Annotated in this window: 45 protein-coding genes (2 of these 45 only partly in view); 34 read left to right on the forward strand and 11 right to left on the reverse strand. The window is 66.8% G+C overall.

The features are described from left to right. The 6 genes from glgX to NG697_RS10775 all read left to right on the forward strand — a co-directional run. A protein-coding gene (glgX, locus tag NG697_RS10750) for a glycogen debranching protein GlgX (protein ID WP_252576151.1) crosses the window boundary here: on the forward strand, nucleotides 1-342 show its 3' portion. Its footprint begins 1,914 nt before the window's first position; only the last 342 of its 2,256 coding nucleotides appear in the window; its start codon lies off the left edge, out of view; it ends in the stop codon at nucleotides 340-342. Beyond that, the gene (gene treY / locus NG697_RS10755; RefSeq protein ID WP_252614175.1) at nucleotides 339-2,693 is read left to right on the forward strand and encodes a malto-oligosyltrehalose synthase; all 2,355 of its coding nucleotides are present in this window, start codon (nucleotides 339-341) and stop codon (nucleotides 2,691-2,693) included. Before glgX ends, treY begins: the two co-directional genes overlap by 4 nt. After that, the gene (gene treZ, locus NG697_RS10760; protein ID WP_252614176.1) at nucleotides 2,690-4,480 is read left to right on the forward strand and encodes a malto-oligosyltrehalose trehalohydrolase; all 1,791 of its coding nucleotides are present in this window, start codon (nucleotides 2,690-2,692) and stop codon (nucleotides 4,478-4,480) included. The genes treY and treZ overlap by 4 nt, the downstream gene beginning before the upstream one ends. Before the next feature lie 128 nt (nucleotides 4,481-4,608). After that, the gene (locus NG697_RS10765; RefSeq protein ID WP_252598361.1) at nucleotides 4,609-7,257 is read left to right on the forward strand and encodes a hypothetical protein; all 2,649 of its coding nucleotides are present in this window, start codon (nucleotides 4,609-4,611) and stop codon (nucleotides 7,255-7,257) included. A gap of 51 nt (nucleotides 7,258-7,308) precedes the next feature. Next, nucleotides 7,309-8,346 (forward strand): L-glyceraldehyde 3-phosphate reductase, encoded by a 1,038-nt coding sequence (mgrA, locus tag NG697_RS10770; protein ID WP_252614178.1) that lies wholly within the window; start codon nucleotides 7,309-7,311, stop codon nucleotides 8,344-8,346. A gap of 158 nt (nucleotides 8,347-8,504) precedes the next feature. Further along, nucleotides 8,505-9,590 (forward strand): inositol-3-phosphate synthase, encoded by a 1,086-nt coding sequence (locus NG697_RS10775; RefSeq protein ID WP_252614180.1) that lies wholly within the window; start codon nucleotides 8,505-8,507, stop codon nucleotides 9,588-9,590. 127 nt (nucleotides 9,591-9,717) lie between these two features. On the opposite strand, the gene NG697_RS10780 is transcribed toward NG697_RS10775, so the two are convergent. From NG697_RS10780 to mshA, 3 genes are all read right to left on the reverse strand, one after another. Further along, a complete protein-coding gene (locus NG697_RS10780; RefSeq protein ID WP_252598358.1) occupies nucleotides 9,718-10,677 on the reverse strand; it encodes a DUF559 domain-containing protein in 960 nt (319 codons plus the stop codon). 146 nt (nucleotides 10,678-10,823) lie between these two features. Further along, nucleotides 10,824-12,512 carry a formate--tetrahydrofolate ligase gene (locus NG697_RS10785; RefSeq protein WP_252598357.1) on the reverse strand — a complete coding sequence of 563 codons (1,689 nt, stop codon included), beginning with the start codon at nucleotides 12,510-12,512 and terminating at the stop codon, nucleotides 10,824-10,826. 88 nt (nucleotides 12,513-12,600) lie between these two features. Next, nucleotides 12,601-13,875: a D-inositol-3-phosphate glycosyltransferase gene (gene mshA, locus NG697_RS10790; RefSeq protein ID WP_252598356.1), complete on the reverse strand. Its 1,275-nt coding sequence runs from the start codon at nucleotides 13,873-13,875 to the stop codon at nucleotides 12,601-12,603. A gap of 119 nt (nucleotides 13,876-13,994) precedes the next feature. On the opposite strand from mshA, the gene NG697_RS10795 reads away from it, so the two are divergent. Then, nucleotides 13,995-14,519, forward strand: coding sequence for a GNAT family N-acetyltransferase (locus NG697_RS10795; protein ID WP_308293085.1), 525 nt, complete (start codon nucleotides 13,995-13,997; stop codon nucleotides 14,517-14,519). On the opposite strand, the gene NG697_RS10800 is transcribed toward NG697_RS10795, so the two are convergent. After that, nucleotides 14,516-15,958, reverse strand: coding sequence for a family 4 glycosyl hydrolase (locus tag NG697_RS10800; RefSeq protein WP_252598355.1), 1,443 nt, complete (start codon nucleotides 15,956-15,958; stop codon nucleotides 14,516-14,518). The genes NG697_RS10795 and NG697_RS10800 overlap by 4 nt on opposite strands. A gap of 70 nt (nucleotides 15,959-16,028) precedes the next feature. Here NG697_RS10800 and NG697_RS10805 point away from each other — a divergent pair, with 70 nt between their 5' ends. From NG697_RS10805 to NG697_RS10830, 6 genes are all read left to right on the forward strand, one after another. Further along, nucleotides 16,029-17,120 carry a carbohydrate kinase family protein gene (locus NG697_RS10805; protein ID WP_252608936.1) on the forward strand — a complete coding sequence of 364 codons (1,092 nt, stop codon included), beginning with the start codon at nucleotides 16,029-16,031 and terminating at the stop codon, nucleotides 17,118-17,120. A gap of 78 nt (nucleotides 17,121-17,198) precedes the next feature. After that, complete coding sequence (gene alr, locus NG697_RS10810) at nucleotides 17,199-18,479, forward strand: alanine racemase (RefSeq protein WP_252598353.1); 1,281 nt, start codon at nucleotides 17,199-17,201, stop codon at nucleotides 18,477-18,479. A 17-nt stretch (nucleotides 18,480-18,496) separates the two neighbouring features. Beyond that, entirely contained in the window at nucleotides 18,497-19,075 is a 579-nt protein-coding gene (gene tsaE, locus NG697_RS10815; protein ID WP_252609080.1) for a tRNA (adenosine(37)-N6)-threonylcarbamoyltransferase complex ATPase subunit type 1 TsaE, read from the forward strand. Then, nucleotides 19,075-19,746 (forward strand): tRNA (adenosine(37)-N6)-threonylcarbamoyltransferase complex dimerization subunit type 1 TsaB, encoded by a 672-nt coding sequence (gene tsaB, locus NG697_RS10820; RefSeq protein ID WP_056344197.1) that lies wholly within the window; start codon nucleotides 19,075-19,077, stop codon nucleotides 19,744-19,746. The genes tsaE and tsaB overlap by 1 nt, the downstream gene beginning before the upstream one ends. Before the next feature lie 2 nt (nucleotides 19,747-19,748). Then, a complete protein-coding gene (rimI, locus tag NG697_RS10825; protein WP_252598657.1) occupies nucleotides 19,749-20,285 on the forward strand; it encodes a ribosomal protein S18-alanine N-acetyltransferase in 537 nt (178 codons plus the stop codon). Further along, nucleotides 20,282-21,442 (forward strand): tRNA (adenosine(37)-N6)-threonylcarbamoyltransferase complex transferase subunit TsaD, encoded by a 1,161-nt coding sequence (locus NG697_RS10830; RefSeq protein ID WP_252614181.1) that lies wholly within the window; start codon nucleotides 20,282-20,284, stop codon nucleotides 21,440-21,442. The genes rimI and NG697_RS10830 overlap by 4 nt, the downstream gene beginning before the upstream one ends. 57 nt (nucleotides 21,443-21,499) lie before the next feature. Here NG697_RS10830 and NG697_RS10835 read toward each other — a convergent pair whose 3' ends face one another. Beyond that, the gene (locus NG697_RS10835) at nucleotides 21,500-22,651 is read right to left on the reverse strand and encodes a glutamate--cysteine ligase (protein ID WP_252614182.1); all 1,152 of its coding nucleotides are present in this window, start codon (nucleotides 22,649-22,651) and stop codon (nucleotides 21,500-21,502) included. Between the two features lie 341 nt (nucleotides 22,652-22,992). On the opposite strand from NG697_RS10835, the gene NG697_RS10840 reads away from it, so the two are divergent. Both NG697_RS10840 and NG697_RS10845 read left to right on the forward strand, forming a co-directional pair. Then, nucleotides 22,993-24,444 (forward strand): glycoside hydrolase family 3 N-terminal domain-containing protein, encoded by a 1,452-nt coding sequence (locus tag NG697_RS10840; RefSeq protein WP_252614222.1) that lies wholly within the window; start codon nucleotides 22,993-22,995, stop codon nucleotides 24,442-24,444. A 101-nt stretch (nucleotides 24,445-24,545) separates the two neighbouring features. Next, nucleotides 24,546-25,364: a shikimate 5-dehydrogenase gene (locus NG697_RS10845; RefSeq protein ID WP_308293086.1), complete on the forward strand. Its 819-nt coding sequence runs from the start codon at nucleotides 24,546-24,548 to the stop codon at nucleotides 25,362-25,364. A 10-nt stretch (nucleotides 25,365-25,374) separates the two neighbouring features. Here the strand turns inward: NG697_RS10845 and NG697_RS10850 are convergent, their stop codons facing one another. Then, on the reverse strand, nucleotides 25,375-26,616 hold the full coding sequence (locus NG697_RS10850) for a class I SAM-dependent methyltransferase (RefSeq protein ID WP_252614184.1): 1,242 nt from the start codon (nucleotides 26,614-26,616) through the stop codon (nucleotides 25,375-25,377). 55 nt (nucleotides 26,617-26,671) lie between these two features. On the opposite strand from NG697_RS10850, the gene NG697_RS10855 reads away from it, so the two are divergent. From NG697_RS10855 to NG697_RS10885, 7 genes are all read left to right on the forward strand, one after another. Then, complete coding sequence (locus NG697_RS10855; protein ID WP_252614185.1) at nucleotides 26,672-27,055, forward strand: hypothetical protein; 384 nt, start codon at nucleotides 26,672-26,674, stop codon at nucleotides 27,053-27,055. A gap of 209 nt (nucleotides 27,056-27,264) precedes the next feature. Next, nucleotides 27,265-27,561 carry a co-chaperone GroES gene (groES, locus tag NG697_RS10860; RefSeq protein WP_018773735.1) on the forward strand — a complete coding sequence of 99 codons (297 nt, stop codon included), beginning with the start codon at nucleotides 27,265-27,267 and terminating at the stop codon, nucleotides 27,559-27,561. A gap of 77 nt (nucleotides 27,562-27,638) precedes the next feature. Then, on the forward strand, nucleotides 27,639-29,249 hold the full coding sequence (gene groL / locus NG697_RS10865; RefSeq protein ID WP_058931792.1) for a chaperonin GroEL: 1,611 nt from the start codon (nucleotides 27,639-27,641) through the stop codon (nucleotides 29,247-29,249). Between the two features lie 184 nt (nucleotides 29,250-29,433). After that, on the forward strand, nucleotides 29,434-30,957 hold the full coding sequence (locus NG697_RS10870; RefSeq protein ID WP_252614188.1) for an ATP-dependent DNA ligase: 1,524 nt from the start codon (nucleotides 29,434-29,436) through the stop codon (nucleotides 30,955-30,957). Nucleotides 30,958-31,058: 101 nt separating this feature from the next. Continuing rightward, nucleotides 31,059-32,711 (forward strand): helix-turn-helix transcriptional regulator, encoded by a 1,653-nt coding sequence (locus tag NG697_RS10875; RefSeq protein ID WP_252614189.1) that lies wholly within the window; start codon nucleotides 31,059-31,061, stop codon nucleotides 32,709-32,711. Between the two features lie 80 nt (nucleotides 32,712-32,791). Further along, nucleotides 32,792-33,130, forward strand: a complete 339-nt coding sequence (locus tag NG697_RS10880; RefSeq protein ID WP_252614190.1) for a hypothetical protein — start codon at nucleotides 32,792-32,794, stop codon at nucleotides 33,128-33,130. Continuing rightward, a complete protein-coding gene (locus NG697_RS10885; RefSeq protein WP_252614191.1) occupies nucleotides 33,127-34,233 on the forward strand; it encodes a flavin-containing monooxygenase in 1,107 nt (368 codons plus the stop codon). Before NG697_RS10880 ends, NG697_RS10885 begins: the two co-directional genes overlap by 4 nt. On the opposite strand, the gene NG697_RS10890 is transcribed toward NG697_RS10885, so the two are convergent. Further along, complete coding sequence (locus NG697_RS10890) at nucleotides 34,202-35,170, reverse strand: DUF389 domain-containing protein (RefSeq protein WP_252614193.1); 969 nt, start codon at nucleotides 35,168-35,170, stop codon at nucleotides 34,202-34,204. The two genes, NG697_RS10885 and NG697_RS10890, sit on opposite strands and share 32 nt — an antisense overlap. Nucleotides 35,171-35,347: 177 nt before the next feature. On the opposite strand from NG697_RS10890, the gene NG697_RS10895 reads away from it, so the two are divergent. The 3 genes from NG697_RS10895 (at nucleotide 35,348) to NG697_RS10905 (ending at nucleotide 41,002) form a co-directional block, all read left to right on the forward strand. Further along, entirely contained in the window at nucleotides 35,348-37,390 is a 2,043-nt protein-coding gene (locus tag NG697_RS10895; protein WP_252614224.1) for an acyltransferase family protein, read from the forward strand. A 222-nt stretch (nucleotides 37,391-37,612) separates the two neighbouring features. Beyond that, entirely contained in the window at nucleotides 37,613-39,124 is a 1,512-nt protein-coding gene (gene guaB / locus NG697_RS10900) for an IMP dehydrogenase (RefSeq protein WP_252614194.1), read from the forward strand. Between the two features lie 18 nt (nucleotides 39,125-39,142). Further along, a complete protein-coding gene (locus NG697_RS10905; RefSeq protein WP_252614199.1) occupies nucleotides 39,143-41,002 on the forward strand; it encodes an ABC transporter ATP-binding protein in 1,860 nt (619 codons plus the stop codon). A 94-nt stretch (nucleotides 41,003-41,096) separates the two neighbouring features. Here NG697_RS10905 and NG697_RS10910 read toward each other — a convergent pair whose 3' ends face one another. Beyond that, the gene (locus NG697_RS10910; RefSeq protein WP_252614201.1) at nucleotides 41,097-43,016 is read right to left on the reverse strand and encodes a S8 family peptidase; all 1,920 of its coding nucleotides are present in this window, start codon (nucleotides 43,014-43,016) and stop codon (nucleotides 41,097-41,099) included. Between the two features lie 222 nt (nucleotides 43,017-43,238). On the opposite strand from NG697_RS10910, the gene NG697_RS10915 reads away from it, so the two are divergent. From NG697_RS10915 to NG697_RS10945, 7 genes are all read left to right on the forward strand, one after another. Next, nucleotides 43,239-44,375, forward strand: coding sequence for a GuaB3 family IMP dehydrogenase-related protein (locus NG697_RS10915; RefSeq protein ID WP_252598341.1), 1,137 nt, complete (start codon nucleotides 43,239-43,241; stop codon nucleotides 44,373-44,375). A gap of 136 nt (nucleotides 44,376-44,511) precedes the next feature. Next, nucleotides 44,512-46,251, forward strand: a complete 1,740-nt coding sequence (locus NG697_RS10920; protein ID WP_252598340.1) for a glycerol-3-phosphate dehydrogenase/oxidase — start codon at nucleotides 44,512-44,514, stop codon at nucleotides 46,249-46,251. Between the two features lie 45 nt (nucleotides 46,252-46,296). Beyond that, nucleotides 46,297-46,785 carry a PTS sugar transporter subunit IIA gene (locus NG697_RS10925; protein WP_141141159.1) on the forward strand — a complete coding sequence of 163 codons (489 nt, stop codon included), beginning with the start codon at nucleotides 46,297-46,299 and terminating at the stop codon, nucleotides 46,783-46,785. Between the two features lie 120 nt (nucleotides 46,786-46,905). Next, entirely contained in the window at nucleotides 46,906-47,757 is an 852-nt protein-coding gene (locus NG697_RS10930) for an SURF1 family protein (protein WP_252598339.1), read from the forward strand. Continuing rightward, nucleotides 47,754-48,254: a DUF3817 domain-containing protein gene (locus tag NG697_RS10935; protein WP_252598338.1), complete on the forward strand. Its 501-nt coding sequence runs from the start codon at nucleotides 47,754-47,756 to the stop codon at nucleotides 48,252-48,254. Before NG697_RS10930 ends, NG697_RS10935 begins: the two co-directional genes overlap by 4 nt. 100 nt (nucleotides 48,255-48,354) lie before the next feature. After that, nucleotides 48,355-49,944: a glutamine-hydrolyzing GMP synthase gene (gene guaA / locus NG697_RS10940; protein ID WP_252598337.1), complete on the forward strand. Its 1,590-nt coding sequence runs from the start codon at nucleotides 48,355-48,357 to the stop codon at nucleotides 49,942-49,944. A 129-nt stretch (nucleotides 49,945-50,073) separates the two neighbouring features. Beyond that, nucleotides 50,074-54,180 (forward strand): AAA family ATPase, encoded by a 4,107-nt coding sequence (locus tag NG697_RS10945; RefSeq protein ID WP_252614203.1) that lies wholly within the window; start codon nucleotides 50,074-50,076, stop codon nucleotides 54,178-54,180. 19 nt (nucleotides 54,181-54,199) lie between these two features. Here NG697_RS10945 and cpaB read toward each other — a convergent pair whose 3' ends face one another. From cpaB to NG697_RS10960, 3 genes are all read right to left on the reverse strand, one after another. Further along, nucleotides 54,200-54,946, reverse strand: coding sequence for a Flp pilus assembly protein CpaB (gene cpaB / locus NG697_RS10950; RefSeq protein ID WP_252598335.1), 747 nt, complete (start codon nucleotides 54,944-54,946; stop codon nucleotides 54,200-54,202). 98 nt (nucleotides 54,947-55,044) lie between these two features. Next, entirely contained in the window at nucleotides 55,045-55,308 is a 264-nt protein-coding gene (locus tag NG697_RS10955; protein ID WP_111908424.1) for an FmdB family zinc ribbon protein, read from the reverse strand. A gap of 115 nt (nucleotides 55,309-55,423) precedes the next feature. Next, entirely contained in the window at nucleotides 55,424-56,044 is a 621-nt protein-coding gene (locus tag NG697_RS10960) for a 5-formyltetrahydrofolate cyclo-ligase (RefSeq protein WP_252598334.1), read from the reverse strand. A gap of 107 nt (nucleotides 56,045-56,151) precedes the next feature. Between NG697_RS10960 and galU the strand changes: the two genes are divergently transcribed. Both galU and NG697_RS10970 read left to right on the forward strand, forming a co-directional pair. Beyond that, nucleotides 56,152-57,057 carry a UTP--glucose-1-phosphate uridylyltransferase GalU gene (galU, locus tag NG697_RS10965; RefSeq protein WP_058931809.1) on the forward strand — a complete coding sequence of 302 codons (906 nt, stop codon included), beginning with the start codon at nucleotides 56,152-56,154 and terminating at the stop codon, nucleotides 57,055-57,057. 5 nt (nucleotides 57,058-57,062) lie between these two features. Beyond that, nucleotides 57,063-57,671: the 5' portion of a GNAT family N-acetyltransferase gene (locus NG697_RS10970; RefSeq protein WP_252567513.1), read on the forward strand. The gene runs 9 nt beyond the window's last position; only the first 609 of its 618 coding nucleotides appear in the window; it begins with the start codon at nucleotides 57,063-57,065; the stop codon falls past the right edge of the window.

Consider the following 57,671-nt stretch of genomic DNA (forward strand, 5'->3'; position numbering starts at 1 on the left):
GTGAACTTCGTGCTGTACTTCAACGCGCACGACGACATGGTGGACTTCACCCTTCCAAACGACGAGTACGCACCGGCGTGGGACATCATCATCGACACCGCCGGGCATAACGCGGACACTGCTCCGGTGAAAGCCGGCCAGACCCTTCCTGTGGATGCCAAGTCACTGGTGGTCCTCAGAGCGCACATGATGCAGGAAGCGGAGCCGGACCACTCAGTAGCTGCATCGCTGGCTGCCCTGACGCAGACCAGCACCAGTGAAACTGAGGCCCTCAGTACGCCCACCGTGCCCGAGCCCAAGAAAACGAAAAAGGTCAGCAAACCGAAAGACCAGGCAAAGTGAAGGCTCCGGCGTCCACCTACCGGCTCCAGATCCGCAGCAGCTTCACGCTCTTTGATGCTGCTGCGACCGTTCCGTACCTGAAATCACTCGGCGTTGACTGGGTCTACCTGTCTCCGATCCTGACCGCGGAACAAGGGTCGGATCACGGCTATGACGTGACGAATCCGTCGTCGGTGGATCCGGAGCGGGGCGGACCGGAAGGGCTGCGGGCACTCTCCGAGGCTGCCCGCGCCCATGGGATGGGCGTGCTGGTGGACATCGTCCCCAACCATGTGGGCGTGGCCTCGCCGGCGCAGAACCCGTGGTGGTGGTCGCTGCTGCAGGAAGGGCGTGGCTCGCCTTACGCGGAAGCGTTCGACGTCGACTGGGACTTTGGTGCCGGCCGGATCCGAATCCCCGTCCTGGGCAGCGATGACGACCTCGGACTTCTGGAGGTTGCAGATGGCGAGCTCCACTATTACGGCCACCGCTTTCCATTGGCCGCAGGTTCATACTCCGAGGGCGACTCGCCGCGGGCTGTGCATGACCGGCAGCATTACGAACTGGTTTCCTGGCGCCGGGCGGACAGCGAGCTGAACTACCGCCGGTTCTTCGCGGTCAACACCCTGGCGGGCATCCGGGTGGAGGACCCCGGGGTCTTCGGCCAGGCCCATGCAGAGGTGAAGCGCTGGTTCGACGACGGCCTGGTTGACGGGCTGCGTGTGGACCACCCGGACGGCCTGGCGGACCCTGCCGGCTATCTTCGCTGGCTCAAGGACCTCAGCGGCGGAGCCTACGTCCTGGTGGAGAAGATCCTGGAGCCGGGCGAGGAGCTGCCGGCGGAATTCGCCTGCGAAGGCACCACCGGCTACGACGCTCTGGCCGACCTGGACCGCCTGCTGGTGGACCCGGCCGGCGAGGCTGCGTTGGACGCGTTGGATGCACGGCTGCGCTCCGGCGAGCCTGCCGACTATGCGGCCATGATTTTGGGGACCAAGCGCGCCGTGGCGGACGGCATGCTGCGGTCCGAAATCCTGCGGCTGGCGCGGCTTGTCCCTGCCTTCGCAGACCTGTCGGGTGGCCTGCCCGTTAACGTCGCAGCGGATGCCCTGGCGCAGGTCATCGCGGCCTTCCCCGTGTACCGCACGTACCTGCCCACGGGTGAGGAAGTGCTGCGCGAGGCCTGCGCGGCTGCGGCTCGCCAGCGCCCTGACCTGGCCGACGTGCTGGACGCGCTGATGCCCCTGCTGCTGAAGCCCGAGACTGAACTGGGCCGACGTTTCCAGCAGACGTCCGGCATGGTGATGGCCAAGGGCGTTGAGGATACGGCGTTCTACCGCTACACCCGGCTGGGGACACTGACCGAAGTGGGAGCGGACCCGTCTCACTTCTCGCTCGCCCCGGACGAATTCCACCGGCGGATGGCCGAGCGCCAGGAGTCTTTGCCGCTGTCCATGACCACGTTGACCACCCACGACACCAAACGCAGCGAGGACACGCGGGCACGGATCTCCGTCATCGCCGAGCTGCCGGACCAGTGGGCAGCGACTTTGGACACCCTTCGCGGGCTAGCCCCGGTGCCCGACGGCCCATTCGAGAACCTGCTGTGGCAGGCGGTCATCGGTGTGTGGCCAGCGTCGCGGGAGCGCCTGCAGGCCTATGCTGAGAAGGCTGCGCGGGAAGCAGCCAACTCCACCACCTGGACGGATCCGGACGAGGAGTTCGAATCACGGGTCAAGGCAGCGGTGGATGCAGTGTTCGACGACGCTCGGGTCGCCACGGTGATCGAGGACTTCGTCGCCAGGACGGATCGGTTTGCCGCCGCCAACTCGCTGTCCCTGAAGCTGCTCCAGCTGACCATGCCGGGAGTGCCGGACGTCTACCAGGGCACCGAATTCTGGGACCGCTCGTTGGCGGATCCGGACAATAGGCGGGCATTTGACTTCGAACGCCGCGAAACCGCCCTGGCCGCACTGGATGCCGGCACGAGTCCGGCGGACTTTCGGGACGAGGCCACCAAACTGCTGGTGACCTCCCGGGCGCTCCGGCTCCGCCGGAACCGGCCGGACCTCTTCCAGGGCTACCGGCCCGTTCTGGCTTCCCACGCTGCGGCGGACCACCTGGTGGCCTTCGACCGCGGGGCGGACGGCAGCAGAACTGGCGGCGCGCCCGGTGCGTTGACCCTTGCGACGCGGCTTCCCGTCGGACTGGAACGCGCTGGCGGGTGGCGGGATACCGCCGTCGAACTTTCCACCGCCATGCGGGACGAACTCACGGGACGGACGCACGGCCCCGGCCCGGTGCCGGTGGCCGGCATCCTCCAGCAATACCCTGTGGCGCTGCTCGCGCCCGTGAACGGAGACAACGCATGAGCCTGACGCACCACGGTTCCGGCCGGTTCGACGTATGGGCCCCGGACGCCTCGGCCGTCTCGCTGCTCGCCAACGGGCACCACTACCCCATGAAGCAGGTGGCGGGAACCCCCGGCGCGGATGGCTGGTGGTCCGCGCCGGACGCGCCGGCTGACGCCGACGTGGATTACGGCTACCTGCTCGACGGCGACGCCCACCCGTTGCCCGACCCCCGGTCCCGCCGCCTCCCGGACGGCGTCCACGCGCTGTCCCGCACGTACGATCCCGCCTCCTACGCCTGGCAGGACGCCGGCTGGCAGGGAAAGGAACTGCGCGGCTCGGTCATCTACGAACTCCACGTGGGAACCTTCACGCCCGCGGGAACACTCGATGCAGCCACGGACAAACTCGGCTACCTCGCGGACCTCGGCATCGATTTTGTGGAGCTGCTCCCGGTCAACGGATTCAACGGAACCCACAACTGGGGCTACGACGGCGTCCAGTGGTTCGCGGTCCACGAAGGCTACGGCGGTCCTGCGGCCTACCAGCGTTTTGTGGACGCCGCCCACGCCGCCGGGCTGGGCGTCATCCAGGATGTGGTCTACAACCACCTGGGACCCAGCGGCAACTACCTGTCCAGATTCGGCCCGTACCTCAAGCAGGGCGACGCCAACACGTGGGGCGATGCGGTCAACCTCGACGGCCCGGGGTCCGACGTCGTGCGTGAATACATCCTGGACAACGCCGCGCTGTGGCTTCGCGACTATCACGTGGACGGACTGCGCCTGGATGCCGTCCACGCGCTGCGCGACGAGCGGGCCGTGCACCTCCTGGAAGAGTTCGGCGCGCTGGGCGATGCGATCTCCGCGGAGACCGGGCTTCCCAAGACCCTCATCGCGGAATCGGACCTGAACAATCCGCGGCTGATCTACCCCCGCGACGCCAACGGCTACGGCCTCGCCGGGCAGTGGAGCGACGACTTCCACCACGCGGTGCACGTCAACGTCAGCGGCGAGACCGCTGGGTACTACGGCGACTTCGCGTCGCTCGGCGTCCTGGCCAAGGTCCTCAAGGACGGCTTCCTGCACGACGGCAGCTACTCCAGCTTCCGCGGACGCCATCACGGCCGGCCCATCAACACCTCGCTGGTCCACCCCGCTGCCCTGGTGGTGTGCAGCCAGAACCACGACCAGATCGGCAACCGGGCCATCGGGGACAGGCTGTCCCAGTCCCTGCCGTACGGTCCGCTGGCCGTGGCCGCAGTGCTGACGCTGACCTCGCCGTTTACGCCCATGCTGTTTATGGGTGAGGAATTCGGTGCCTCCACGCCCTGGCAGTTTTTCACCTCGCACCCCGAGCCGGAGCTGGGCAAGGCGACGGCGGAGGGCAGGATCCGCGAGTTCGAGCGCATGGGGTGGGATCCCGCCGTCGTCCCCGATCCGCAGGATCCCGAAACGTTCCGGCGCTCCAAGCTCAACTGGGCGGAGGCTGCTGACGGTGACCATGCGCGCCTCCTCTCGCTCTACCGCTCGTTGACCGCGCTGCGGCGCGCTTACCCCGAGCTGGCCGGCCTGGGGTTCGCGGAAACGGACGTGACGTTCGACGACGACGCCGGCTGGCTGCGCTTCCGGCGCGGGTCCGTGGAGGTGCTGCTGAATTTCTCGGCGTCGCCTGTGCGCGTGGACGGTGTGCGGGGCACGGTGCTGTTTTCAACGGACCAGGACACTTTGCTGGACGGGGATGCGTTCCTGCTTTCGGCACACAGTGGGGCGGTTCTGACTACTGGGGCAGAAGTAACCTCGAGTTAACGTAGACACTGGAGTTACCCGGGCGTACTATTCGCGTACTGACCAGCCGTGATGGGCGGCTCGGTGGTGTGCGGGCGATGGAGGCCGTCATGGGTGACCCAGCGAATAGCGCGTCGAAGGTTCCGCCCATGCTTGAATTGCGGATCCATGGCATCCGCAACACCCCGCCCCACGAGCTCCTCCGATCGGGGAAGCGGTCACTCAAGCCCGACGACGTGGAGCTCTCCTGGGGTGACGAGCTCGCGGGCTTTTACCGGGCCAAAGTCGGGGTGGGCGCCGGGGCCGAAGGCGCCGTTGTGGACTCCGATGCCGGTGCAAGCGCAGGTGCCGGTGCCGCGGCAAACGGTGGCAGCCGCCGGGTGGTGGAGGCGTATTCGTGGGGGCGGCTGGCTCGCTTCACTGGAGTAGGAATGGCCGGGAAGGTCGCCGACGCCGCGGTACGGACGGCCTGGTTCCTGCTGATGCCCTTCGGGCTGACCAACGCCGCCTACTGGAGCCGGCCGCTGCCCGCCGTTAAGCAGCAGGCGGTTACCGATCCAGTGACCAGGCAGGCGGAACCGCGCATCGACTACGCGGACAACAAGCCTCGCGGGCACGACGGAGCGGGACGGATCAGGCTCTTCGCGCTGGGTCTGACCCTGTACTTTGTGGTGACGGCGGCCGTGGTCTCGATGGACCTGATCGCGGTCCAGTGTTTTCCCGCCGACGTCCCGGACCAGGAACGCCGCGTCTGCTCCGCGCTGCCGGCCTTCCTGGACGGCCTGGCCGGCAGGACCCGCGGACAACGCGTCGTCATGTTTGCCCTGATGCCCATCGTGTCGGTGGCCGTCCTGGCAGCCATCGCCTACTTGGCGCGGACCCGGTTCCACCCCCGGCCGAACCTCGGCAATGATACCCAGGTAGTGGCCGGCAGCAGTGTCGAGGAAATAGCAGCGCTCCCTACGCTGATGATCCGGAATCTGTGGGAAGCGCGTAAGGAGATCCGCTACAACGGGTGGCTGCACGTGTGGGCGGCGCTTGCCGCGGTTGGCGCCATCATCGCCTGGGACGGGCTCTGGACACGGATCGATGGCGTTGCCTGCGGAAGCCTGGGCACATTCTTCACGGAGTGCGCCCTTCGTATGGCGCCCGGGCGAATCGGCCTGACTGGCATCGCGATGGTCTTCGCGTGGCTGGTCGCGGCCGGCGCGGTGGTGCTTGCGGGGATTGAGACGGTCCGGAAGTCCCCGGACAATCCGGACATGCCGTCCCGGGACGGATCATCATTGATGGGCTGGATTTCCGGCGGAGCCATCATCAGCGTCCTCGCGGCCGGTCTGGCAGCCGTTCTCTCAGGTGCTCCCGACGGCGGGGTCCCGGGCGCAACGCGAATGCTGGGCCTGGGCACCGCTCCGGCCGGGCTCATGTTCGTGATGCTGGTGCTGATCCTCACCATGAGCCGGCTCCGAAGGGAGGGCTACGACAAACGGACTCTCGGCTGGCGGGGCAAGGGCTCGGCGGTCTTCTCCACCCTTGCCCTGGGAGCGGCAACCATTCTGAGCTGCGCAATTGTGGGGGCTGCCGCCACCGTACTCCAGCGCAACCTCGAGCGGCGGGCTGCCACGGCTGACGGGATGTGGCGGTACGGGTCCATGGCCGGTGACGTCCTGATGCCGCCGTCGGTCTTTTCGCTCTTCAGCGGGCTGCTGCTGGGAGTGATCGTCGCGGGTGCCGTCGCCTGGGGATTGTGCACGTGGCGGGCCGTGCGATCGATGACCTGGAATACGCAGGAAGCCGCCGTCTCGGAGCTGCTCTTGGCCTACTCTGCCGATCCGCCCCTGCCGCAGCAGGAAGCGGCCGGCCGAAAACTAGTGGCCGCCCGGCGGACCGCGTCCCTCGCTCACCGGGCAGAGGCCGTGGTGTCGCTGCTGGCCGTCCTCATTTTCCTGGGGCTGCTGTCAGCCTTGATTCTGGGCACCTTCAAGGACTGGTGGAATTCCGGTCCGGTGGCAGGGCTTTACGGGCTGATCGAAAGCATGGGTGTCCTGGGTCTCGCTGCGGCTGGCGCCACCATTGTTGCGCTTGCCGTGATGTCGGCCAAACCGAACTCCCGGCCACTGGCACTGCTCTGGGACCTGATGTGCTTTATGCCCAAGACCGCCCACCCGTTCGGTCCCCCCAGCTACGGCGAGCGGGCGGTCCCCGAATTTGCCGCCAGGATTGCGGCGTGGCTGGATGGCACGGACGGCGCGCCCCCTGCCAAAACCGGCATGGTGGCGATCTCGGCGCACAGCCTTGGTGCGGTGATCGCCGTCAGCGCCCTGTTCCATCTAAAGTCAACCCGGCCGGATTTGCCTTTCAACCGGATCGGGCTGCTGACCTACGGCACGCAGCTGAGGTCCTATTTCGGCCGGTTCTTCCCGGAACTCCTGGGTCCGGCCGTGCTCGCCACCGCCCCGGCGGGCCGGACAAAGCTCACCGCGGCCGGAAGCCCGGACGATGAGCGCATTGTGACCGGCGAACCGGCGGTTCAGTTCGACGTGAACCTCAGCCACGTCCTCGGGGCCGGTCCGAATCGATGGGTGAATCTGTACCGCAAGACCGATTACCTCGGCTTCCCGGTTCTCTATAAAGGTCCGGGAGGTGCCGAGAACGTCGGGACAGACCCCTACGCGCAGGAGATGGATCCCTTCACGTACCAGTTCCTCGTAGTAAGCCACAGCGACTACCTGCAGGCGCCCCAATACGACGCGGCGATTGCCGCCGTCGTCAATTCCCTGCCGGCTCCGGAGACGTAACCCGGGGCCTTGCGGTCTGTAGCGCGCGTCACAGATGGCAGGATGGTATGTATGACTTATTCAGCCGCGGAAGACCGCTATGAATCCATGCCCTACCGCCGCGTCGGACGCAGCGGACTGAAACTGCCGGCCATTTCCCTGGGACTGTGGCACAACTTCGGCGACGACAAGCCCTTCGAAGTGCAGCGGGCCATCCTGCGCCGCGCCTTCGATCTGGGCGTCACCCACTTCGACCTCGCGAACAACTACGGACCGCCCTACGGCGCCGCCGAGACCAACTTCGGCCGCCACTTCAAGGACGACTTCAAGCCGTACCGCGACGAACTCATCATCTCCAGCAAGGCCGGCTACGACATGTGGCCGGGCCCGTACGGCAACTTTGGCTCCCGCAAGTACCTGCTGGCCAGCCTGGACCAGTCCCTGAAGCGCATGGGCCTGGACTACGTGGACATCTTCTACAGCCACCGCCCGGACCCGGAAACGCCGATGGAAGAGACCATGGGCGCGCTGGACCAGGCCGTCCGCTCGGGCAAGGCGCTGTACGCGGGCATCTCGTCCTACACTCCGGAGCAGACCCTCGAGGCCGCGCGGATCCTGAAGGAACTCGGTACGCCGTTGCTGATCCACCAGCCGAGCTACTCCATGCTGAACCGCTGGACCGAGAACGGCAGCCCCAACCTGTACGAGGCCCTGGAGCAGGTGGGCGCCGGCTGCATCGCCTTCTCGCCGCTGGCCCAGGGAATGCTCACAGGCCGCTACCTCAACGGCGTGCCCGCGGATTCCCGGGCAGCGCAGCACAAGTCCCTGGACGAAGCCATGATCACTCCCGAGAACCTGGACCGCGTCCGCGGGCTCAACCGGATCGCCGAGGGCCGGGGCCAGACCCTCGCGCAAATGGCGATCGCCTGGATCCTCCGCGAGCAGGGCGAGGGCTCCTCCGTGACCTCCGCACTCGTCGGCGCTTCCAGCGTCCGGCAGCTGGAAGACACCCTGTCCGCCATCAACAACCTGGACTTCACCGCAGACGAGGTCAATGCCATCGACGAGTTCGCCGTCGAGTCGGACATCAACCTATGGAAGCAGAAGTAACAACGTAACGCTTCAACTGGCGGGGGCCGGGAACAATCCCGGCCCCCGCATGGTTGGGTAAGATGAAAAGGCGCCGAATGGCGCACTGCCAGCGTGCCGCCGTCGTACTTTCCGGTACTAACCGTCCTGGCGGCTGAAGTTGTCTTCAAAGGAGCTCCGTGTCTGCAAATCCGATTCGTGTTGCCATCGTTGGTGTGGGTAACTGCGCCGCCTCGCTCGTCCAGGGCGTGCATTATTACCGTGACGCCGATCCCCAGGCCACGATCCCGGGTCTGATGCACGTGGAGTTCGGCAAGTACCACGTCAACGATGTCCAGTTTGTTGCCGCCTTTGATGTTGACGGCAAGAAGGTGGGCGTGGACCTCGCCGACGCCATCCTGGCCAGCGAGAACAACACCATCAAGATCGCCGACGTGCCCCCGACCGGCGTGACCGTCCAGCGCGGCCACACCCTGGACGGCCTCGGCAAGTACTACCTCGAGACCATCGAACAGTCACCCGAAGAGCCCGTTGACATCGTCGCCGCGCTCCGCGAATCCAAGGCCGACGTTATGGTCTGCTACCTCCCGGTTGGTTCCGAGGATGCAGCGCACTTCTACGCGCAGGCTGCCATCGACGCCGGCGTGGCGTTCGTCAACGCCCTCCCCGTGTTCATCGCCGGCACCAAGGAATGGGCCGACAAGTTCACCGCCGCCGGCGTGCCGATCGTGGGCGACGACATCAAGAGCCAGATCGGTGCCACCATCACGCACCGCGTTATGGCCAAGCTCTTCGAAGACCGCGGCGTCACGCTGGACCGCACGTACCAGCTGAATGTCGGCGGCAACATGGACTTCAAGAACATGCTGGAGCGCGACCGCCTCGAGTCCAAGAAGATCTCCAAGACCCAGGCCGTGACCTCCAACGTTGAAGCCGAGATTGCACCGCGCAACGTCCACATCGGCCCGTCCGACTACGTCCAGTGGCTCGACGACCGCAAATGGGCCTTCGTCCGCCTCGAAGGCCGCAACTTCGGTGATGCCCCCGTATCGCTCGAATACAAGCTGGAAGTCTGGGACTCACCCAACTCCGCCGGCGTGATCATCGACGCCATCCGCGCCGCCAAGATCGGCCTGGACCGCGGCATCGGCGGCCCGCTGCTCTCGGCCTCGAGCTACTTCATGAAGTCCCCGCCGGAGCAGTTCAACGACGACCTCGCCCGTGACAAGGTCGAGGCCTTCATCCGCGGAGACCTCGAGCGCTAAACGCTCTCTCACCTTTGGTGGGTTTTTGCCGGACGCTCTCTCACTTTTTGGTGGGGGAGCGTCCGGCGTTTAAAGCCCCGTGCGACGCTCTCGCACCTTTGGGGCGTTTCTGGCGGACGCTCTCTCACTACATCGAATGCGAAAAGCCGGACACGACCGCGGGATCCACCCAGGCGGACCGCAGTTCCCTTTTGAGAATGCTGACGGCGCGTTCGAATCCATCGGCCAGATCCTCTTTACCGAAAATGAGGACCGTCCAGCCGGCGGCTTCGAAGGCCTTGTCCCGTCGCCGATCGCTGAGTTTCTGTTTGGGCATGAGGTGATGGCCGCCGTCGTACTGGATGGCCACGCGCCGATGGCGGTATCCCAGATCCGCCGACGGCGACAGCGGGTCTGCCTCGCGCAGCGTGAGCTGAAGCTGGGGCTCGGGGACCCCGGCGTCGAGCATTGCCAGCCGGAGCAGGGTCTCCGGGCCGGAATCCGCTCCGACTCGCATGAGTTCCAGGGCTTCGCGGGCGCGGACAATTCCCTGGAGGTTTTTGTGCCGACCCGTCAGGGCGCGCAATTCCTCAATGGTGGTGAACGGTACATCGCGGTTTTCAAACGCCTGCCGGGGCAACCGGATCAACTCGTCACCCAGGCATATGAGGTCCTTCAACGGCAGCACGCGGGCCATGTCCAGCCATGTGCGCGGACGCGTGCTGATGCGGATTCCGTCAACCGATTCGACCTCGTCATCAGCCGCGGTCACCGTATGTCCGATCACGCCTTTGCGGCGAACGCTCGGCAGGGACCGCGGCTTGCTCAGATGCAGTTCCGTGGAGTCGGAGAGCCACGGTGGAAGGCACGAACTGCGAAGACGTGCCGCCGTTACGTGCGAGATCCAGGCACCCGGAGTGGCTGCCGAGAGCGCGCGGGCGGCAGCCTCAAGTTCGAAATCCCAGTCTGCGGGACGGTACAGTCCGCGGCTGACATGCGCGACGTCGGGCCGAAGGAGACGATTCCGAGGTACGCCTTCGGCTGTGGCGTCCGTGAGCGTGAACGGGCCGGATGCCAATGTGGCGGGAAGCGCAGTCTGCGTGTGCATACCGGCATTGTTCCTCAGAGTCGCCGGTGCCCGCAGAAGTTATCCACAGGTGAGAGAGCGTTGCCTGGAAAGGCCCCAAAGGTGAGAGAGGGTTCGTTGGAAACCCACCATATGTGAGAGAGCGTCCGGGGTGGGGGCGGGATAGGTCAGAAGAGGCCGACTGGGTTGCCGTGCGCGTCGACGTCCATGCGCATCGCGGCGGGCTCCTTGGGTAAGCCGGGCATGGTCATGACGGCACCGGTCAGGGCCACGATGAAGCCGGCGCCGGTCTTCGGAATGAGGTCGCGTACGTGGATGATGAAGCCCTTGGGTGCGCCCAGTTGCGAGGCGTCGTCGGTGAACGAATACTGCGTCTTCGCCATACACACGGGCATTCCGCCCCAGCCGTGCTTCTCAATGTCGGCCAGCCTTTTGAGTGCCGGCACCGAGAACTCCACGCCGTCGGCCCCGTAGATCTCCTGCACAATCGTCCGGATCTTGTCCTCCACAGACAGGGTCAGCGGATACAGGTGCCGGAAGTCCGACGGCGCCGCCACCGCGGCGGCGACCTTCGCCGCGAGTTCATCGCCGCCGTCGCCCCCTCCGCCCCGGCCCCAGACGTCGGCGACCGCGGCCTGTACGCCTTCCCGGGCGCACCAGGCGAGCAGCCACTCCAGCTCTTCGGGCGTATCTGTGGCGAACTTGTTGATGGCCACCACCGGCGCGATGCCGAACTTCTCGACGTTGTGCACGTGCCGTTTCAGGTTCCCGACGCCGGCGGCCAGCGCCTCGACGTTCGGCTCCTTGAGCTGGTCCTTCGGGACGCCGCCGTGCATCTTGAGCGCCCGGACCGTCGCCACCACCACGACGGCGGACGGTGCCACGTCTGCGATGCGCGCCTTGATGTCCATGTACTTCTCAGCGCCGAGGTCCGCCCCGAAGCCGGCTTCCGTGACCACGATGTCGGCCAGCTGCTGCGCTGTCCGGGTGGCGATGAGGGAGTTGCAGCCGTGCGCGATGTTCGCGAACGGGCCGCCGTGGACAACGGCGGGCGTGCCGGCGATGGACTGGACAAGGTTGGGCTTGAGGGCATCCTTGAGCAGCATGGTCAGCGCGCCCTGGACACCCAGATTCGCCACCGTGACCGGCTGGCGGTCGTGGCTGTAGCCCACAGTGATGCGGCCTATGCGCTCGCGCAGATCGTCCAGGTCCGTGGCCAGGCAGAAGACGGCCATGATCTCGGAGGCCGCTGTGATGTCGAAACTGTCCTGGCGCGGCACGCCCTGCGCCGGTCCGCCGAGGCCGATGATCACCTCTCGGAGCGAGCGGTCGTTCATGTCCAGGACGCGCTTGAACGTCACGCGCCGCGGATCGATGTTCAGCTCATTCCCCTGAAAAATGTGGTTGTCCACAAGGGCCATGAGCGCGTTGTTGGCCGAAGTGATCGCGTGGAAGTCACCGGTGAAATGCAGGTTGATCTCGTCCATGGGCAGAACCTGGGAATAGCCGCCCCCCGCCGCCCCGCCCTTCATGCCCAGGATGGGGCCCAAGGACGGTTCGCGCAGCGCGATCATGACCTTGTGGCCCGCCCGTGCCAGCGAATCGGCCAGTCCCACCGTGGTGGTGGACTTTCCCTCGCCGGCCGGGGTGGGGGACATGGCCGAGACGAGGACCACTTTCCCGGCGGTCTTTCCCGCGGGGAGCCGCAGCCGGGCGGGGTCGATTTTCGCCTTGTACCGCCCATACGGCTCCACGGCATCGGCATTGATACCGGCCCGCTCCGCGATCTCCCCGATGGGCAGGATGGCGGCCCTTTGCGCGATCTCAAGATCGGTGAGGACCTTGTTTTCAGACATCGATGTCCTTTGGCTCTGTGCGGAACACTGTGCGCGACAATCTATCAGCCGACGATTCAAAGGTGAGAGAGGGTTGGGGGGAAACGGCTCAAAGGTGAGAGAGGGTTGGGGAAGTTGGGGTCAGCCGGCTGGCCAACTGCTGTTCGACGGCGGCGTGGTACGTTTCCAGCGTGATGGCGGCAGTGCGGTTCCACCCCAGGTTCTCCGCCCGGATGGCCGCAGCCCGCCCCATATCGGCACGGGTGTCCGGATCGTCGTACATCGCTTCGAGCGCGTCCGCCCAGTCCTTGGCATGGTGCCCGTCCACCAGCAGCCCGGTCCGGCCATGGCAGATGGCGCGGGACAGCCCGCCCACCCGGGTGCCCACCACGGGCGTCCCGCAGGCCTGTGCCTCGATGGCCACCAGCCCGAACGATTCGCTGTAGGAGGGCATCACCACAACGTCCGCCGCCCGGAACCAGGACGCCAGGTCACTGGCGCTGACCGGGGGAAGGTGCGTGACGACGTCGTCCAGTCCAGATTCGGCGATCAGGTGCCGGAGGTTGAAGTCCTTGTTGCCGCTGAGGGCGCCCAGGATGGTGAGCCGGAGATCGATCTCGGGCCGCCGGGCGCGAAGCAGGGCCGCGGCTTTGAGCAGGATCTGCGGGCCTTTCAGCCGCTGGATGCGGCCGGCGAACACCAAGTGGAACGTCTCCGGCGAAACACCGCGTTCGGCCCGGGACCGCGCGCGGAACGCGGGTGTAAAGGTGCTGAGGTCCACCCCTGGCGGCGCCACATCGATGCGATCGTAATCAGCACCGTAGTGGGACACCAGCTCTTCGGCTTCGGCGGTGGTGTTGGCGACCAGGCGGGCGGCGCCGTCGACAATCCGGTGCTCGCCCTCCTCCCGCCGCCGCGGCTCGGGCTGTTCGCCGGACTCCAGCAGGAGATTTTTGACCTTGGCCATGGTGTGCATGGTGTGGACCAGCGGCACACCCCAGAGCTCCGAGAGCTCCAGGCCGGCGATCCCGGACACCCAATAGTGCGAATGGATGACGTCGTAACGGCCGTGCGGCTGGCGCTGGCGGATCTGGTCGATCTCGGCCACCAGGTGGTGCAGCAGCTCCGGCAGTTCTTCCTTGGGGATCTTCCGCGGCGGCCCGGCCAGCACGTTGTGGACGCACACGCCGGGGTTCGGATGTTCGACGGCGGCCTGCTTGGCTGAGGTGGAGCGCGTGAAGATCTCAACCTGCACGCCGGTATCGGCCAGCGCCGAGGCCAGCTCGCGGATGTAGACGTTCATCCCGCCGGCGTCGCCGGAGCCTGGCTGCTCCATCGGGGAGGTGTGGAGGGAGAGTAACGCGACCCTGCGGATCAATGTCATGACTTCTCCTTCCCACCGCTGGCGCGGCGTGGGCCCCGCTGTTGCCCACTCGGTAAAACACTACTCCAGCCGCTCCCGGGCGGCCTCCCGGCACGTGGCCGGCTGCTAACGTGGCGCGTGTGAATGCAGCCACAACACCGCACAGTTCCGCAGAATACTCGATCCGCCCCGCCACGGACGCCGACTGGCCCGGCATGTGGGCCGTGCTGGAGCCCGTCATCCGGTCCGGCGAGACGTTCACCTGGGACCGGGACACAACTGAGGCCGACGCCCGGGCCCTCTGGTTCAAGGATGCCCCCGGCCAGGCGTTTGTGGCCGTGACGCCCGACGGCGGCGTGATCGGCACCGGCGAACTGCACCCCAACCAGGGCGGCGCGGGCAGCCACGTGGCCAACGCCGGCTACATGGTCCACAGCGGCCACGGCGGCAAAGGCGTGGCACGGGCCCTGTGCGCATACTCCCTGGACGCGGCACGGGACGCGGGCTTCCGGGCCATGCAGTTCAACGCCGTGGTGGAAAGCAATGTCCGCGCGGTGGCCGCCTGGCAGGGGATGGGCTTCGAAATCCTCGCCACCATCCCCGAGGCGTTCAACCACCCCACGCTCGGATACGTGGGCCTGCACGTGATGTACCGGAAGCTCTAGCCGCGCCAAAGCCCGCGCAGCGCAGGGAACGCGTGCTCGTAGCCGGCCATGAGCTGTGCCCCCAGGGCGGGGGAATCCACCAGGGGATGCCGACCGAAAGCGTCGACGGCGGCCGCCCGGTCTCCGTGCGTCGCTGCCCGGACGGTGAGCCGCTCCACCTCCTTGACGCGCTGGAGGAGGGTGAGTTGCTCCGGTCCCGGGGCTGACTGCGTAAGCGGCACCGCGCCGTCGGGCGTTACCGTGCAGGGGACCTCGACGACGGCGTCCGCCGGCAGTCCCGGAATGGCCGGTTCCGGGGTGGTGCTGCCGGGGGCGGTCGCCCCGCCAGGACCGGACGGAAGCGTGTTGGGCGTGTTGAGGATGAGCTGGGCGTCCCCGGCTCCCGCCAACGCGCGCATCACCGCCAGGGCGACGCGTTCGTAGCCGCCGCCGGCGAGGTCGTCCTCGTCGCGCTGCTCGCCGTGGGTCCGCGCCTCCGCGAGGTAGCCTTCCTCCCGCGAGCGGCGGGCGGCGTCCCACAGCGTGTACGCCTCCGCCCCGGCTGAGGCGAGCCGCGGATAGAGTTCGGCCTGCTGGTGGTGGATGGACTCGCCGCGGGTCTGGGCCATGGCGCGCATGGCCGCCGCGGCGCTGTCCCGCTGGTAGTAGTAATAGAGGTATTCGTTGGGCAGGGCGCCCAGGTCCTGGAGGAACGGCTGCGGGAAGAGCCGGCCTTCCTCGAAGGTGCTGAGGGCAGCGGCATCTGACAGCAGCGCGGGCAGCAGATCCTGGCCGCCGGACTCCAGCCGGTGGAGCCAGCCCAGGTGGTTCAACCCGTAGTAGCCCACGCCGTCGAGCGTTCCGTCGGGCAGCGTCAGGCCGGCGGCGCGGGCCGCCCGGTGCACCAGCCCACCCGCGGAATCGCAGATCCCGATGACCTGCCGGCCAAGGACCGGCAGCAGGGCTTCGGTGACCATGCCGGCCGGGTTGGTGAAGTTGATCAGCCAGGCGTCCGGGCAGAACTCCCGCATCTGCCGCGCCAGGTGCAGCATTTCCGGGATGGTGCGCAGGGCGTAGGAAATGCCGCCCGCGCCGGTGGTTTCCTGGCCGAGCAGGCCAAGGTCCTGGGCCACGCGTTCGTCCCTGATCCGGCCGGCCGTGCCGCCGGGGCGGATGGCGGCGAACACCAGGTCTGTACCCGCCAGGGCCTCCGGCAGGGACGTCGTGGTGTGGACGGCGGGGGCCTTGGCACCTGCGTTCGGGCCGGAGGTGGGGCCTCCGGCAGCGCCGCAGTCGGACTCGGGCATGGCGCGCAGCACCGCGGTGATGGCGCGGAGGCGGTCGGGATCGACGTCGAACAGCACCAGTTCGCTGACCAGCCCCGCAAACGCGCCGGACGCCAGCGCCCGGTACACAAGCGGCACGCGGAATCCGCCGCCGCCGGCAATCATAAGCCGCATAGTCAGCAGTCTAGGCGGGCGCCGGGCGCGCCCCTACCGTGGGGCCGCGGCAGGGCGTAGTGTGCCGGACATGGACGCCATCCCGGACCGCCGCTTCGACCCGCTCTCTGCCCTCCGGAAACCGTCCGACGGCGGGTTCGACCTCCTCCTGGCCGGCACTGTCTTCCAGGACATCATCTTCACGGGACTGCCCCACGCGCCCGAGCCGGGCACGGAAATCTGGAGCGAAGGCATGGGCAGCTGCCCCGGCGGCGTCGCGAACCAGGCAATTGCCGCGGCGAGGCTGGGACTGCGCACGGGACTGGCAGCCGCCTTCGGCGACGACGGCTACGGAGACTACAACTGGAAAATCCTGGCCGGGCAGGAACACGTGGACCTGAGCCTGTCGCGCCGCATCCCGGGGTGGCATTCCCCGGTGACCGTCTCGCTCAGCGTCCACAACGACCGTTCCCTGGTGACGCATGGACACCCGGCGCCCGTGACGTCGTCGGAACTGATCGGTCCGCCCCCGCCGGCGCTCGCGGGCATTGCCGAGCTCGACGTCGAGATTGAACCCTGGGCTGTCGCCGCCCACCAGGCCGGCGTCAAACTGTTCGGGGATGTGGGCTGGGACCCCAGCGGCGAGTGGTCACCGGTCCGGCTGGAAAACCTGCAGTACTTCCACGCTTTCCTGCCCAACCAGCGGGAGGCCATGGCCTTCACGGGGAAGGACAACCCGTGGTCCGCACTCTATGCCTTGGCGGACCGTGTGCCCGTTGCAGTGGTGACGCTCGGGGCGCAGGGTGCCATGGCGGTTGACTCGGAAACCGGTGAGGAGGAGTGGGTGCCGTCGTTGCCGGTGACTGCCTTTGATCCCACCGGAGCCGGCGACTGCTTTGATGCAGCCTTCATCGTGGGCAGCCTGGCCGGATGGCCGCTGGGCAACCGGCTCCGTTTCGCCAACCTCTGCGCCTCCCTGGCCGTGCAGGAGGTGGGCGGTTCGCTGGCAGCGCCCGGCTGGGGAGACATCGCGGACTGGTGGAAGCGGGCCAACTCCCGGCCCGAACGCCAGAGCAGCCAGTGGCTCCGCCGCTTCGGTTTCCTGGCGGACATTATCAGCGACGTCCCGCTGGCAGCGCAGCGCCGCGCCACCGCCACCATCGCGCACCTGTCCGACGCCTGACGCCGTGGCGCCCTGAACCGTGCGCCGGGAACGCGGCGCGATTATCCCGTCCCGGGCCCCCGCACTAGAATCACTAGGGTGACTTATCCCGTAACGACCGGTGACTTCCGCGCGGCCTCAGGACCTGATCCTCAGTACGAGCGGTCCGCCGTCATTGACCTGGACGCCATCCGCCACAACGTGCGGCGGCTGGCAGACGCGGCCTCACCCGCGAGGGTCATGGCCGTGGTGAAGGCCGACGCCTACGGACACGGCGCGGTTCCGGTGGCCCGGGCCGCCCTCGAAGCCGGCGCGTCCTGGCTGGGGGTCGCGCACATCTCCGAGGCGCTGGCGCTGCGGGCCGCGGGCATCGACGCCCCCCTGCTGGCCTGGCTGCACACGGCGGAAAGCAACTTCGCCGCAGCGGTGGCTGCCGGCGTCGACATCGGCTGCTCCGGCTGGGAACTGGACCGGATTGTGGCCGCCGCGCGTGACCAGGAACGTCCCGCGCGGATCCACCTGAAAGTGGACACGGGCCTGGGCCGGAACGGCGTAGCGCTCGATGCCTGGGACCAGCTGCTGGGCGAAGCCATGGAGTACCAGGACCAGGGCCTCCTGCGCGTGGTGGGCATCTTCTCCCACCTGTCCGTGGCAGATGAACCCGAACGGCCGGAAACCGATGAACAATTGGCGGCCTTCCGCGAGGTGCTGGCTGTGGCCGAGGACGCCGGCGTGGACGCTGAAGTCCGTCACCTGGCCAACACCCCCGCCACGCTGTCCCGCCCCGATACTCACTTTGACCTGGTCCGCGTGGGCCTGGGCATCTACGGCCTCTCGCCCTTCGAAGGCCAGACGTCCGCCGAACTGGGCCTCCGGCCCGCGATGACGCTGCGCACCCTGGTGTCCCAATGCAAGCAGGTCCCCGACGGGCAGGGCGTCTCCTACGGCCTGCGCTACCGCACCAGCGGCCCCAGCACCCTGGCGCTGATCCCGCTGGGCTACGCCGACGGTGTGCCCCGCATTGCCACCGGCGGTCCCGTCCGGGTGGCTGGCCGGACCTACCCCGTGGTGGGGCGCATCGCCATGGATCAGATGGTCATCGACCTCGGCAACATCGGCCCCGCCGGCGCAGACCTCTTCGGCGCCGAGGCGGTGCTGTTCGGCAACGGGGACGACGGCGGGCCCACGGCGGACGACTGGGCGGTCGCCGCCGGCACCAACAACTACGAGATCGTGACCCGGATCAGCCCGCGGGTGCCGCGCCGGGTCATCAACGAAAGTCCCGCCGTCGAGCCTTCCGGCAGCCGCCCAGCCGGCGACGTTCCTGGCGCCGGGCGTTCTGCCATCGGCAATCCCGACGCCGGGCAGGCAACACCGTGAGCGTGCTCCCGGCAGAGATGCCCACCTGGGAACAGACGCGGAGAGTCACGACGGCGCATGAGACGCACGCGCTCGGTGCCGCTTTAGGGGCGGAGCTGCAGGCCGGGGATCTGTTGGTGCTGACCGGCGAGCTGGGGGCCGGCAAAACCACCTTCACGCAGGGGCTCGGCGAAGGCCTGGGCGTGCGCGCGGGAATCATCTCGCCCACGTTTGTCCTGGTCCGCATCCATCCCAACCTGCCCGACGGCCCGCGGCCCGGTGGCCCGGACCTGGTGCACGTGGACGCGTACCGGCTGGGATCGGCGTCGGAAATTGACGATATTGACCTGGAAAACACGCTGGACTCGTCCGTGACCGTGGTGGAATGGGGGCGCGGCCGGGTGGAGCACCTGAGCGAGAGCCGGCTGGAAGTGGACCTGCACCGGGCGATCGGGCTGGACGCCATAGGCGCCGCGGAACCAATGCCCGGCCACACCGAAATCCTCGACTTTGACACCGAGGACTTCGACGAACCCCGCACTATCGTGCTGCGCGGGTTTGGTCCCCGCTGGAGCACCAAGCCTGCTCTGGGCGGCGCCATCGAAGGGACACCCTGATGCTCATTCTCGCCATCGACACGTCCGCCGTGGCCAGTGCCGCACTCGTCTCGGACGACGCCCTCGAAGGCGTGGTGGCCAGCTTCTCCACCGAGGACACGCGCAGCCACGCCGAAGTGCTTGCACCCGGCATCGAGGACCTGCTGGCCTCTGCGGGCGTCACCGGCGGGGACATTGACGCGATCGTGACAGGCGTGGGCCCCGGCCCGTTTACCGGCCTGCGCTCGGGGATCGCAACCGCCCGGACGCTCGCCTTCGTCTGGGACAAACCGCTGTACGGGCTGATGAGCCTGGACGCCGTGGCACTGGAAGTGGCTGAGTCCACCGATGCCGCGGCCGAATTCCTGGTGGTCACGGATGCCCGGCGCAAAGAGGTCTACTGGGCGCGGTACAGCCTCGCCGACGGCCAGTTGCCGCAGCTCGAGGACGGCCCGCACGTCAGCTTCGCGGCCGACCTGCCGGACCTCCCGGCCTACGGCGCCGGCGCCGGACTCTACAGTGACGTGCTGCGCGCAGACCCGGGATTCAGCAACGAACAACCGGACGCCCTCTACCTCGGACAGTTCGCCTTGGCCCGGCTGGCAGCCGGCGGGCAGCTGCTCGACTCCACACCCCTGTACCTCCGGGAATCGGACGCCCAGGTCCCCGGCCCACGGAAGCGGGCCCTGTGAGCATGCCGACCAGCGCTGACGGAGTGGTTTTCCGGGACATGACCCTGAAGGACGTGCCCGCCGTGGACGCCCTCGAACAGCGGCTGTTCCCTGCGGACGCGTGGCCGCTGCACATGTTCCTGTCCGAACTGTCCCAGCCGGAAACGCGCCGTTACCTGGTGGCGGAAAGCGGCGGCGAGATAGTGGGCTACGCCGGCCTGATGTGCATCGAGCCCATCGCGGATGTCCAGACCATCGCCGTCGTGCCTGAATGCGAAGGCCGGGGCATAGGCTCTACGCTCCTGAACAGGCTGATCACGGAAGCCGGTCTCCGCGGGGCGGCGGACGTCCTCCTGGAGGTCCGCGCGGACAACCCCCGGGCGCAGCAGCTGTACGTGCGGTTCGGCTTCGAACAGATCCACGTCCGCCGCGGGTACTACCGCGACGGCGTTGACGCCCTCATCATGCGGCTGCAGCTGGTCCCCGAAGCCACTGCCGACCCAGCGTCAGCTGACCCCGCACCAGCCCAGGATCACACAACAGAAGCAGGCCAGCCATGAACCGTTCGCAGCCCCTGGTGCTGGGCATCGAATCCTCCTGCGACGAAACCGGCGTCGGCATCGTCCGAGGCACCACGCTGCTCACCAACACGGTGTCCTCCTCGATGGACGAGCACGTACGCTTCGGCGGCGTGATCCCCGAGATCGCCTCGCGCGCGCACCTTGACGCCTTTGTGCCTACCCTGCGCCAGGCCCTGGCCGACGCCGACGTGTCGCTGGAGGACGTGGACGCCCTTGCCGTCACCTCCGGGCCGGGGCTCGCAGGAGCACTGATGGTGGGGGTCTGCGCCGCGAAGGCCCTCGCCGTGGCCACCGGAAAACCGCTGTATGCCATCAACCACCTGGTGGCGCACGTCGGCGTCGGGCTGCTGGATGGGAAGTCCGACGGCGGAGCTGCCGCCGGCCGTGGGGCCAGCGGCACCGCCGGCCGTCCCGCCAGCCTTGCGGTTGGGCTCGGCCACGAAGGCCGTCTCCCGGAAAACCTGGGCGCCCTGCTGGTCTCCGGTGGGCATACCGAAATCCTGAAGATCCACAGCATCACCAGCGACGTCCAGCTCCTCGGCTCCACCATCGACGACGCCGCCGGCGAGGCATACGACAAGGTGGCCCGCATCCTGGGCCTCGGCTACCCGGGCGGCCCGGTCATCGACAGGCTGGCCCGCACCGGCAACGCCAAAGCCATCCGCTTCCCGCGCGGCCTCAGCCAGCCCAAGTACATGGGCACCGCCGAGGAGCCTGGAAAACACCGCTACGACTGGTCCTTCAGCGGCTTGAAGACGGCGGTGGCGCGGTGTGTCGAGCAGTTCGAGGCCCGCGGCGAAGACGTGCCGGTGGCCGACATCGCCGCAGCTTTCCAGGAAGCAGTGGTGGATGTGATCACGTCCAAGGCCGTCCTGGCCTGCCGGGAGCATGGCATCAAGGACGTGCTGCTGGGCGGGGGCGTGGCGGCCAACTCCAGGCTGCGCGAACTCACCGGCCAGCGTTGTGCGTCCGCCGGAATCAGACTCCACGTGCCACCGCTTGACCTGTGCACGGACAACGGCGCCATGGTGGCGGCCCTCGGTGCGCAGCTGGTGATGGCCGGGATCGGGCCCAGCGGCATCCGCTTCGCCCCGGATTCCTCGATGCCCGTCACCGCGGTCTCACTCCTGGCCTGACCCGACTGCCGCGAAGCTTCCGGTGGTTGAGCCTGTCGAAACCCCGCAGGGACTGCGTTACCCCGTCGGGCCGTTCCGCATCTGCTTGACCAGGTCCAGCACCACGGCCTGCAGGTCGCCGCCGTGCTCTGCAGCGACGCGTCGCTGCCGCTGGTACCCGGCGCCGCGGCGGATGATCTTCTCGACGTCGGCCAGTTCGTCGGGGCAGCCGAGCTTCGCTGCCACCGGCTCAAGCCGGTTCAGGGTCTCCAGGAGGTGGTCGGTGACCAGCTGTTCGTTGCCGGCGGCGTCGAGGATGATGATGGCCTCCATGCCGTAGCGGGCGGCACGCCACTTGTTCTCCTGGATGTGCCACGGCGGCATGGTGGGGATGGTGCCGCCGTTGTCCAGGGTCGTGGAAAATTCATCCACCAGGCACTGGGTGAGCGCGGCAATCGCGCCCACCTCCTCCAGGGTGGCCAGGCCGTCGCAGATGCGCATTTCGATGGTGCCGAGGTTCGGAACGGGCCGGATGTCCCAGCGGATCTCGGACAGGGCGTCGATCACGCCGGTGGTGAACATGTCCTGGACGTAGGACTCGTATTCGTCCCAGGACGGGAACTGGAAGGGCAGGCCCGCCGTCGGCAGCTGCTGGAACATCAGGGCCCGGTGCGACGCGTAGCCGGTGTCCTCGCCGCCCCAGAACGGGCTCGACGCCGAGAGCGCCTGGAAATGCGGGAAGTAATTGACCAGGCCGTCCAGCACGGGGAGTGCCTTTTCGCGCCGGTCGAGGCCTACGTGGACGTGCACGCCGTAGATGACCATCTGCCGGCCCCACCACTGGGTGCGGTCGATCAGCTTGGCATACCGGGCCTTGTCCGTCACGGGCTGCAACTGCGGCGGGCTGAACGGGTGGCTGCCGGCGCAGAAAACCTCCACGCCCATGGGGTCGGTGATTTCGCGCACCGCGGCCAGGGACCGGCTGAGGTCTTCTTTGGCTTCGGCGGCGGTCTCGCAGATGCCGGTGACCAGTTCCACGGTGTTGAGCAGGAGTTCCTGCTTGATGTGCGGGTGTTCGTCGTCTTCGTTGAGTTCGGGGTGCTTGGCGACGACGCCGCTGAGTACTTCGTTGGCCACTGATGCCAGTTCGCCGGTCTGGCCGTCCACCAGGGCAAGCTCCCATTCCACACCAAGAGTTGATTGCTTCGATGAAGCGAAATCAATCTTCATGCGTTCCCCTAACTGTTCAGATATCCCTGGGCACGCGCCGCCTTCAAGTCTAATGCAGGGGTAGCATCGTCTTGATGGCCTTGTTCCTTTGGACCCGTGACAGTATTCACAAAACCACTCTCCTTATTGCGTCCGCTGCCGTGGCCGCCCTGACTGCCTGCACGGCGGTTCCCGCCACCGCCCCGGCGGCCTCTGGCCCTGCACCGGCCTCAACCCCGGAATTAGAGCGGCCGACGACGGCACCTCCGTCCGCTTCTCCCTCACCTGACCCCGGGCTGCTGCCGCTGGGCTGGGGCCCGGAGCAGCGGGACCAGGATGTCGCCGCGACCGCCGTGGCGGCGATGTCGGTCGAGGAGAAGGCCGGCCAGGTGCTGATGCCGGTATACGCCGGTACCGACGCCGAAGCCCAGGCCGGCACCATTGAACGCCTCCATCTGGCCGGGTCCATCATTATGGGCGACAACATTCCGCTCGACGCGCGCGGTCAGGCGGATCCGGCTGCCATGAGTGTTGTCAACGCCCGGCTGGCCCAGGCCGCCAAGGCCGACGGCAGGCCCTGGCCCGGGCTCATCGGCGTGGACCAGGAGGGCGGGATTGTGGCGCGGCTGGGTGCGCCCCTGACCGAATGGCCAACGGCCCTGAGCTACGGGGCTGCCGGCAATGCGCCACTCGCCAAGGACGCCGGCCGCGCTCTGGCCGCGGAGATCGCGTCGCTGGGCTTCACGGTGGACTTCGCCCCCGATGCGGACGTGACCATCGGCCCAGCAGATCCCACCATCGGTGCCCGGTCAATGTCCGGCAACCCGGACGCGGCGGGAGCACTGGCGGTGGCGTTTTCCCAGGGCATGCAGGAGGCCGGCGTCCTGCCCGCCGTCAAGCATTTCCCCGGCCACGGCTCCGTCACCGTTGACTCGCACCAAGACCTCCCGGTGCAGCCCGCGAGCATCGCGGAACTCGAAGCCCGGGACTGGAAGCCGTTCCGGGCAGCCATCGCCGCCGGTATGCCCATGGTCATGACCGGGCACATCGCCGTACCGGCCCTGGAACCCGGCGTCCCGGCGTCGTTGTCCGGCCCCACCTATGCTGCGCTGCGCGGCATGGGCTTCAAGGGTGTGGCGGTGACCGATGCCCTCAACATGGGCGCAGTCCAGCAGCAATACCCGGGCGGCTCCGCAGCAACGGCGGCCCTCGCCGCGGGCGCGGACCTGCTCCTGATGCCCACGGACGTGGGGCAGGCCCACGCAGCCGTCGTTAGCGCTGTCGCGGCCGGAACACTGCCGGCGGCCCGCCTGGACGAAGCAGCTGTCCGCGTGGCCACCATGATGACCTGGCGCGGCCGCGTCACGTCGCCGCCTGCGCGGTCGGCCCCCGCCAGCGCGGCCCCCGGCAGCGGCGCCGACATCTCGGCGCGGGTCTCCGCGGCCGCCGTCACGGTGCTGTCCGGACACTGCGGCGTGCCAATCGTCGAGGGAAGCATCCGGATTGCCGGAGGATCAGCGCAGGACCGGGCGCGGTTTGAGGCTGCCGCAGCGAAGGCCGGGCTCGGCACCGGGGCGGGCCCCCTGGTCAGCCTCATCGGTTACGCCGGTCGGCCGGTTGGGGGCGATATCGCTGTGGCACTGGATGCGCCGTGGCCGCTGCAGGATTCCACTGCCCCGGTGAAGATTGCGCTGTACGGCCGCACGCCTGGCGCCTTTGACGCCCTTGTTGCCGTGTTGGCAGGCAAGGCGACTGCCCCGGGAAAGCTGCCCGCCGCCGTCGGAAGCTATCCGGCCGGGACAGGCTGCCCGTAACGAAAAGTACCCACCCCAACTAGGTAGCGCTATCTGTCGTTTTGAGACCTCAAAACGACAGATAGCGCTACCTAGTTGGGCGAGACGGGTTTAATGGACAGGTGCCCATTCTGAATAAAGACATGACCCTGTGTATTTCGCTGTCGGCCCGGCCCAGCAACAACGGGACGCGGTTCCACAACCACCTCTACGACCAGCTGCACCTGAACTGGATCTACAAGGCCTTCGCCCCCACCGACCTGGCCCAGGCGATCGCCGGCGTCAGGGGCCTGGGAATCCGCGGCTGCGCGGTGTCCATGCCGTACAAGGAGGACGTGATGGCCCTCGTGGATGAGCTGGATCCTTCCGCTAAAGCCATCGATTCGGTCAACACAATCGTGAACACTGATGGGCATCTGAAGGCCTACAACACCGACTACACCGCCATCGAGCAGCTCCTCGCAAGCAACGCCGTGCCCACGGACTACTCGGTGCTGGTCCAGGGCGCCGGCGGCATGGCCAAGGCCACCGTCGCTGCCCTGCGGGACGCCGGCTTCACGGACGTCACCGTCATCGCCCGGAACAAAGACACCGGCAGGGCGCTCGCAGAGCAGTACGGGTTCCAGTGGCGGGCAACGCTCGACGGCGGCACGGCAGACCTGATCATCAACGTCACCCCCATCGGTATGGCAGGGGGCCCGGAACTGGACTCGCTGTCCTACCCGGAAGATGCGATCGCCGCAGCCAAAGTGGTGTTCGACGTCGTGGCGCTGCCCGCGGAGACGCCGCTGATCAAGGCGGCCCGCGGCGCCGGGAAACAGGTCATCACCGGCGCCGAAGTGGCCACCATCCAGGCGCTCGAGCAGTTTGTGCTCTACACCGGTGTCCGGCCCACCGATGAGCAGGTCCGGGCGGCAGAGGATTTCATGCGCGCCCAGTAGGACGCGCCCACTAGGACAACGTTTGGACAGGTTCCACCGAGATGGCCACCCGGTCCTCCCCAATGCGGGTCAGGACCAGGGTGGCTGTTTTTTGTCCGGCCTTTTTCCCGGCCACCTTGCTTCCGGCGAACAGCTGCTTGCGCAGTTCCTCCGGGGTTACCGAGGTGCCGCGCTTTTTGATGTCCAGCACCGTGATGCCGTTCTCCTTCACCCAGGCCTTGAGCGCCTTGACGTTGTACGGCATCACTTCCAGGACCTTGTAGGCGCGGGCGAACGGCGTGTCCACCAGCTCCGGAGCGCAGATGTAGGCGATGTGCTCGTCCAGCAGGTGCCCGCCCAGTTGAAGCGCGACGTCGGCCACCAGGCCGGCGCGGATCACCGCGCCATCGGGCTCATACAGGTAGCCCGCTGCCGGACCCACCGGCGCGGCGGGACCGCCGTCGAAGTCTTCGGCGCTGGTCAGCTCGGCGGCACCCTGCGGGCCGAGCAGCAGCGCCGCACGGCGGATTCCGGGCCGGCGCACGGAGTTGAACCACAGGGCCACTTCGGTGACGTCGCCGCCCACCGATACCCACTGCGCTTCGCAGCCGGCGGGAACTGACTCGTGCGGCATGCCGGGGCCCATTTTTACGCCAACGGCGCGCCCGGTTGCGGCGAGCGATTCCACAAAGGACAGCGGCGGTGAAAACGCCTCAGGATCCCAGATCCTCTTGGTACCCGAGGTGGAGGTGACCCGGCGTGCGGGATCCAGCCAGACGCCGTCGACCCCGTCCAACGGGACGGTGGTGGCGTCGGAGTGCACCACGGTGGCGTTGGGGAAGGGGATCAGGTTGACCGTGGCGCAGGCGGCCGTGGTTTCGTCCATTTCCACGGCCGTGACCGTGATGTCCATCGAAGCCAGGGCCAGAGAGTCTGCGGCAAGGCCGCAGCCGAGATCGGCCACGTGGCGGACACCGGCCTGCGCAAACCGCTCGGCATGCCTGGCGGCCACCGTGAGACGCGTGGCCTGTTCCAGCCCGGCCTGCGTGAAGAGCATGCTCCGGGCGAACTCGCCGAACTTCAGCTCCGCCTTGGTGCGCAGCCGGGACTGGGTGAGGACGGCGGAGACCAGTGCAGGGGAGTGCCCGGCCTTGCGGAGGGCCGCGTTGAGCTCCAAGGACTTGTCCTCGCGGTACGGGCCCAGGGACGCCAGGAGCTCCCAGCCTTCGCTCGTGAGCAGTGGGGCGATCTGGTCCTGCGGTGCTTGAGCCATGGGTTCAAGCCTAGTGGAGGTAGCCCGGCGGCCAGTTCCCGCTAGGGTTAAAGGCATGGAAGACAGCGCAGGCACCCAGCCGTCCGGACTACCCCAAGAAAGAGAGCCGGACCTGGTGAAGTTTGCCCGCCCCGCGCTGATTGCAGGATCCGCAGTGGCCGTGGTCTGCGTCGCGCTGCTGGTAATCATCCTCTTCCTGGACACGTTCAACGCCACCGTCTACTCCGTGGGCGGCAAGAACATCCAGGATGCCACGGACGAGGCACAGGAGATCCGCGGCCTCTACGCCGGGGCGCGCATAGGCGGCATCATCCTGCTGGTGGTCTCGCTGCTGGCTGCCGTGGGCGGCGCCGTGGTGATGTACCTGCGGCGGGGCGCCGTTGAGGAAGGGGACGACGGCGACGAGGACGTCGATCTCGAAGAACTCACCGGCCGGTAACAGCTGTTCGCCAGCGACATAATTCTGGCACTCGCCTTGACCGAGTGCTAACCAATACATAGAGTCATCATTAGCACTCTCCCTAGGAGGGTGCTAACACATGAAGAGCTGCCAGCCAGGCTGCTGCCGGCACCGCGACGACGGTTTGCCAGCCACGGCGAAGCAGCTCAACTGTCCATGAATTTGCTGACGTAGAAGGAGAGGTCCGAGTGTCGGTCTCTATTAAGCCTCTTGAGGATCGTATTGTTGTCCGCCCGCTCGAAGCCGAGCAGACCACGGCTTCCGGCCTGGTTATCCCGGACTCCGCACAGGAGAAGCCGCAGGAAGGCGAAGTTGTTGCAGTAGGCCCCGGCCGCTTTGACGACAACGGCAACCGCGTTCCGATCGATGTTGCCGTTGGCGACGTTGTTATCTACTCCAAGTACGGCGGAACTGAAGTCAAGACCGGTGGCACCGAGTACCTCGTGCTCTCCGCCCGCGACGTTCTGGCGATCGTCGTAAAGTAACTCTTTGGATCCCCGTACTGCTGTTCCGTCCCTGACCGAACAACAGTGCGGGGTTCTGTCTTTGAAAGGACAAAACCATGGCAAAGCAGCTTGCGTTTAACGACGCTGCACGCCGGTCGCTTGAAGCCGGCATCGATAAGCTCGCCAACACTGTCAAGGTGACGCTCGGCCCCCGCGGCCGCAACGTTGTCCTCGACAAAAAGTGGGGGGCACCCACCATCACCAATGACGGCGTCACCATCGCCCGCGAAATTGAGCTTGATGACCCGTATGAAAACCTTGGCGCGCAGCTGGCCAAGGAAGTAGCCACGAAGACCAACGATGTTGCCGGCGACGGCACCACCACGGCCACCGTGCTCGCCCAGGCCCTGGTCAAGGAAGGCCTGCGCAACGTTGCGGCGGGCGCCGCTCCGGGCCAGATTAAGCGTGGCATCGAGGTTTCCGTAGAAGCCATTGCAGCCCGCCTGCTCGAGAACGCACGCCCGGTTGAAGGCACGCAGGTTGCCAGCGTGGCAGCAATCTCGGCCCAGAGCGACGAAATCGGCGAGCTCCTCGCCGAGGCATTCGGCAAGGTCGGCAAGGATGGTGTGATCACCATCGAGGAGTCCTCCACCACGCAGACCGAGCTGGTCCTCACCGAGGGCATGCAGTTCGACAAGGGCTACCTGTCCCCGTACTTCGTGACCGACTCCGAACGCCAGGAAGCCGTCCTCGAAGACGCCCTTATCCTGATCAACCAGGGCAAGATCTCCTCCGTGCAGGACTTCCTGCCGCTGCTGGAGAAGGCGCTGCAGAGCTCCAAGCCGCTCTTCATCATTGCGGAAGACGTTGAGGGCGAGGCCCTGTCCACGCTGATCGTCAACCGCATCCGCGGCACGCTGAACGTTGTTGCCGTCAAGGCTCCGGGCTTCGGCGACCGCCGCAAGGCCATGCTGCAGGACATCGCCACCCTCACCGGTGCGCAGGTCATCTCCGCGGAACTGGGCCTCAGCCTGGATTCGGTTGGCCTTGAGGTGCTGGGTACTGCCCGCCGCATCACGGTCACCAAGGACAACACCACCATCGTTGACGGCGCCGGTTCCGCAGAAGACGTCGCAGCCCGGGTTTCCCAGCTGCGCGCCGAGCTGACCCGCACCGACTCCGACTGGGACCGCGAAAAGCTCCAGGAGCGCCTGGCCAAGCTGGCCGGCGGCATCGGTGTCATCAAGGTCGGCGCAGCCACCGAAGTTGAGCTGAAGGAAAAGAAGCACCGCATCGAAGATGCAGTGTCCTCCACCCGCGCCGCCCTCGAAGAGGGCATCGTGGCCGGTGGCGGTTCCGCGCTGATCCACGCACTGAAGGCCCTCGACGAGGACCCTGCAGTCAAGGCACTCGAAGGCGACGCCGCCGCTGCTGTGGGCATCGTCCGCCGCGCGCTGGTCCAGCCGCTTCGCTGGATCGCCCAGAACGCCGGTTTCGACGGCTACGTTGTCACCGCCAAGGTTGCCGAGCTCGAAACCAACAACGGCTTCAACGCCAAGACGGGCGAGTACGAGGACTTGATCGCCGCCGGTGTCATCGACCCGGTCAAGGTCACCCGTGCAGCCCTGCGCAACGCGGCATCCATCGCTGCGCTGGTTCTCACCACCGAGACCCTCGTAGTGGAGAAGCCCGCTAACGAAGACGAGCACGCAGGCCACAGCCACTAATCCCCACCGTCTCCCTCACCTCGCTTCGCTCGGTCAGGGAACCCTGACGGCGTGGGCCCACTCACCGTCTCCGCACAAGAACCGGTCCAGCTTCGGCTGGGCCGGTTTTTTGTGCCACAAACCACTCGCGGCCCGCTTTTCCCGCCTACGCGCCCGGCGTCGGCGGGCGTGGCAGACTGATGCCATGCTGCTAGACGAGCTCGTGAAAACCACGGATGCCGTCGCGTCGACCCGCTCCCGACTCGCGAAGATCGACGCACTGGCCGACCTGCTGCGCCGGCTCGAGCCCGTGGACATCGCGGCCGCCGTCGGCTTGCTCATCGCCAAGCCGCGACAGGGCCGTGTTGGGATCGGCTGGCGCGGTATGACAGCAGCCATGGGGGAGCCGGCCGCCGAACCGAGCCTGACCGTCGCCGACCTCGACGCTGCGCTGGACCGGCTGCTTGTCACCGCAGGCGCTGGATCAGCCGCGGAGCGCGCCGCGACCCTCCGGATGCTCACCGCGGCAGCCACCGAGCGCGAGCAGGCCTTCATCGCCGGCGTGCTGCTCGGCGAACTGCGAACCGGCGCGCTCGAGGGGGTGCTGACGGATGCCGTTGCCCGCGCCGCCGACCGGCCCGTCGACGCCGTACGCCGCGCGGCGATGCTCTCTGGCGATCTCGGCGGGACCGCCCTGCTTGCGATCACGGGAACGGCGGCCGAGCTCGACGCCGTCGGCCTCGTCGTCGGCCGTCCCGTGCAGCCCATGCTCGCCGCAACCGCGGCCAGTGCCAGCGTGGCGCTGGAGGTGACGGGGGAAGCATCCGTGGAATACAAGCTCGACGGAGCGCGCATCCAGGTGCATCGCGTCGGCGACGAAGTTCGCATCTACACCCGCACCCTGGCCGACGTGACCCACCGGCTGCCCGAGGTGGTGGAGGTGGTGCGAGGGCTGCCGGTGCGCGATGTGATCCTCGACGGCGAGACCCTCGCCCTCGACGAGGCCGGCGGCCCGCGACCGTTCCAGGAGACCATGTCGCGGTTCGGGGCGGATGCGGCGCGCGCCACGGTGCTGCATCCCTGGTTCTTCGACGTGTTGCACATCGACGGGCGCGACCTGCTCGACGAACCGCTGGCGACGCGCCTCGGCGTGCTGGAGCGCATCGCCCCTGAGCACCGGATCCCGGGGGAGATCACGGCGGACGCGGCCGTTGCCGAGAGAGTGTCGCGTGATGCGCTCGCCGCGGGCCACGAGGGCGTGGTGGTGAAGGCGGTCGGATCGGCCTACGCGGCCGGGCGGCGTGGCTCCAACTGGATCAAGGTGAAGCCGGTGCTCACGTACGACCTGGTGGTGCTCGCCTGCGAGTGGGGGTCAGGCCGGCGGACAGGGCTGCTGTCGAACCTGCACCTCGGAGCCCTCGACCCGGCCGGCGAGTTCGGCGAACCCGGCGGCTACGTGATGGTGGGCAAGACATTCAAGGGCCTAACCGACGCGATGCTGCGCTGGCAGACCGAGATCTTCCAGGAGCTCGAGGTGCGGCGCACGGCGGGCACAGTCTGGATCGAGCCAGTCACCGTGGTCGAGGTCGCGATCGATGGCGTGCAGCGTTCCTCGCGCTATCCGGGCGGAATCGCGCTGCGATTCGCACGCGTCAAGCGCTACCGCGACGATAAGACGGCGGCGGAGGCCGACACCATTCAGACGCTGCGCGCGCTGCTGCGTTCGTAGTTGTGCCGCTTCTCCACCGGGCGTACCGTGGCGCTTAAGTACCGCCGCACCCAGCGTGCGCGGGCCAACAGGTTGGGCGGTTGGTGTCCGAAAGGGGCCAGATGTCAGCTGAAACAGGCATTGACCAGGGCAGGTCAGCCTTCCAGAAACATCGCTGGACCGAGGCATATCAGACTTTCCGTGAAGCCGATAAGCGTGGCGGGTTGCCGGCTGCCGACCTCGAACGGCTGGCTACGGCCGAGATCCTGACCGGGGAAAGCACCACAGGACTGGAGACCCTCACCCGTTCTCACGAGGAGTACCTTGTGATGGGCGACGCCGAGAGTGCCGCACGGTGCGCGGGCTGGATGGGCATGCAACTGATGTTCCTTGGGGAGCAGGCTCGGGCCGGAGGGTGGTTTGCCCGCGGCCAGCGGCTCGTGGATGAACTGGCCGAGCCCAGCGCAGTCCAGGGCCTGCTGCTTGTGCCGATGGGCCTGGGCAAACTTTACGGCGGTGATCCGGCGGGCGCCTTGCAGGTTTTCTCCCGCGTTGCCGAATTCGGCCAGCGGTTCCACGACAAGGACCTGTCCGCGCTGGGCCTCCTCGGCACAGGCCAGGCCACGCTGATGCTTGGTCACCCTGAGAAGGGACTCAAGATGTTCGACGAGGTCATGGTGGCCGTCACGGCAGGTGAACTCTCCCCGATCCCGTCGGGGATTATCTACTGCGCAGTCATCGGCAACTGCCACCTGGTCTTCGATCTGGAGAGGGCCTTGGAATGGACGGCTGCCCTGGATCGCTGGTGCCGTGCACGCCCTGACATGGTGTCCTTCAGCGGCCAGTGCCAGTCGCACCGCGCCGAACTCTTCATGCTCCATGGGGCCTGGGCCGAGGCACTGATGGCGGCTGCGGCTGCCCAGGGACTTGCCGTAAGGGGTGATCCCCAGGCGCTTTACGGAGGCTACTACCAGCAGGGGGAGGTGGAACGGCTGAGTGGCAAACTGGACGACGCCGAAGCTTCCTATCGGCAGGCTGCCCGGTCCGGCTATGAGCCACAGCCTGGCCTCGCTCTGGTCTGGCTGGCCCGCGGTGATGCGCAGCAGGCACAAGCGATGATCCGGAGGGCAGCTGGCGCGGCAGACACCGCTACCCGCCGGAACATGTTGCCGGCACTGGTGGAGATCGAGCTGGCCGCCTCCGACCTGGAAGCCGCGCGGCGAGGTGTTCAGGAGCTGCAAGCCCTGGCCAGTGAATGCCCTATGCCCATGATCCGGGCCGTTGCCGGCCAGGCGGCCGGCGCGGTCCGGCTGGCCGGCGGCGACCCCTCCGCTGCCCTGAAACCGCTCCGGGAGGCGTGGAGACTGTGGCAGGAGCTCGGTGTCCCGTACGAAGCGGCGCGCTGCGAGGCGTTGGCCGGCAGCGCCTGCCGCGCACTTGGCGATGAAGCCTCGGCGCTGATGTACCTGGAGGCGGCCCAGGCTTCGCTCCTGGACCTGGGCGCGGCGCCGGCGGCAACGTGGGCGGCATCCCTGCTGCACGAAGGCATGTTGGGTAGCGGGGCCACGCCAGGCACGGCTGGTCTCCTCACCCGCCGCGAGCTTGAAGTCCTTCAGCTGGTGGCAACCGGAAAGGGCAACCGGGCCATCGCCGGCGAGCTGTACCTGAGCGAAAAGACCGTGGCGCGGCATATCAGCAACATCTTCCTGAAACTGGGCCTGACGTCCCGGGCAGCCGCCACCAGCTATGCCTATGAACACGGACTGACTACATAGAAATACCCAGCCCCATCGTGCATGAAAGTTGCATATTTTGGCCGACGCGGCCGGCAAGGGCACGGCCATAGCCTCAAAGCATGAACCTTCCAGTACTTGCCGGCACACTTTCCACCGTGCTGTTCGCCGTGGGAATGCTGCCGATGCTGGTCAAAGCGGCACGGACCAAGGACCTGGCTTCCTACAGCCTCAGCAACCTGATGCTAACCAACGTGGCCAACGCGGTCCACTCCGTGTACGTTTTCAACCTCCCCGCCGGACCCATCTGGGCCCTGCACCTGGCCTACCTCCTGGCATCCGCGCTGATGCTGGCATGGTGGCTCCGGTACCGGGACGACGGACAGGACAGCCGGGCGGACCAGCCCCCGGAAGGTTCAGCCATCACCATCACCTTGGATACCAAAGGAGAGCAGCCATGAACAACAACGGCGTGACCGGCACGCTGGACACCCTGATCATCGGTGGCGGGCAAGCAGGCCTAGCCCTTGGCCACTACCTGAAACAGCAGAACCGGACGTTCCTCATCCTGGACGCACATCCAAGAACCGGCGACGCCTGGCGCCAGCGGTGGGATTCGCTGCGGGTTTTTACGCCCGCAAAATACGACGGACTGCCCGGAATGCCGTTCCCGGCGGACCCGCTGTCCTTCCCCAGCAAGGATGACGTTGCCGGATACCTTGAGGGCTACGCCGCAAAGTTCGACCTGCCCGTCCTCAACAGTGTGCGGATCGAACACCTGTGGCGGGACGGGAACCGGTTTGTCGCCGCTTCCAACGGCCGGCGTTGGGAGGCGCACAACGTGGTGGTGGCCACCGGCTGCAGCCAAGCGCCGAAGCTACCGGACTTCGCTGCGGAACTGAACGCCGCCGTTGTCCAGTTTCATTCCAGTGAATACCGCAACCTGGGGCAGCTGCAGGAGGGCCCCGTCCTGGTAGTAGGGCTGGGGAACTCGGGAGCGGAGATTGGCCTTGAAGTGTCCCGGACGCATCCCACCATCGTGGCCGGCAAGCCCGGCGGTGAGATTCCCGTCAAGCACGGCCCGACGGCGGCACGGTACTTCCTGCCCGTGGTGCGGTTCGTCGGACTCCACGTCCTCACCCTCAACAACCCGATCGGCCGCAAAGCTGCACCGGCCTTCACGGCCCACGCGGCGCCCCTGATCAGGACAAAGTCCAAAGACCTGGCCGCCGCTGGCGTCAGGCGCGTGCCGCGGATTGCCGGGGTGGAGAATGGGCTGCCGGTGCTCGCGGACGGGACCCGGCTGGAGGTTTCAAACGTAATCTGGTGCACCGGGTTCCGGGATGACTTCGGCTGGATGGATCCGGTAATGCTCGACGGCGGCGCGCTGCCCAGGCAGCGGCGCGGCGTGGCACTGGATACCCCTGGGCTGTTCTTCCTGGGCCAGGAATTTATGTACGCGGCGGCGTCGGCAACGCTGCCCGGGGCATGCCGTGATGCGCGCTATCTGGCGGGCCGGATCCCGGTTCCGGTCACCCGCGAGTCCGCGTCAGCTGCCATCTGAGGCGCCGGGCGGCGGCTTCGGGCAAGCGCCGGGAAACCAGCCGGTAGAAGAACAGCACCAGAACTGCCGCCGCCACGATGCCCATCAGGTTGAGCGCCAGCTGCAGGGCCGACCCCGTTGCTTTCTCAAACTCGCCCAGCACGAGTGCTACGGCCACAAACCCGGCAGCAGGAACTGTGGTCACGGAGATGAAGACACCGATGAGTGCCGCTGACCGCCGGCTGATGACGGACAGCATGCCCGCCGTGCCGGCCAGAACGGCCACGATCAGGGAATAGGGTCCCGGGTGGTAAATGAACTCCACCGCAGACCCTGTGTCCAGGGTGTTGTCCGCGAAGAGGCCCAGTGCCGCGGAGACCCACGTGGTCAAGGCCGCCAGCAGCATGGCCAGCGGGAATCCCACACCAAGCGCCAGGGCAGCACGCCGGCCGAGTGCCCACTGGCGCCGGGCCAAGGCCACTGCCAGCGCCGCCAGGGGGCCGAACTCCGGCCCCACGGCCATCGCCCCCACGATGGCAATGGTGGAATTCGTCACGATGCCGATGGCGGCGAGCTGTGTGGCCAGTATCAGGAAGGCAAGGTAGCTCCACGTGAGCCGGGAGTCCTCGCCCGTCTGGCGGGTGACCTCGTCCCAGATCAAGGCGTCTGCGCCGTCTCCGGGGGCAGACGCCTCCGCTTTGTCCGCGCGCCGGGACAGGACGAGTTCCGGCATGGAGATGGCAATGGATCCCACCTCCTGCGCCTTCAGGACGTGGAGTTTCTCAAGCAGTTCCTCCACCGCTTCCCGGGCAACCTGGACGTCGATGACATCGCCCCGCGGCGACACGGATGCTCCCGGAAAGAGCGCTACCTCGGCGGTTCCGGTTTGCTCTTTGCAAGCGTCCAGCGTCACTGCCGACAGTTCACTGGGCACACAGATCCGCAGCTGCACAATCACTCGGTCTCCCTTCGCTGGCCTGTGGCCAGCATAGTTTGTGGCATGCGCCGACGGGGCTCGAAGGCCGCCGTTGATTGGCCATCGGCCGTGCGGCTCCGTAGGCTTGATGCTTTGCTTACCCGCTTGGAGAGGTCCTCTGTGTCGAGTGCACCAGTCGAGGCTGCCCCGCCCACTGCGCTGGACGCAAAGACCGGCGAGCGGAAGCCTGCCCGGAAGCCGACCTTCCGTCCCGAAGTCCAAGGCCTCCGCGCGCTCGCCGTCCTGATGGTGGTGACCTATCATGTGTGGCTTGGCCGGGTGTCCGGCGGGGTGGATATCTTCCTCCTGATCTCGGCCTTCCTGCTGACGCTGTCCTTCGTCCGTAAGGTGGAGGCCGGCGCGTCCCTCAATCTCCTCCGGCACTGGCTGCACCTTTTCAAGCGGCTGCTGCCGGCCGCCGTCGTGGTGATCCTCGGGGTCCTGGCAGGCACGTGGCTGGTCCTCCCGCAAGGCCGCTGGCCTGTCATCCTGGACCAGGCCTGGGCCGCGCTGCTGTACCGGCAGAACTGGCTGCTGGCGGACACCGCCGTGGACTACTACGCCCAGGACCACACCGCGGCGAGCCCCCTGCAGCACTTCTGGTCCCTGTCCATCCAAGGACAGGTCTTTATCCTGTGGCCTCTCGTCTTCGCCGCTTCCGCTGTTGTGTGGCGGCTCCTCCGGCACCGGTACAACGCCAGCTATCGGGCCGTGGTGGCAGCCGCGTTCGCAGGCATCCTGGTTGCCTCGCTCGCGTTTTCGATTGACCAGACGGCCACCAACCAGGCGTACGCCTACTTCGACACGCGGACGCGGCTCTGGGAGTTCGCGCTGGGCTCGCTGCTGGCACTTGGCCTGCCGCACCTGAAACCCGGGAAACTCCTGCGTGTGGTGCTCGGCTGGGCCGGCCTGGTGGCCATGGTCTCCTGCGGTCTGCTGCTGACCGTGGACCGGGCGTTCCCCGGATTCGTGGCACTGTGGCCCACGCTGGCTGCCGCGGCGATCATTGTGGCCGGGCAGAGCGGGAGCCGGTTTGGTGTGGACCGCCTCCTGAGCTGGAAGCCGCTGGTTTCCCTGGGGGACAACTCCTACGCCCTCTATTTGTGGCACTGGCCCGTCCTGGTGCTTGCGCTGGCCGCTACCGGCGTCGAGGCACCCACCCTCATCCAGGGCGCCGCGATCATCGCCGCCTCGGTGGTCCTGGCCGTCCTGACCACCCGCTTTGTGGAAAAACCCCTCCGGGAGTGGCGCTGGCCGCAGGTGCGCACCTGGCGCACCGCCGTCGTCGTAGTTGCCTGCTGCGCCCTGCTGGCCGGACCCGTGGCGGTCTTGCAGACGAGCCTCACCGCGGAGGAAGCCGCCACCGCCGCCCAGCCCCGCGAGCTGACGCCGGGAGCTGCCCTGCTGACCCCGGGTAACGCCGGAGCACCGGCACCGCAGGGCAGGATCATTCCTGGGCCCACCGCCCTGGACAACGACTGGGCCGGAATCCACCAGGCCTGTACGGGAGGGAATGCCACCGGGGACCCTGTTCTTGAAGGCTGCCGGCAGGCCCTCCCCGAAGGCGAACCCACCAAACGGATCGTTGTGCTGGGCGATTCCCATGCCCAGCAGTATCTGGCCGCCTTGGCACCCATCGCGGAAGCCCGCGGCTGGGAGCTGGTCACCCTGCTGATGCCGGCCTGCCGGTTCGGGGCCGAATCCGAGACCCGGACTGCCGAATGCAACGCCTACAACCGGGCCAGCGCAGCGTACGTGCTGGAGCACCGGCCGGATGCCGTCTTCACCGTGGCCACCCTGACCCATGAGGACGACCCGTTCGAGACCGAGGTGCCGGCCTACCTCGAAGGCATCCAGCCCATTGCGGATGCCGGCATCGAGATCGTCGGCATCCGGGACAACCCGCGCTTCACCATCAACATGCCCGAGTGCGTCCAGCGCCACAGTGCGGACGCCGCGGCGTGCAACCCGCCGCTGAACGAATCCCTGGTGGAGCCCTCGCCGCTGGAGAGTTACCGCGGGAAGGTGGACGGGCTGCACCTGATGGACCTGAGCGATTTCATCTGCGCCGGCGGTATCTGCCCGGCCGTGGTAGGCAACGTCTACGTGTACAAGGACGACAACCACCTGAGCCGGACGTATGTGGAAAGCATGATTCCCATGTTTGAGGAGCGGCTGCTGGCGGCGACGGGCTGGAACTGACACGCGGCTTTCGGTTATTGGGTGCCGTTGCTCACAATGTGCTCCCGGAATAGGGGGATCGGCGTGGAGGTTCTAATATTTACTCAAAGCTTTCTGCGCGGTGACCGCGCATGAGGCACCCGAATGTACTAAGGCCCTGCACGGACCAGTCCCGTAATGACGGGCTGGTCATTAGCTGCAACCCCTACCCGTGAACCCGTAACCAAGGTAAGAGGCGCACTCATGACCCAGCCCGAGCACAATCCTTTCGGCTTTATCGGCCTGACCTACGACGACGTCCTGCTCCTTCCGGGCCACACGGACGTCATCCCGTCCGAGGCTGACACGTCTTCGCGGATTTCCAAGCGGATCACCGTTCACACACCGCTGCTGTCCGCCGCCATGGACACGGTCACCGAATCCCGGATGGCCATTGCCATGGCTCGCCAGGGCGGCCTGGGCGTCATCCACCGCAACCTGTCCATCCAGGACCAGGCCGACCAGGTGGACCGCGTGAAGCGCAGCGAATCCGGGATGATCACCAACCCGCTGACCATCGGCCCCGAGGCCACGCTGGCCGAACTGGACGAGATCTGCTCGCAGTACCGGGTCTCCGGCCTCCCCGTGGTGGACGAGGGCATGCGGCTCCTCGGTATTGTCACCAACCGCGACACCCGCTTTGTGCCCGAAGCCGACTTCCCGCTGCGGCTGGTCAGCGACGTGATGACCAAGATGCCGCTGATCACCGGGCACGTAGGCATCAGCCGTGAGGAAGCCTCCCACAAGCTGGCCACGAACAAGATCGAAAAGCTTCCGCTCGTTGACGAGCAGGGCCGGCTCAAGGGCCTCATCACCACCAAGGACTTCACCAAGGCCGAGCAGTACCCGCTGGCCACCAAGGACGATGAGGGCCGGCTCCGCGTCGGTGCCGCCATCGGCTTCTTCGGTGACGGCTGGGGACGCGCCATGGCACTGGTCGACGCCGGAGTCGATGCACTGTTCGTTGACACGGCCAACGGCCACTCCCAGGGTGTGCTGGACATGATCCGCCGCCTGAAGTCCGATCCCGTAGCAGCGCACGTGGACATCATCGGCGGCCAGGCTGCCACCCGCGAAGGTGCCCAGGCCCTGATCGACGCCGGTGCCGACGGCATCAAGGTGGGCGTGGGCCCCGGCTCCATCTGCACCACCCGCGTGGTGGCCGGCGTGGGCGTCCCGCAGATCACCGCCATTTACGAGTCCGCCAAGGCAGCCATCCCGGCCGGCGTTCCGTTGATCGCCGACGGCGGCCTGCAGTACTCGGGCGACATCGGCAAGGCGCTGGTTGCCGGCGCCGACACCGTCATGCTGGGTTCCCTCCTGGCCGGTTGCGACGAGTCCCCGGGCGAGCTCATCTTCGTGAACGGCAAGCAGTTCAAGAGCTACCGCGGCATGGGCTCGCTGGGCGCCATGCAGTCCCGCGGCAAGAACACCTCCTACTCAAAGGACCGTTACTTCCAGGCGGACGTCTCCGGTGATGACAAGCTCATCCCCGAGGGCATCGAAGGCCGCGTCGCCTACCGCGGCCCGCTCGCCTCGGTGGCGTACCAGCTGGTGGGCGGCCTCCGCCAGACCATGTTCTACACCGGTGCGCCCACCATCCCGGAGCTCAAGGTCCGCGGCAAGTTCGTCCGCATCACCCCGGCCGGCCTCAAGGAATCGCACCCGCACGACATCCAGATGACCGTGGAGGCGCCGAACTACGGTTCGCGCTAATCCCCGGCGGTTGGAGCCATGTCCCAACCACGCCATCCCGCCGAACTGAACCCAAAAAAGGACCCTCAGCGGCGGTTGGCGCTGAGGCCCTACGCCCGGGCCGTGGCGCAGGTGCTGCGGGTCAGCTTCCGGGCCTCGCCAGCCGCCGTCGTTATGAAAGTAGTCGGTTCGCTCATTTCGGCGACGCTGCCTTTGGTGACCACGTACTTCGCAGCGCTGACCACCACGGCCCTGGCGGCCGCCTACGCCGGTGATTCCGCAGCAGGCCAACAGGCCATTGTGTACGTCATCATCACGGCTGCCCTGGGGCTCTTGTGGGGCGGCTTCAGCAGCGTGGACCGCTACATCCAGCAGCTCATGAGCTTCAAGGTGGGCGCCATCGTGGGCGACCAGATGTACGAGCGCTTCCTGGCGCTGGAGTTCTGGCGCTATGACGATAAGCAAACCGTGGACCTCTACGACCGGGCCAAACGGTTTTCCGATTCCTATGCCCGCGTGCTGGACAGGATCGCGGCTATCTTCACCCAGTTGGTCTCCGTGATCCTGGCCGTGGGCGCCCTGCTGCTGGTCAGCTGGTGGATCGCCGTGATTGTCCTGGTGGCGATTGTGCCCAGCGTCTACCTGCAGTTCAAGCTCTCGCGCGAACAGATCGCCCACTGGAACACCCAGGTGGACTCCCGCCGGCAACGCCGGATGATCGAAACCAACCTGCTCCGCCCCCAGCACATCGCCGAAATGCGGCTCTACGGGATCGTGGGCTACCTGATGGACCTCCGTTCCCAGCTGCGCGATGCTGACGAGCGGCGCCGCCTGCACTTCCAGAAGCGCTACATCCCCAAGCAGCTCGCCGCCGATGCCCTGCAGTACGGCGCCGAGGTGATCTCCCTGATCTGGGTGGTGGGCCAGATCATCGCCCGTGCCCAGCCCGTTGGCCAGTTCCTCTATGTCCAGCAGATCGTCAGCCGCGCACTGTCCACAGCCAACAGCCTGGTGTCCTCCCTCAGTTCGATCGACGAGGATCTCGCCAACCTCAAGGACTACGAGCTGTTCATGGCAATGCCGGTTCATTCGGACCATTCACCGCCGCTGCTCCAGGCGCCCAAAACTGTGGAACTGCGGGACATCCGCTTCACCTACACGGGCGGCGACACCGAGGTGATCCGCGGCATCAGCATGACCATCCGCGAAGGCCAGCACATCGCCGTCGTGGGTGAGAACGGGGCGGGAAAGTCCACACTGATCCGGATCCTCGCCGGCCTCTACCGCCCGGATTCCGGGCAGGTAATGCTCGACGGCGTCGACCTCGCCGCCGTCGACGTTAAGTCCTGGCACCGCCACCTGGCCGTCCTGAGCCAGGAATTCCTCAAGTACGAATTCGCCACGGCTGCCGACAACATCCGCTTTGGCGACGTGGACCCGCCCCGTGACGACGAACGGATCCGCCAGGCAGCCAGCGACGCCGAAGCGTTGGAGTTCATCAACAAGCTGCCCAACGGCCTGGACAACTATGTCAGCAACTGGATGGAGGATCCGCGCGGCCGGAAGGGGAGCGGGCTCTCCGGCGGCCAGTGGCAGCGGCTCGCGATGGCCCGGAATTTCTACCGCAACGCCACCTTCATGGTCATGGACGAGCCGACGTCCGCTATCGACGCACTGGCCGAGCACCGGATCTTCACCCGGCTTTTCGCGGACCGCAGCAGCACCATCATTGCCATCAGCCACCGGCTTGCCACCATTGAGAAGGCCGACATTGTCTACATGCTCGAGGACGGGCGGATTGTGGAACAGGGCACCCACAAGGAACTGGTGGCGCTGCGGGGCCGCTACTTCAGGATGTTCGAATCCCAGCTGACTGTGGAGGAGGCCGAGGGCGTCTGACGACGGCAGGGCCTAGGGTCACGCACTCCACGCAGGAACCGCCGGCCGCGCTGCAAGGCGTGGCCGGAGGTCCCGGATTCGTGTGGCCCCGAGGCTAAGAGGTGGTCACCGCTGTGTCGTCGAGGTAGAAGTACGTCCCCAGCGACGAGTCCTCAACACCCAGGAAGCGCAGGGTCACGCTCTTGCCCTTGTAGGCGGAGAGGTCCAGCTGCTTCTGCAGATAGCCGGCGGACTCGTTGAGATTGGAGTAAGTGGCCAGCGTGGTGGTCACACCGTTGCTGACCGCCTGAACCCTCAGGGTGTCATAGGCCGCGCTGGATGTGGTCTCGTCCGACTGCACCTTCAGGTAGAAGGACAGTGACGCGGTGGCCACCGTGGACGGGACTGCAAACGCCTGGTCGAGGATGTAGGACGTTGCCTGGCCCCAGCCGTTGAGGCCGGCGAAGCCGGAACCGGTCCTGGCATTCGTTCCGGTCTCGAACGTGTCGGCGTGGTCAGAGGTCCAGGAGGCTGCGCCCGATTCGAAGCCCGGGTTCAGCAGCAGGTTGCCGGACGGCGGGGGAGTGACCCCGCCCAGCAGGCCCATGGTCTTGGTGGCGTCCGAAAGCCCTGTGCCGCAGCCCGTGGTGCAGCCGCCCGGCATTGCCCGGGTTCCCTGCTTGAGCGTGGACTCCACCTGGGCCGGGGTAAGCGTGGACGATTTGGACTTCATGAGTGCGGCCAGCCCGGCCACGTGCGGAGCTGCCATGGACGTTCCCTGGTAGCTGGCGTAGCCGGCGGAGCCCGGTGTGGAGGTACCGGTATTGATAGTGGAGAGGATTCCGCCGCCCGCTACACGGACGTCGCCGCCGGGTGCGGTCAGGTCAACCGTGGAGCCGTAGTTGGAGTAGTAGGAGAGGCTGCCGCTCGGGTTGCTGGCGGCCACGCTCACAACGCTGTTGCAGTTGGCCGGGCGGAATCCGGAAGCATCCTGGTTGCTGTTGCCGGCCGCCACCACCACGGTGGCTCCCCGCGAAACTGCGGAGTTGATGGCTGCCTGGTACGTGCTGCCGCAGGCACCGGACCCGCCCAGGCTCATGTTGATGACCGTGGCGGGATTGGCGTTGGCCGGGATGCCCGGGACGGTGCCGCCGGCTGACCAGATAATCGCATCGGCAATGTCGGACAGTGACCCGCCGCACTTGGCCAGGACGCGTACCGGCACCACTTTGGCGTTGGGTGCGACGCCCGCCACGCCGGCGGCATTGCCGGTCACGGCTGCAACGGTGCCGGCGACGTGCGTGCCGTGCCAAGAGCTGTTGCCGGCTGTCGACTGGCCGCACTCGCCGGCGGCGTACCAGTCGCCCTGGTCCTGCGCATTCGCGTCCCGTCCGTTGCCGTCACGCGCTGCCGTGGCGTCGGAGACGAAGTCGTAGCCCGGCAGCACATTCACGTCGAGGTCCGGATGGGCCGTGATTCCGGTGTCGATCACGGCCACCGTCACGCCGGTGCCGGTAGCAACGTCCCAAGCCCCGGGGACCCGCATGCCGTTGGTGCCAGTGAAATCCCATTGCTCGCCATAGCGTGGGTCGTTGGGCGTGAGAGCCACCGTCATGCGGGCGTCAGGTTCGACGTAGTCGACCGATCCGGACTCCGCAATCTCGGCCATGAAGTCTTCGGCAGCCTGCCCGGACAGGGCCCTGTCCGCCTCGATCAGCGTTCCGCCGGTGGCCAGGGCGCGGAGTTCCTGCACCTTCACGCCCTGTGACTTGGCTGCTTTGCCCCAGGCATTGGCGCGGCCGTTCGGGGTGGCGTTCGCCGTGGTCTCCTTGAATTCGACGATGAACTTCGTGTAGGCCTCTCCGGCGGCCACGTCGTGCACCGCAGTGCCTTGGACGGCGGCCGGCCCGGCTGCAGTGCGGTCACCGTCTTCGGGGGTGGCGAAGACCGGCGAACCGGCGAAGGCCAGGGTGCCGACTGCTGCGGCGAGCGACAGGGCCAGGATGCGGTGGCGCCTGATTGATGAACGTCCCATAGGAGCTTCTTTCTCGGAACGGGCACAGGTGTGGCCCGTATGAAGGGGAGTGATGGGTGGTCACGTGGTGGATCAGGTGGTAACCGAGAGTAAACATAAAGCTATTTTCAAAACTTGTAAATGGTTGACAAAACATGTCAATAAAGTGTGGACTATCAGTTTCAGGATGAACCTAAGAGGAGGCGCCCCACCGCATCCCACGTGGTCAAGTAAAGTGGTCACGTGACTTACGAGATCGAGATTGGCCGTGGCAAGCGTGGGCGTCGTGCCTACTCCCTGGATGACATTGCGATTGTCCCTAACCGTCGTACCCGCGACCCCAAGGACGTGTCGGTCTCCTGGCAGATCGATGCCTACAAGTTCGACATGCCCGTGATTGCAGCCCCGATGGACTCGGCCATGTCCCCGGAGACGGCCATCTCCTTGGGCCGGCTCGGCGGGCTCGGCGTGCTGGACCTTGAGGGCCTCTGGACCCGCTACGAGGACCCGCAGCCCATCCTTGACGAGATCGGCGCCCTCGAAGACGAGGTCAACAGCCCCGCCGTGACCGGCCGTATGCAGGAGCTCTACCGCGCTCCCATCCAGCCGGAACTGATCACGTCCCGCCTGGCGGAGATCCGCGCCGCCGGCGTGACGGTGGCCGGCTCGCTGACCCCGCAACGCACGCAGGAACACTACAAGACCGTGGTGGCTGCCGGCGTCGACATCTTTGTGATCCGCGGGACCACCGTGTCAGCCGAGCACGTCTCGAAAGACCATGAACCCCTGAACCTCAAGCAGTTCATCTACGAACTGGACGTCCCCGTGATTGTGGGCGGCGCGGCCGGCTACACGCCCGCCCTGCACCTGATGCGCACCGGAGCCGCCGGCGTCCTGGTCGGCTTCGGCGGCGGAGCCACCGCCACCACGCGGCGCGCCCTGGGGATCCACTCGCCCATGGCCTCCGCCATCTCCGACGTCGCGGCCGCCCGCCGTGACTACATGGATGAATCCGGCGGACGGTACGTCCACGTAATTGCCGACGGCGGCATGGGCACCTCGGGTGACATCGTCAAGGCAATTGCCATGGGCGCCGACGCCGTGATGCTGGGCAGCGCCCTCGCCCGGGCCGAAGAGGCACCCGGCAAGGGCTGGCACTGGGGCCAGGAGGCCCACCACCTCGAACTGCCCCGCGGAGACCGCGCCAACGTCGGCACCGTCGGACCTCTCGAAGAGGTGCTCTTCGGGCCCGGCCACCACACCAACGGCACATCCAACCTGATCGGCGCACTCCGCCGTTCGATGGCGACCACCGGCTATTCGGACCTGAAGGAATTCCAGCGCGTCGACGTCGTAGTTTCTCCGTACACGGGTAACTGACGGCCTCTAACTGACGGGCGGCCGACGCCGCTGACGTCGTCCGGAGCGCCTCCCTCGTGGAACCTGCCCTGCCCAACTGTGCGGCAAGGAAGTACTGTGGTTTTACCACCGGCAGCAGCGGCAAGGGAGGCGTTCCGTGAACACTGTTCCAAACGAAGGCGGGGTCCTGGGGCCTGCGGCCAGGGAAGCATCGATCGCCAGGCTCAGGGCCACCTCGGAACCCGGCAACGAACTGGACATCCTGATCGTCGGCGGCGGCATCGTGGGCGCCGGTGCGGCGCTGGATGCCGTGACCCGCGGCCTCACCGTGGGGATCGTGGAGGCCAGCGACTGGGCCGCCGGCACGTCGTCACGGTCATCCAAGCTGATCCACGGCGGCCTGCGCTACTTGGAGATGCTGGATTTTGGGCTGGTTAAGGAAGCGCTGCACGAACGTGGCCTGATTCTTTCGGTCCTGGCCCCGCACCTGGCCCGGCCGGTGCCGTTCCTGTATCCGCTGACCAAACCGTTCTTCGAACGGCCCTATGTGGGGGCCGGGATCGCCCTGTATGACGCCATGTCCATTACGGGCGGGCACAGCCGCGGCGTGCCGTTCCACAAACACCTCAGCAGGCGGGGCACGCTGAGGGCCGCCCCCAGCCTGAAAAAAGACGCCTTTGTGGGCTCCATCCGCTACTACGACGGCCAGGTGGATGACGCCAAGTACGTGGCAAACCTCGTCCGGACGGCGGTGCACTACGGCGCCCATGCGGTGAACCAGATGGCGGTGGTGGACTTCCTGCGTGAAGGTGAGCGCGTGGTGGGGGCCAAAGTGGTCAACCACGAAGACGGTTCGAAATTCAACATCAAAGCCAAGCAGGTCATCAACGCCACCGGGGTGTGGACCGATGAAACCCAGGCCATGGTCACCGACCGCGGGCAGCTGAAGGTCCGGGCGTCCAAGGGCATCCACCTCGTAGTGCCCCGCGACCGGTTCCAGTCCACGGTGGGGCTGATTCTCCGCACCGAAAAGTCCGTGCTGTTCGTTATTCCGTGGGGCCGGCACTGGATCATCGGCACCACGGACACCGACTGGAACCTCGACAAGGCCCACCCGGCGGCCTCCAGCAAGGACATCGACTACATCCTCGAGCACGTCAACCGGGTCCTGAAACGCCCGCTGACCAGGGAGGATGTTGAAGGCGTCTACGCCGGACTGCGCCCGCTCCTGGCGGGGGAGAACGATTCCACGGCGAAACTGTCCCGTGAACACATCGTGGCCCACCCCGTACCGGGCCTGGTGGTGGTGGCCGGCGGCAAATGGACCACCTACCGGGTTATGGCCAAGGACGCCGTGGACGAGGCCACCCGCACCATGGATGAGCGGGTCCCGGCGAGCTGTACCGAAACCATCCCGCTGCTCGGTGCCAGCGGCTTCAAGGCTGCATGGAACCGCAGGAGCAGGACCGCTGAAGAGTCCGGCGTGCACGTGGCCCGGGTAGAGCACCTGCTCAACCGTTACGGGTCCATGACTCCGGAGGTGCTGGACATCATCGCCCGGAATCCTGAATTGGCGGAGCCGTTGCCCGGTGCTGACGACTACCTGCAGGCCGAAGCCGTCTACGCCGCAACCCACGAGGGCGCCCGGCACGTCCATGACGTCCTGACCCGGCGGACCCGCATCTCCATCGAGGCCTGGGACCGTGGCGTGTCGGCGGTGCCGGTTGTCGCTAAACTGATGGGCGAAGTCCTTGGCTGGAGCGATGTGCAGCGCGAAAGCGAAATAAAGCACTACATAGCACGCGTTGAAGCTGAACGGCTGAGCCAGCAGCAGCCGGATGACGAATCCGCCGACGCCGCACGGCTGGGCGTGGAGGACATCGTCCCTTTGCGCTGAGGCGGCACCGCACACCAGCAATTCTCCTGACTGAAGGGACACGCCTTGGCGGAACCACTTGACCGGTACGATGCCGATCTCACCACCTCCGATTTGGTGATTCTGGAGTTGGAGGCAACGGACAAGTCGGACGCCGCGGCGCAACTGGCAGAACGCCTCTTCGCCGCCGGGCGGGTCACGGACTTGCCGCGGTTCCTGGAGCACGTCAACGCCCGCGAACACCAGCTCGCCACCGGCCTGCCGGGCGGGATCGGGCTCCCGCACGCCCGCAGCGAGTTCGTCTCGCGGACGTCCATCGCCGTGGGCATCACCAAGTACGGCCACTCCCTGGACTTCGGTGCCGCCGACGGTCCGGCCACGGTTATTCTGCTGATCGCCACCCCTGCAAGCTCGTTTTCCGATCATCTGGAAGTCCTGGCCACCCTGGCTCGCTCCCTGTCCAAGGAGTCCTTCCGGGAGTCGCTGCGGCGGGCCTACGATGCCGAAGTCATCGCCGAGCTCATCAACTCCAGCCTGGTGTTCTTCGACCATTGAGTGGGGCAGGCCCTTTCGTGTCGACTCCGTCGCCACGTAGGGACCCTGCTGCCCCACTCCAAGGCCGGGACGTACCTGGTCGTTTAGTTGTTCTACAGAGGAACGAAGTACGGTTAACACGTGTGGAAAACAGCCCTTAAGCCCCGATGGATCGCAGGCCTGGTCTTCGCGATCGCGGTCTCAGGGGTGTTTGTCCTGCTCAGCCAGTGGCAGTTCGGTCGGTCCACGCAGCCCGAAGTTGTGGTCAGTCCCGCCACCGAGGACGTCAGGATGCTGACGGAGACGCTTGAGCCCGGAGTCTTCTTCCCCGGTTCAGTGTCAGACCAGATGGTCTCCGCCGAGGGAACCTACGACCCCGCAAAACAGGTCCTGGTGCCAGGCCGCCTGAAGAATGGTGCGAACGGCTACTGGGTGGTTTCCGCCTTCGCCGTGACCGGAGCGCCCGCGCTCACCGGCGTCGCTGCTTCACCCCAGACCTGGATTCCAGTAGCCCGCGGCTGGGTGGCGGATCCCGACGACGCCGGCGCACCGCCGTCGGGCGTTGTGAACCTGACCGGACGGCTGCTGCCGTCAGAATCACCGCTGCCGGCCACCGCACCGGAAGCCGGCCGCGCCTCCGCCGTGTCTGTTGCCGAACTCATCAACTACTGGGACGTCAGCATGTACCCGGGATTCGTGGCCGCAGCTTCCGAACTGGCGTCCGGGTCCGACCTGTCCGCCGCGGCGGTTGATGGTGCCCTGAAGCCCTTGGAAATCGGCCCCCAGCCGCCCGCGCAGCAGGTCAACTGGCTCAATCTCTTCTACTCGCTCGAATGGGTGGTGTTCGCCGGCTTCGCCCTGTTTATCTGGTGGCGCCTGGTCAAGGACGACTATCGGCGGGACCTCGAAGAGGAACACGACGACGATCCTCACCTGGGTACAGCGCCCACCCCAGCAACTTCTGAACAGCTCCAACAAAAGGTAAAGCCATGATCGAACCGAAACCGGCCGTCCAGCAGGATTCTCCGCAGGGCAAGGGCAAGAAGCGCCGCTTCGGCGGTACCGAGCGGCAGATCCGTTCCGCCCTGAAGTTCTACAAGGTGCTGGCGTACCTCACCGGCGCCATGCTGCTGCTGCTCTGCGCCGAACTCATCGCACGTTACGCCTTTGGCCAGTACCTGTTTGCCGGTGGCACCAACGCCGTCACGGGCCAACCGTTCGGCTTGGGTTTCGCCGACGCCGAGCCCAAGGGCGTGGTGGGCGGTGCGAACATCTCCGTCGCCGTGCTGATCGTCCACGGCTGGATGTACGTGGTGTACCTGATCTCCAACTTCCGCCTCTGGACTCTGATGCGGTGGCCGTTCACGAAGCTCGTCCTTCTGGCCCTGGGCGGCGTGGTGCCGTTCCTGTCCTTCGTGGTGGAGAAGAAGTTGCACGCCGAGGTGGAAGCCGAACTGGCCGCGAACCCGCAGGCCGCACAGCGGTACTGAACGCTGCAGCGGTGGGGGAGTCCCGCCGTCGGACGTTCACTGCGTCACACCCACGGTCCTGAATGTGCGGCGGGGCAACCGCGCAAAGTAGGCTAGTACGGTGACTACTCCCACTGCATCCCAGACTTCCCAGAAGCCGGTGCTGGTTGTTGACTACGGTGCCCAGTACGCGCAGCTGATTGCCCGCCGCGTCCGGGAAGCGAATGTGTATTCGGAAGTGGTTCCGCATACCTTCACCACCGAGCAGCTCCTGGCCAAGGACCCCGCCGCCATCATCCTTTCCGGTGGCCCCTCCAGCGTTTACGCGGACGGGGCACCCTCCGTCGGCGCCGACCTCTTTGAGGCCGGAATCCCGGTCTTCGGCATCTGCTATGGCTTCCAGGCCATGGCCAACGCCCTGGGCGGGAAGGTCGACAAGACGGGCCTGCGCGAGTACGGCTCCACCCAGACCACCATCCTCGGCGAGGGCCGCTCCGTCCTCGAGGGGATGCCGCAGCACCAGAACACCTGGATGAGCCACGGCGACTCCGTGCACGAGGCGCCCGAAGGCTTCGAAGTGCTGGCGACGACGGCCGGCGCTGAAGTGGCTGCCTTCGCCAACGAAGAGAAGGCCCTCTACGGCGTGCAGTGGCACCCCGAGGTCAAGCACTCGGCCTATGGCCAGCAGGTGCTGGAAAACTTCCTGTTCAAGGGCGCAAAGCTGGAGCCCAACTGGACCACGGGGAACATCCTCGAGGAGCAGGTGGACCGGATCCGTAAGCAGATCGGCGACGCCCGGGTTATCTGCGGGCTCTCCGGCGGCGTTGACTCCGCCGTTGCAGCGGCACTCGTCCAGCGGGCCGTCGGTGACCAGCTGACCTGTGTGTTCGTGGACCACGGCCTGCTGCGCGAAGGCGAAGCCGAGCAGGTGGAACGCGACTTCGTTGCCGCCACGGGCGTCAAGCTGTATGTAGCCAACGAGCAGGAGCGCTTCCTGTCCGCCCTGGCCGGCGTCAGCGATCCGGAAACCAAGCGCAAGATCATCGGCCGCGAGTTCATCCGCGCGTTCGAAGAGGCCGAGCTGGCCATCATCGCCGAGGCCGCGGCCCATGGCGAGAAGATCAAGTTCCTGGTCCAGGGCACGCTGTACCCGGACGTCGTCGAATCCGGCGGCGGGGAAGGTGCTGCGAACATCAAGAGCCACCACAATGTCGGTGGCCTTCCCGAGGACCTGCAGTTCGAACTGGTGGAACCGCTCCGGGCACTGTTCAAGGACGAGGTCCGCGCCGTCGGCGCCCAGCTGGGCCTGCCGCAGGAAATCGTCGGCCGCCAGCCGTTCCCCGGCCCCGGCCTGGGAATCCGCATCGTCGGCGACATCACGCAGGAGCGACTGGATCTGCTCCGCAAGGCGGACGCCATCGCGCGTGCCGAGCTGACCGCCGCCGGGCTGGACAACGAGGTGTGGCAGATGCCTGTGGTCCTGCTGGCCGACGTCCGCAGTGTGGGCGTCATGGGTGACGGCCGCACCTACGGCCACCCGATTGTGCTCCGCCCCGTTTCGTCCGAGGACGCCATGACGGCGGACTGGTCCCGCCTGCCGTACGATCTCCTGGCCCGGATTTCGAACCGGATCACCAACGAGGTGGAAGGCGTCAACCGCGTGGTGCTGGACGTGACCAGCAAGCCGCCGGGAACCATCGAGTGGGAATAACAGTGTGAGTGGCCGGTCTCCGTCAGCGGAGGCCGGCCATTGCTGTCATCCGTTGAAATCCGCCGCAATTTGGCCTGATCCAGTGTTGCGGTCTCTCATCCCGGCTCCTTTGCGGCTACGCTCGAAAGTATGCCGGTATGGTCCAGGGCGTCACGTGCAAACGCAGAAAAGAAGGCAGTAGTGTCAGTTGGTCAAGGCCACGCGGAGGGTTCTGAGGAGCTCGGAAAATGGCTGTCCGGGCTTAAACCCGTCACCGGGGCAGACTCCATGCTGCGTTTCACCAAGACCCCCGAAGGTTCCATTGACCTGACCCATGCGCACCCGTCAGGTCTGGCCCAGCTCATGGCCGGCCGCCGCACACGGTTGTCCACACTCATCCGCGACCACCAGCAGTACGTCGTCGCGGCCCGGGCATCGCGGAACATCCGCTCGAAAATCTTCGAACTCGGTAATGACCGTGGCATAGATGCCGGTTACCTTTCCGCAGGCACCGTTGTGTGGACCTCCGCTGTTGGTGGCAAACCCCAGCGGGTTTCCGCGCCGGTGATGCTCACCGCAATCTCGCTCACGGTCCGCCCGGGTGAGGACGACTACGAACTGCAGCTCACCGAGCAGGCCAACATCAACCCGGCCCTTGTCCGGCACCTGAAGACCATCCATGGCATTGTTTTTGACGTCAACGCCGTGACTCGCCTCGCGTACAGCACCGCACGCTTCGATCCCCAGCCTGTCCTGGATAAGCTTGCAACCCTCATCCGGCCCATCCATGGCGCCGAGGCCCAGCACAATCTGCTGGTGTCCACTTTTGCGGACCTCTCCGGCAACCTGGACGACCCCTGGATCAATGAGGGCAACCCGCTGGTCACCGCCCTGGCCAAGGCGGCCAGCGGTGAAGTCATTGATGTACCCGCGCCGGACCCCTCCCGCTTCCCGAGCGTGGACGCGCGCCACCCGGACGACGAACTCCTCCTTCTCGATGCCGATCCGGACCAGCAGTACGTCATTGATGCCGCCCGCGCAGGAGACTCGCTGGTGGTCAGCAGCCCGCCGGGCACGGGACAGACCCAGACGGCCATCAACACCATCGGTGCACTGGTGGACGCTGGGCGGTCAGTCCTGGTGGTGGGTGACCGCCGGGCCAGCCTGAATGAAGTATCGGCACAACTGGAATCGCTGGGACTTGAATCCATCCTGTTCCAGCTCTCCGGCACAGCCACACCACAGCAGCTCAAGGCCCAGCTGGTGCGGGCCATCGTACGGAACGAAAAGTCACTCGAACCGCAGCTGGGGAACCTCCACCGGACCCTCACCGAGCACCGGCACGCCCTGATGGACCACGTGGCGTCCCTGCATAACGTGCGCCAGCGCTGGGGCTGCTCGCCGTATCAGGCCATGCAGTCACTGGCCGAGCTGACCTCCATCCACCCCGCCCCCGCCACCACGGTGCGGCTCAAGCGCAGTGTGCTGGACAGCATCCGCGACCGCAACGAGCTCGCCGGCAGGCTTCGCCGCGCTGCCGAGCTTGGCAGCTTCAGCCGCGCCTCCACTACCAGCCCGTGGCACGGCGCCCGGCTGCTCACCCGCAAGGAGACCGAGGAGGCCCAGGAACTCGCCCGGTCAGTGGCCAGGAACCTGCCTGTCCTGCGCGACCGGATGAACAGCGTGGCCGAACATGCCGAAATCCGGCTTGGCACGTCCTTCTCGGAGTGGGGGGAGCAGCTCGAACTCCTCGTGGCTGTCCGCGAAAGCCTCGACAAGTTCACACCGGACATCTTCGACAGGCCGGTCAACGATCTCATCTCCGCCACGGCGTCCTCCGCCTGGCGCCGGGAGCGGAATGTCGACATGGCCTCCATGCAGCGTTCCCGCCTTCGCCGCGTCGCGAAGGAGTACGTCCGTCCGGGCGTCCACATCACCGATCTCCACAGCTCGCTGGTGCTGGTGCAGGACCAGCGTGCCCTCTGGTCCGGCTACGCCACCTCGCAGCGCCATCCGGCCGTCCCCTCGGGCCTTGCCGAAATGAACGTGATGTACCGGTCGCTGGACCGGGAGCTGACCCAGCTGGGTGAAGCCCTCCGGCACACCCAGGCCGGCGGGTCGCTGGCAACGGCCCGCTATGAGGAACTCATGGAGCGGCTGGAGCGGCTCGTGGCCGACACCCACACGCTGAAAACGCTGCCCGAGCGCACGCTGCTTGTGGAAAACATGCGCGAGCACGGCCTGGGGGAGCTCCTCGCCGATCTTGCGGAGCGGGAGGTTCCCGCAGAGTCCGTCGCAGCCGAGCTTGAGCTGGCCTGGTGGCAGTCCGCGCTGGAAGCGATGATCAGCGGCGACGATTACCTGGCCATGTCTGACGGGGACGCACTCCGGCAGCTTGAGGCCGAATACCGGCTCGCGGACAACGCCCATATTGCCAGCGGCGCGGCGCGCCTGCGCTGGGACCTGTCCGACCGGTGGCGGGCCGCGCTTGCGGAACACCCGCGCCAGGCCCAACTCCTCAGGAGCCTGCTTAAGGACGGCCGGGTTACCCTCGCCGCGCTGACGGCCCAGGCCGCCGAGCTGGTCCCCATGCTGGTGCCGGTCTGGTCGGTCAGCCCGTACCTCATGACCGGGCTCCTGCCGGCCGAACAGCGCTTCGACGCCGTGGTCATCCTGGACGCCGAAGCGACGTCGCTGCAGGCCGTCCTGCCCGCCATCGCCCGCGCCAGGCAGGTCATTGCTTTCGGTGATGACAAGATTGCCAGCCCCCGGACGTTCACTGTGGGTGTTGAGCGGCTGGCCGCCGGTGAAGCGGCCCACCAGCGCGTCGAAAGCGCGTTCTCGGCGCTGTCTGCCATCCTGCCTGTCTGGCGGTTGAATTTTGTCTACCGCGCGGTTGACGAGGACCTGGTCCTGCAGCTGAGCAAGAACTCTTACGACGGCGCCCTCCGCAGGCTCCCCGAGGGACAGTCCGCCACGGGCTTGGATAGGGCGCTCCTGGTGGAGTACCTTCCCGACGGCACCGGACTGCCCAGTGCCGACCACGAAGGCGTCGAATCCGTGGTGGCCGAGGTCAACCGGGTGGTGCAGCTGGTCTTTGAGCACGCCCGGACACGGCCGCGCACATCGCTGGCAGTGGTCACCGCCAGCCTTCGCCATGCTGCCCGGATCGGTGAGTCCATTCGTCTTCAGCTCCCGAACCACCCGGGCCTGGCCAGCTTCTTCAGCGCAGGATCCGAGTCGTTCCGGGTGGTTGACCTTGAGCGGGCGCAGGGCCTGGTCCGTGACCACGTGATCTTCTCACCCGGTTTTGGCCGCACTCCGCACGGCCGGGCGCTGCACAACTTCGGACCCCTGTCCGCTGAGGGCGGGCGGGAAAAATTCGCTTTGGCGATGACGCGTGCACGGCGTTCACTCCACGTCCTGACGTGTTTCCAGCCCGAAGACCTCGATCACACGCGGCTGTCCTACGGCGCGGTGGACTTCTACGAGCTCCTCAACCGTGAGATTGCGGGAAAGACTGATCTCGGAACTCCGGCCTCGCGTGCCGCCGCCAGTGAGCAGGCGCTTGGGGCCGATCCCCTCGTCGCCGATCTTGGTGACCGGCTGCGTGCCCGCGGCGCCCGCGTCTGGCACCAGTACGACGGCGTGATTGACGTGGTGACCGCAGCAGACCCGCTCAGCACCATGGGTCAGGACGACGCCGAGATTCCGCGGCCGGTGGCCATAGAATCGGACGGCACGGAGCAATACCGCACCATGAGTGTCCGTGAGCGAAGCCGGCTCCGTCCGCAGCTGCTGGAACGGATGGGCTGGCGGTACATGCCGCTGTGGACCATCGAAGTCTTCACGGACCCGTCCGCCTGCGCGGACCGGATCGCGGGTTACCTGGGCCTTGAGAATGTTCTGCCGCCCGGACGGGGCACGGCCTCGGGCGGGTTCTTTGACGAGGACATGGACCCGCTCGCGCTTGCGAGCGAAGGAAACGAAGGGAACGACGACCAGGCCGGACGCCTGGCCAGTGAGGAGGCGGTTGTTGTGACCCCACGGAACGCCGATCAGGCAGATACACACGGTAACGACCAGGCGGACGACGCACGAAACGGGAACGCGGCTGTGCCGGAGCGCCAGCTGCCTGGGGCCGCGGGCATCCTGCCCAACAAGGCTGCGGAGGATGATCCGAAGCGCTGGGGCGATGGCCCCGACAACGATCACGACGCATGGCTGAAGGAAAACAAGCCGCCGCACTGGGGCTGACCTCCAGTCTGCAGCGGCGTCACCCGGCCCCGCCCTCGGGTCCCACCAGGACGAAAAACAGCTTACCCTGTGTGGAGGCCCCCGCCAGCCGGGCAGCCTGCTCCGGGGCTGCTGCCACGACGATCAGCCCGTCGGTTTCGCCGGTGCCCAACCACTGACCCGTCTTGCCGCCTTGTCCTGACGTCCACAGGACGGGAACGGAGGAAGCCAGCACCTCTGAGGGGGATTGCTGGTCGTAGCCGTTCGCCCCGGTCAGCACCACGTTGACCAGTTGCCCGGGCGATACGAGCTGGATGGAGGAAGCATCGGCCATCCTCAAGGGCACGGCAGCGGAGCCCGGTGGCGTTCCGGTCAGGAGACCGGGACCCAGCAGCAGGGAGTCCGTCACCAGTTGGCCCTTCCGCAACGGGGCTGCCAGTTGCTTTCCCGCGGCGTCACCGGTGTCGGACATAGACCCGGCAGTGAGCATCCCCGGCGGGATCTTCGTTGCCGTCAGGTCCGTGGCTGTCAAGGCCGTGCCTGCGGGGAGATCCCGCGCCGCCGCCAACACCGAGACCGTATCGGCGGGCGGGGGAGTGAGCTGATGGACCGTTATCCCGGCAGCAAGGCAGAGCAGGAGCGCTATTGCGAGGCGCCGGTTCCGGCCCAGCAAGGACAACAGCCTGTGGCCACCCGCGCCCCGCGAGCGTGCTGACGGGAGCGGGCGGCGGACCGGGAGTCCCGGCGGGGCGGATCCGCGGCTGGAACGAAAGAGGGTAGCGGGCATGCGAACCACGCTACGTACCGGCAACCACGTCCGACAGGAGCGAAGGTGCCTATGTGGACAACTGTGCCGCCGGCGTCGTACGTCTTTTTAACCGGAGGTCAGCTGGCCGCAGCGGCGGTGGCAGGTGCCGGCGCCGGTGCGGCCGCGGGGGCGGAGGGGGCAGCCGAAACGGTGCTTCCCTTTGCATCCCGGGAGTCGGTCCGGTAGAAACCGGAGCCCTTGAAGACCACGCCCACGCTGTTGAACTTCTTGCGCAAGGCGCCCTGGCACTCCGGGCATGAAGTCAGGGTGCTGTCGGTAAACGACTGGAAAACGTCGAAGGCGTGGCCGCAATCCTTGCAGGCGTAAGCATAAGTGGGCACTGGTGATCCTCCTCGGGGGCAAACGAGAGGTCCTGTACTGCGTTGAGCGGAAACTGTCCATTAGCAGTCGCAGGGCCTGAGTGCCAATTCTATCACCCCGGAAAGTAGCCCTGCCTCAGGCCGGGTCCGGCAGCCGGATCAAACCTGAGGGCGTGAGCGCGGCCGGAACCCTCCGGTCGAAGTCTTCGGCGGGAATGCTTCCGGCCGGAAGCAGCTCGGATTCGAAGACGACGGCCGCAAACGGGATCTCGAGGCCGTCCCCGGCCAGGGCGGCCAGCAGCACGTCATAGTAGCCGCCGCCCTGGCCGATGCGGTTGCCGTCCCTGTCCACGGCCGTGGCGGGGATGAAGAGGGCAGCAACGGACGCCATGATGCCGAGGTCAAGGCGAGGTCCAGCAGGTTCCAGCACCGGTGCATAGCGGCTGCGGACAAACTCGACGCCGGGGGTCCAGTACGTCCAGCTCAGCCTGCGGCCGGGTTCACAGACAGGGAGCAGGATGGTGTGGCCGCGGCGGTGGAGTTCGCTGATCAGGGGCAGCGTGGGCGGCTCTGGGGCCACGCCCAGGTAGGCACAAAAAGTCGACGGCGTCCCACCGGTCAGTTGTTCGGCCCATGCGGCGCCGTGGACGGCCAGGGCGGCACCGGCCGCGTCGCGCTGGGTGGCGTCCGTCGCGGCGCGGCGCGCACGATGGCGTGCGCGGATGTCCGCCTTGGCTTCGCTACTTCCTTGGGACATGCCGCTCCTTCTCTGCCGTTAGGGTGGCCGTTGCAGCGTCTGCGCCGCGCCGGCTCAGGAGCCACCAATAATTACTGAATGGTCAGCCCCTCCGTTAGATTAGTCCAGTGACTACCACTCAGCAGACAGTACGCAAGGCCGTTATTCCCGCTGCCGGACTCGGCACCAGGTTCCTGCCGGCCACAAAAGCCATGCCCAAGGAAATGCTCCCGGTGGTGGACAAGCCGGCCATCCAGTACGTGGTTGAAGAGGCTGTCAATGTTGGCCTTAACGACATCCTGATGATCACGGGACGCAACAAGCGTGCCCTGGAGGACCACTTCGACAGGGTTCCTTCGTTGGAGGACACCCTGGAAGCCAAGGGCGACCTGGCGAAGCTTGAGTCCATCCAGGCAGCCAGCAACCTCGGTGACATCCACTACGTCCGCCAGGGTGACCCCAACGGCCTGGGCCACGCAGTACTGCGTGCAAAGCAGCACGTCGGCAACGAACCGTTTGCAGTCCTCCTGGGCGACGACCTGATCGATGCGCGGGACGAACTCCTCAGCACCATGATCGAAGTCCAGTCCAAGACCGGCGGATCGGTGGTGGCCCTCATCGAGGTGGAGCCCTCCCAGATCAGTGCCTACGGATGTGCCGACGTGCAGGAGATCGACGGTGAAGGCTACGTCAGGATCAACAAGCTCGTCGAAAAGCCCAGCGTGGACGAGGCGCCCTCAAACCTGGCCGTCATTGGCCGCTACGTCCTCCACCCCGCAGTTTTTGACGTACTCGAGCACACTGGCCCCGGCCGGGGCGGGGAAATCCAACTGACCGACGCCCTGCAGGAACTGGCAGCCGGCGAAGGTGACGGCTACGGAGTTTACGGCGTGGTCTTCCGCGGCCGCCGCTACGACACCGGTGACAAGCTCAGCTACCTCAAGGCCTGCGTCCAGCTCGCCATTGACAGCGACGACCTTGGCCCCGGTCTGCGGGAGTGGCTGCCGGGCTTCACGGCCGGCCTCGCTAAATAACTGCCGTGCGCCCCGGACCCATCTGGCCCGTGACACTCGAATGCGGCGACCTGATCCTGCGCCCCATCCGGTACCGGGACAAGAAGGAATGGACCCAGGTCCGTGGGCGCAACAGCGAGTGGCTGGCGCCCTGGGAAGCATCCAATCCGGCACCTGGCGGTGCCCTGCCTGACTACCGGCAGATGGTGCGGTCCTTGAAAATCCAGGCCGCCCAGGGGACGGCCTTGCCGTTCCTGATCACTGAGCGCACACCCAGGTTGGCCGCCCCGGTCATCGTTGGCCAGCTGACTGTTTCCTCGATTGTGTGGGGTTCGGCCATGATGGCGACTCTGGGGTACTGGGTTGACCAGGCGCGCGCCGGTCACGGCATCGCACCCACGGCGGTGGCCATGGCCACTGACCATTGTTTCCAAGCAATGGGCCTGCACCGGATGGAGATCAACATCCGGCCCGAGAATGGCCCCAGCCTGCGCGTGGTTGAGAAGCTGGGCTTCCGCGACGAAGGCTACCGTCCACGCTTCCTTCACATCAACGGCGAGTGGGCGGACCACCGGTCCTTCGCGCTGACCGCTGACGAGGTCCCGGAGGGGCTGCTCGCCCCGTGGCTCGCGTCC

Origin of the sequence: Pseudarthrobacter raffinosi, assembly GCF_023913835.1 — a bacterium.
GTDB lineage: Bacteria > Actinomycetota > Actinomycetes > Actinomycetales > Micrococcaceae > Arthrobacter > Arthrobacter raffinosi.

Bases quoted from the DNA above. Each gene is read 5' to 3' on its own strand.
- treZ (WP_252614176.1), top strand. From the start codon at position 2,690: ATGAGCCTGACGCACCACGGTTCCGGCCGGTTCGACGTATGGGCCCCG.
- NG697_RS10765 (WP_252598361.1), top strand. From the start codon at position 4,609: ATGCTTGAATTGCGGATCCATGGCATCCGCAACACCCCGCCCCACGAG.
- mgrA (WP_252614178.1), top strand. From the start codon at position 7,309: ATGACTTATTCAGCCGCGGAAGACCGCTATGAATCCATGCCCTACCGC.
- NG697_RS10780 (WP_252598358.1), bottom strand. From the start codon at position 10,677: ATGCACACGCAGACTGCGCTTCCCGCCACATTGGCATCCGGCCCGTTC.
- NG697_RS10785 (WP_252598357.1), bottom strand. From the start codon at position 12,512: ATGTCTGAAAACAAGGTCCTCACCGATCTTGAGATCGCGCAAAGGGCC.
- mshA (WP_252598356.1), bottom strand. From the start codon at position 13,875: ATGACATTGATCCGCAGGGTCGCGTTACTCTCCCTCCACACCTCCCCG.
- NG697_RS10800 (WP_252598355.1), bottom strand. From the start codon at position 15,958: ATGCGGCTTATGATTGCCGGCGGCGGCGGATTCCGCGTGCCGCTTGTG.
- NG697_RS10805 (WP_252608936.1), top strand. From the start codon at position 16,029: ATGGACGCCATCCCGGACCGCCGCTTCGACCCGCTCTCTGCCCTCCGG.
- tsaE (WP_252609080.1), top strand. From the start codon at position 18,497: ATGCCCACCTGGGAACAGACGCGGAGAGTCACGACGGCGCATGAGACG.
- tsaB (WP_056344197.1), top strand. From the start codon at position 19,075: ATGCTCATTCTCGCCATCGACACGTCCGCCGTGGCCAGTGCCGCACTC.
- rimI (WP_252598657.1), top strand. From the start codon at position 19,749: ATGCCGACCAGCGCTGACGGAGTGGTTTTCCGGGACATGACCCTGAAG.
- NG697_RS10830 (WP_252614181.1), top strand. From the start codon at position 20,282: ATGAACCGTTCGCAGCCCCTGGTGCTGGGCATCGAATCCTCCTGCGAC.
- NG697_RS10835 (WP_252614182.1), bottom strand. From the start codon at position 22,651: ATGAAGATTGATTTCGCTTCATCGAAGCAATCAACTCTTGGTGTGGAA.
- NG697_RS10840 (WP_252614222.1), top strand. From the start codon at position 22,993: ATGTCGGTCGAGGAGAAGGCCGGCCAGGTGCTGATGCCGGTATACGCC.
- NG697_RS10850 (WP_252614184.1), bottom strand. From the start codon at position 26,616: ATGGCTCAAGCACCGCAGGACCAGATCGCCCCACTGCTCACGAGCGAA.
- NG697_RS10855 (WP_252614185.1), top strand. From the start codon at position 26,672: ATGGAAGACAGCGCAGGCACCCAGCCGTCCGGACTACCCCAAGAAAGA.
- groL (WP_058931792.1), top strand. From the start codon at position 27,639: ATGGCAAAGCAGCTTGCGTTTAACGACGCTGCACGCCGGTCGCTTGAA.
- NG697_RS10870 (WP_252614188.1), top strand. From the start codon at position 29,434: ATGCTGCTAGACGAGCTCGTGAAAACCACGGATGCCGTCGCGTCGACC.
- NG697_RS10875 (WP_252614189.1), top strand. From the start codon at position 31,059: ATGTCAGCTGAAACAGGCATTGACCAGGGCAGGTCAGCCTTCCAGAAA.
- NG697_RS10880 (WP_252614190.1), top strand. From the start codon at position 32,792: ATGAACCTTCCAGTACTTGCCGGCACACTTTCCACCGTGCTGTTCGCC.
- NG697_RS10885 (WP_252614191.1), top strand. From the start codon at position 33,127: ATGAACAACAACGGCGTGACCGGCACGCTGGACACCCTGATCATCGGT.
- guaB (WP_252614194.1), top strand. From the start codon at position 37,613: ATGACCCAGCCCGAGCACAATCCTTTCGGCTTTATCGGCCTGACCTAC.
- NG697_RS10905 (WP_252614199.1), top strand. From the start codon at position 39,143: ATGTCCCAACCACGCCATCCCGCCGAACTGAACCCAAAAAAGGACCCT.
- NG697_RS10910 (WP_252614201.1), bottom strand. From the start codon at position 43,016: ATGGGACGTTCATCAATCAGGCGCCACCGCATCCTGGCCCTGTCGCTC.
- NG697_RS10935 (WP_252598338.1), top strand. From the start codon at position 47,754: ATGATCGAACCGAAACCGGCCGTCCAGCAGGATTCTCCGCAGGGCAAG.
- NG697_RS10945 (WP_252614203.1), top strand. From the start codon at position 50,074: ATGCCGGTATGGTCCAGGGCGTCACGTGCAAACGCAGAAAAGAAGGCA.
- cpaB (WP_252598335.1), bottom strand. From the start codon at position 54,946: ATGCCCGCTACCCTCTTTCGTTCCAGCCGCGGATCCGCCCCGCCGGGA.
- NG697_RS10960 (WP_252598334.1), bottom strand. From the start codon at position 56,044: ATGTCCCAAGGAAGTAGCGAAGCCAAGGCGGACATCCGCGCACGCCAT.